This is a genomic window from Neorhizobium sp. BT27B (assembly GCF_050455485.1).
Lineage (GTDB): Bacteria > Pseudomonadota > Alphaproteobacteria > Rhizobiales > Rhizobiaceae > Neorhizobium.
In genome coordinates this window covers 1-54,678 of the sequence record NZ_JBCIYT010000015.1, presented here as the reverse complement: position 1 = coordinate 54,678, position 54,678 = coordinate 1, and the positions used below count along the sequence as shown (strand labels likewise).

Sequence of the window (54,678 nt, the reverse complement as noted above, 5' to 3'; positions counted from 1 at the left end):
TTATCTGTTGCGCCGCGACCAGCTTTTGCGGCGGTCAATTCCAGAAGTGCGACAGGGCGAAGGTTGCGGGCATCGACTCCCACATCGAACTGGCGTGGCAGCGGTTTCAACCGTCCGTGTGAATGACCATGAAGATTGATCGACTTCTTTCCCATCTGGTTCCACGTCCGAAAAGCATAATGACACAGTATCAGATGACGTCCCTCTACAAGCAACTCCGTATAATTATGAACGCTTGACCATTGCCGGGCGCTGGTTGTGCTTGGAGGATCGTTGTTGCCGATAATGAGATGTTTGCGCCCGTTGAGACGGGCAAGCAAGAGGTCGCAATCGCCGGCGCGCGGCGACAGGACATCACCCAGATGCCAGACGTCGTCGTCGCGGCCGACAACGTCATTCCAGTTGGCAATCAGCGCTTCATCATGTTCCTTGATCGATGAGAACGGGCGACGATCGATGCGCAGAACACGGTTGTCCCCGAAATGCGTATCGCTTGTGAAATAGATCATATCTAGAGCCCGGAAATCATCGCATCTCGATCGTGCCGTTTTCCTCGCCGTCCCAGTACTGAACGCGATCGGCTCGCACTTTGATCAAAACCAGCCCTGGTGTTTCGGGGCCATCCGAAAACCAGCGATCGAGCGCTCTCATCCAGTGATGTGCAAATTTGGCTTTGTCGGGGATCAATTCCGCCTGGCCTTCAATGGAAATGAAGATGCCGGGTTTGCCCAAGAGGCCCGGCGGTTCGGCAAACGACAGTGTCACGCCTGGATCGCGGCCGATGTCAGCGACCTTGCGCGTGTCCTCATAGGAGAAAAACCAGCTGTCACCATCATAGTCAACATCACCGTTATTGCTCATCGGCCGGTTGGAGATTTCTCGGGTTAAGCCTTTCGTCGACATCATGCAGAAGTCGATTTTCTTAAGTTTCGCGGCGATTTCATCCATCGTTTTTTTGCTCATGCCGTCCTCGCTTTTTTGGGGGGCGACGGTAATCGCCCCCATTTTCATTGGGGAACTGCCGTGTTCACGAGATTTTCCGCAATATGCCGTCAGCGTTCAGACAGATCTGGCGTCGTCGTCAGGCAACCTGCCGTCCGGTGTCAGCTCATCCACGGTGCGTGGAAGGTCCTTGCTCAATCGCGACAGTATCTCGTCGCGTGACAGACCCGTTTTTGTGGCAAGCTCATCGAGGACATCGGGACCGATTGCCTGTGCGAGCTGATCGGTATTGATGTCCTCGTTGGTGCCGGGCTGGACCCATGATTCCGCTTTTGCCCCTTGCCCGTTCTGCTGGAACGTCTTGAGAAGGTCGCTCAGGCCTCCATTGAGGATGCCGCCGGAGGTCAGCCCGCCGAGCAGGCCGCCCAGGCCGCCGGATCCGCTCGCGCCCGTCAGCTTGCCGAGCAGATCATCCAGGCCGCCACCGCTTTGGCGAGGCGATGGCCCAGATCCCGTTTGCGCGCCGCCGGTCCCCGCTCCTTGCGGCTCGGATTTTTGCAGTCCGCGCAAAAGTTCGGCGATTTTGTCGCGGTTTTGATAGCCCGCGACGGCGAGCACGCCCAACAATGCCTTCAATTGACCACTTACCATGACACTCTCCCTGATGTCGGTGTTTGTGATCATCCAAACGATGGCATCTCACGAACGTTCCGAGAAAATCAGGAACGCGCGCCGGGTGTGGCGTGTTTGTGTGATGAGGCCGTGGTGTGCCAATCGGACATGACGGAGACGGTGAACGCAGCGGTTTTTCCGATTTCTCGCTGCGGGCAACGAAATGCCAGGCGAGCACCTTTACCTACCCGCCGCGGTCTCATCCATAAACAGGCACACCGGAGCACACTGAGTTGCCACCGTTTAATCTGCGCGCGGTGTTCCGTGACCGGTGATGTCGAGAACGCCGCCGTCGAAGCTTAAAAGCTGCCGGCTTGACGATCTCGCCCGCAGCTGCGCGATCGAGGCATACGCGGACGCTCATTCCAACATTGACTGGAAGCGCGCGCCGTCGACTGATGCCAACTTTTTACCTTATGCTTTTGCTTGGTCTAGGCCACGCGCCCATGTGCTGGCGCGTCGGGCGGCGGTGCCAATATTGTCCGCAACGGTCAGACCCGTTTTCGCTTTTCTTGGCTTGAAGTCGTGATCGCCGTCCTCAAGCCAGTTCAATTCGATAGAGCCTGAAAGATCGTAGGACTGAACTTCCTCTTTCGATCCGAACGCGTCGCGCGTGCCTTGGCAGATGAGGGTTGGCGTCCGTAAATCTGTAAGATGAGCGGTCCGCAGTGTTTCCGGCTTGCCGATCGGGTGGAACGGATAGCCGAGGCACACCAGCCCGGCGATCGCGCCCTTGTCCAGCAGATCGTCGGCGATCATGCTGGCCACGCGACCACCGATCGACTTGCCGCCAATCAGCAGGTTTGCTCGGCTGCCAAACTCTTCAACAACTGTCATGAATTCGTCCTGCAGGCGCTCGGCGCGCGGAGGCGGGCTACGCTTGCCGGTGGTGCGGTGCGCGGCCATGTATTCGAATTCGAACCGCACCACCTGAAAGCCGTTCTGCATTAGCGCGGCCGACATGTCCTCCATCCATCGGCTGTCCATGGCACCTCCGGCTCCGTGGGCGAGCAGGATTGTAGCGGCCGCATGCTCTGGACCCGTTACGAGTTTTTTGTGGTTCATCGTCCCTCCCTGTGACCTTCTGTCATCGGCCATCGCGCCACAAGACACACCGCGGTAGCTGATACGAGTTTTCTGGTGCCCGGAGGGGCAAGGCCGCGCCGCCGATACTAAATCGGAACTACCAGGACAACGTAAGCTGAAAAGGCCCGGCTCCCTCCCAAGATGCCGGGCCGACGCTCTGGAAGGCCGAGGCCGCATCAGAACTGGCCGGACGATATTGTTTATATTAGCAGAGTCAATGGATCATTCTACGCAATCGGGTCCGGCATCGTCTGATGCCGGACCCGAATATCTCTTCGAGGGGGATGAAGAGTTTGACCGGAAGCATAAAGGGCGGGGGACGGGGCGCTTCCGGTTACCTATTGAACGCTGAAGCCGGCCGATTGTTCCCATCAATCGCAGTGGTCGCCGAACTAGGCTTTGTCTCGCTGGCGACAGGCCGCATGGCTGCCATGCATGAACACGCATTGCTGATCCCCGGCGGGTTCGGTTACGAAGGATTATCGAGATCGACACTCCTCCTCCCAGTCGGTCCCGGTCGGACGGGCAGCACTCCTCCTCCCAGCTGCACGTCACTTTTCGAAACCCGCCGCACCTCCTCCCGCGGCGGGTTTTCGCGTTTTGCAGCTTTAATGGTCGCGTCATGCCGCACTTAGGGTTCGGAAGCTTGCAAGCCTGCGCTACTTCGCATGCGCCTTCTTTGGTCCGAAAATGCCAAGGGCAAGCACGATCAGAGCGCCCACCGCAATGCCGAGGACCGCTTGCAGGAACGAGGTGGCGATCCAGCCAACCACTGCGGGGATGGCACCGACCGCTTGCTGCACGACTGTCGCGACATGTTCAATGAAATGTTCCGGGCCATGAAGTCCGAACTCGGCCAAGCCGTGAATGATGATGCTACCTCCGACCCAGAGCATCGCGGCCGTACCGATGACGGTGAGTGCCTGCAGCAAAACCGGTGTGCCTTTGACGAGACCACGGCCGAACGATCGTGTCGGACCCGATCCCGTCTCGGCGAGGTGCAGTCCGATATCGTCTGCCTTCACGATCAGAGCCACCACGCCATAAACCACGACCGTGATCAGGATGCCGACTGCGGCAAGGACAGCTGCCTGTGTCACGAGGTTCGAGGCCGATACGCCCGCGAGCGTAAGGGCTATGATTTCGGCCGAAAGGATGACGTCCGTGCGGATTGCGCCGGACACTTTCTGGTCTTCCAGTTGCTTCGGGTCCTTGGCGGTCTCGCCGACGCTGTCGTCGTGGGCCGCATGGGGGCTGATCGCCTCATGAAGCTTTTCGACACCTTCGAAGCACAGATAAGCACCGCCGATCATCAGGAGTGGGGTGATCAGCCAGGGCGCAAAATACCCGAGAAGCAGGCAGATCGGCAGCAGGAAAACCAGCTTGTTCCTGAGTGAGCCGAGCGCGATCCGTCCGATGATGGGCAACTCGCGGCTGGGTGACAGCCCAACGACATAGGTTGGTGTCACGGCGGTGTCGTCGATAACGACGCCGGCGGCCTTAACGCTGGCCTTGGCAGTCTGGGCAGCGACATCGTCCAGTGAAGAAGCAGCCAGTTTAGCAATGGCTGCAACGTCGTCCAAAAGTGCAATCAACCCTGTCGCCACGCGTCATTCCTTATGAAGATTTCCGCATCGTATCTAGTTGGGTAATTGGTTTTTGCTAGGTAGTGAACGGTCGCACCTGTGCGAAATCCGCTGCGCAGCACACTGTTTGCCACGGGGCGATTTGCGTGCGGTGAGATACAATGGTGGCCGCTTTGTGAAGTTGGTCTTCTGCTTTGCGCCGATACTGTTGAAAAAGGCTGGCTCAGCCCGTCCTTTCAACGATTTAAGTCTTCGTTTGTGCTCAGTGCATTCTCAAGGAAGGTAGCCGCACCTTCAAGGGCTTGCATACCCTCCGGCAGAATGGCCGCGAACATATGCCAGACATGGAACATACCGGGCCAGACCTCAAGAGAAACGCGGACCCGGTTTTCGGCGAGATGCGTGGCGAGTCGCATCGCATCACTGAGCATCACTTCGCTTTCACCGATCTGGACCATGATCGGCGGCAGTCCGCGCACGTCCGCAAACACGGGTGACGCATCAGGATTGTTTTTCAGAGCGCCGTTCAGAAAGGCCTTTGCCATCAATTCGAGGCCGGTAAGACTGACCGTCGGATCAATCCCGTCGCGCGTCCTCATCGAAGACCCCGAATGATCGAGATTGGCCCAGGGAGAGATGGCAACGCCCGCAGATGGGAGCGCAAGCCCGGCATTGCGGGCAGCGACCATCACCGACACGACCATCGCGCCACCAGCTGAATCTCCGGAAAATGCGATCGATTTGGGTTCATGCCCATTGTCGAGCAGCCATTTGTATGATGCCAGAGTATCGTCGATGGCGGCTGGGAAGGGATGTTCCGGCGCAAGACGATAATCGGGCATGTAGACCACGGCTTTCAGAAGCTTTGCGTAATGCCCGGCCAGACCATGATAGGCCGAAGGACTTCCAGCGATGTAACCGCCGCCATGGATGTAAAGCAGGGCCCTGCCCTCTTCGGCTTCCTCGGGCGTAACCACTGTGGCTGCGACGCCGCCCATATCGATCTTGCTGATCGACACGCCGTCCGGCGTCGGGTGCTGGGCGAGCACTTCGACATATTTTTCTCTTTCGACAGCCCAGTCCCCAGGCTGCCCCATCAACAGGGGCCCAAAAGACGATGACGCTGCATTCCAGGCGTCGATGCGTTGCTGGACGGCGGGAGTGATTGGCATTGGGGACCTCATTCTGGCTACATTCCTGGCGTCACCTTGACGCGGGATCATAATTCACATTATCTCATTGATTGGGGAATGAATTTCCCGTCTCTGGCGACGGGCTACAGCGGTCATCGGAAGCTTGCGCAAAAATCTGGATGAGATGTTCGCGTTCATCGCCGTTGTCGATGCGGGAAGCTTCAGCGGCGGCGGACAGGCGATCGGCCTGACACGCTCGGCCGTCGGCAAGGCAGTCACGCGGCTGGAAACACGTCTCGGGGTCCGTCTTCTCTATCGAACGACACGCAAGCTGAGTGTCACGGACGATGGCCGTGTGTTTTACGAGCACTGCTCGCGCGTCGTCAGCCTGCTGGAAGAAACAGAAGCCAGCGTCGGGCAAAAAAGCGCCATACCCACGGGCCTGCTACGTCTGACCGTGCCCGAAGGGTTCGGCCGCACGCATGTCCTGCCTTTGCTGCAGCGATACATGCAAGAATGGCTGGATCTGCAGGTCGACGTGAACTTCAGCGATCGGGTTGCCGATATGGTTGAAGACGGTTTTGATCTGGCCGTTCGGATCGGGACCAGCGGAACGGACACGCGGCTGATTTCGCGGGTCGTCGCCGAACACCGTAGCATCATATGTGCCTCACCTGCCTATCTCGACAGGCGCGGCCGGGCAGAAGTTCCTGACGACCTGGCATCGCACGACTGCCTGTCTTTCAAAAGCGGATCACGCAAACAGCCATGGCGGTTGCGGGAGATGGATGGCACCTGGTCCACGGTTGGCGGCCGCGGCCGGCTCCGCCTCGATAGCGGTGAGGCGATCCGCGATGCCGCGATTGCCGGGATGGGGGTGGCCTATCTTCCCAGCTTTCTGGTCAACGATGCCATCGCTGACAGACGGCTTGAACAGGTCCTGACATCGTTCGAAACGCAAACGATCCCGATTATCGTCGTCTATCCAAGCAAGCGTTACCTCTCGGCGAAAGTTCGACGTTTGATCGACCTGATGGTGGAGGAATGGGCTTCTACGCGGATCGCGTTGGGTGCTGTCGAAGATTAGCCGGAGGCTCGTTGCAAAACACGATAACCGCTTCGGGCCGGTTGCAGGCTTCTGGTTTGCACCACAAACGGACGTCACACTCTGGCGTGAAGCCTTGTTCTATCGATTGAACTCCCATGCTCCGCCGACACCGAGCGCGCGTTCGAACGGCTCCTTTCCCGGTCCACTCAGCCAAGATTTCAGCGATTGCTGCTCCGGATTGATCTCACGCAAGGCATCCAGATCGGCATGGCCTGCCAAACGCCCATTGTCAAACAACTGTGTCAGTTTGTTCAGAAACGGATTGGCGGCAAGGACTTCGTCAGAAAAACGTGCATAACTGATCGGCCGGCCGGCGGCCTCCGAAAAAAGAAGCTGCAGGTCGCAGCCCGTCACCACATCGCTTGCGATCTCGAATGTCTGCCCTCCGAACCGCGCAGGGTCCGCAAAGGTCGCCGCAACAATCTTTCCGATATCGTCGGCGGCCAGAACCTGCATGTGTTGATCCGGCTTTACGAAGAAACTGTAGCGGCCTTCATCAAGGCCAAAGCCCGGCATGACCAGAAGCTCCATGAATGTCGCCGGCCGGATGATCGTATGGACAATCGGCAATGTCCGGATATGTCTCTCGATCTCGGCCTTGGTGTCGTAATGGGCGACGCCTGTCGGCTGATCGCCCGCCGCGCTACCCGATGTGTAGACAAGGTGCCTCACCCCTTGCGAGACAGCGATATCGGCGATCGACTTACCGTAGCGCACTTCGTCCTCGTCCGTCACGAAACCGCCCGGTGAACTCGGCTGAACGCTGAAGACGCCATATGCGCCCTTCATTGCAGCACGCATTGCATCGGCATCATCAAACGTTCCTGCAACAAGCTGAATGCCAGCCTCGGAAAGCGCGATCGATTTGGGTGAGGCCGGATCACGAACCATAGCCCGCACTGGCCAGCCCTTCTTCAGAAGTGCCACTGCAACCGATCCGCCTTGTTGGCCTGTTGCACCGAAGACCAGAATTGGCGGCTTGTCATACTGCATTGTGTCACCCTCGTTTCGGACTTGAGTTACCTATATATACCTTTGGGAGGCAGGCAGAAGACGGCACATTTTTTAGCCTCAGGCACAGGGATGATACAATTGGCAAAGCTGGTTCACGGGCGACCCTATGATGAGAAGAACGACAAGCCTTATTTCAGGCCTTGCGCCCCGAACGCGGTTCTTGCACGCCTCGGCGATAAATGGACGATCCTCGTCATGTCGCATCTGGCACTGGCGAACGGGCACCAGATGCGGTTCAGCGAGCTGAAGAACGGCATAGAAGGATTAACACAGCGCATGCTCACGCTGACGCTGCGCAACCTGGAACGCGATGGACTGCTGATCCGCCACTACTTCCCGGAAGTGCCACCCCGCGTCGAGTATCAGTTGACCAAGATGGGATCGAGCATGCTGCCCGCCTTGGAAGGGTTCACGTCCTGGATTAGGGAGAACTGGCCTGAAATAGAGAAATGCAGAACGCAGTATGATTTGAGGTGAGTGGCCGCTGTGGGCCAAAGGCCGTCATGGCGCAGAAACGCCAGATATAGCCATTCAAGCTCTGGCATTCCGTTTTCCCCCCTGTCGGTGTATTCGTCAAGTCAATGCAAAATATGGGCGAAAACGAAAGATGACAGGTGACGATGCCAGTTCTGAGCAAGGAGATGCGCTGGCTCTGGCCGAAAAACTTCGCCAAACGCTGGGGAAATTTGTTCGCGGCATTCGATTGCAAGCAGATACGCCGACGACGTCACAGTCCGAGACGCTCGCCCTTCTGGATCGGAATGGTCCTTTGAGCGTGGCCAAACTGGCAGGCCTGCGCAACGTCAGACACCAGAGCATGCGCCTTGTCGTTGGCCAATTGGAAGCGGATGAGCTGGTCGGCAAAGTTCCAAACCCTGCCGACGGGCGGAGTCAACTCCTGTCCATTACCGCCAAAGGCCGGGAGCAACTATCCCGATCAAGGGAAGTCAGGACGTTGAAGATCGCGTCTCTGATTAAAGAGAGGCTATCCGATCAGGAACGGGAAACACTGCGGGCAGCCATCGCCGTCATAGAGCGGCTTTCCTGATGGCCAAATCATCCCTTCGCCAATGCAGCAAGGACGCTGGATAGGGTATTGAGCCCCCAATGCTCTGCATACTTACCGTCCTCGACCCGTACGATATCGATGACGCTGATGAGGACATCCTTGCCCGTCGCCGGAACTCCCATCAATACACCCGAATGAATGCCGCTGATCGTCTTGCGGGTCGTCACCTTGTTTCCTTCTGCGATCTGATCATGGATGGTCACCTTCATTTCAGACAAGGCGGGACGGAGGATGTTTTGGAAGGTGTTCCACATGCTTTACGGCCCGTTCGGGACTCCGGACGGGGCGGCGTGGTTGACGAAGTCCGGTGCCATCAAAGCGTGGAATTCGTCCTCATTGCCGTTTTGGATGACTTCGATATTGAAGCGGCGGACCACTTCCTTGTTTTCAGCGGACATGATCGACCTCTCGCGTGAAATCCAGATATATACAGGTAAACTGTATATATCCAAGTAGGCCTAGCGCGGCTTTGTTGCAAGTGGCGAAGAGCGTCGTCCGTCTCGGGGTGCTATCTCAAGCAGCAGCTCCGCTTAAGGTCGACTGCCGTCATGTCGCGGAAGCGCCAATACCTGCCTTCACATGGCTGCGCGGATGCCCGGTCATAACCGCCATTGGGATCAGACCTGCGCCCAGCCACCGTCCACGGTCAGTTCAACGCCGGTGATGAACTCCGAATCGTCCGACGCCAGAAACAGAACCGTCTTGGCAATATCGTGGCCGGTCCCCTTGCGGCCGAGCGGTGTGAGGTCAATCGCTTGGCGGTTCATCTCGCGGATCATCTCCTCGCTCAGCCCCGTCTTGCGCATGATATCGGTGTCGATATAGCCCGGAGCCATGGCATTGATCCGGATCCCCTTGGCGCCGTATTCGGCCGTCAGCGAACGCGCCAGCGAGCGCAGGGCGGCTTTGGTGGCGGAATAGACGGACAGACCTGCCGTACCGCGCACACCCTGGATCGACGTATTGAGAATGATGGAACCACCCGAGCCCATCAGGCCGACGAGCTTCTGGATCGTGAAGAACGTGCCTTTGAAATTCGTGTTTGCCGTAAAATCGAAGTCCTCGGCGCTCACGTCCTCAAACAGTCCCGGCCGCGCGCCGCCTGCGTTCGCGAACAGGATATCGAGGCGACCGTATCGGCTTTCGACATGAGCCCGCAGAGCATCGAGATCCTCCAGTTTCGCAATGTCCCCACGAAATCCGTCAGCCCCCGAGCCGATATCTTGGACCGCAGCCTCCAGCGTTGGCTGATCCCGGCCTGTGACGACAACCTGCGCGCCCTCCTGAACGAAGAGCTTTGCGGTTGCCAGGCCCATCCCGGCGCTGCCACCCGTAATGACGGCGATCTTTCCATCCAGCTTATTCATCGACATGGTCCTTCCACTTGAAGCCGCACTGATGCGGCGATGGAAGGGAACCTAGGCAGTGATGAAACGCGATCCCAGACAGGTCGATCGACTAGGATCTATTCCAGGCAGGAATGATGCTAAGGCGAAGCACGCAGGCCAGGTTCTTCGGCGCATATCTCGGCGAGAAAATCGATGACGACCCGAAAACGTTGCGGCATCTTCCGGCCGCTGGCGCATATCACATTGATCGGCGATGGTTCGGCCGCGAACTCTTCGAGGATCGGGACGACGGTGTTGGCTTTCAGATCTGCGGAGAACATCGCAAGCCCTGCATATCCTATGCCAAGACCCATCAGGACCGCTGCGCGCTGATCCTCAATATCGTTCGATCTGATATTGCCTTCTGGCTGCATGAGGATAGGGCCATCGGGGCTGTTGAACCTCCATGGCTGTGTCGCTCCCCGCGTTTGCCCGGCAATGAGATTGTGCGACCGCAGATCGGCTGGAATGCGCGGCGTGCCAAACTTCCGAAGATAAGCGGGAGCCGCGAGGATCCCCATGTGCAGATCGCCGATCTTGCGGGCGATCAGCGTCGAATCCGCCAATGCCCCGACACGCAGGGCAATATCGATCCCGTCGATGATGAGATCGACACGGCGCTCCGCAACTGAAATATCCAGCGTGATGTCCGGGTATTTCTCGAAAAAGGCGGGCAGCCGAGGAATGATGAACATTCGGCCGAAGGCAGGCGGTGTGGCCAGTCGCACCACACCGCTCGGTCTGATGTTCTTCTGGCCGATGCGGATTTCGGCCTCGTCAAGATCGCCAAGGATGCGGATAGCAGTTTCGTAGAGGTCGAGGCCTGCTGCGGTTGGCTGTAAGCCACGCGATGTTCTGCTGAGGAGTTGTGTCCCCAGATGCTGTTCAAGGGCGGCGATCTGCTTGCTGACCGCAGGCTGTCCGATGCCGAGTTCACGGCCGACATGGGTGAAGCTGCCGCGCTCGACAACGCGGATATACACTCTGAGCGATGAGAAGCGGTCCATGAGCTATTCCTGTTTGGGAATAGCGGTGGCATGTCCATCGCCTGACCGCAAGCATTCCGGAGCAATGCTGTGGGGCCGGTCATGGCCGAGTGTTTCGGCAGGATGCCTGGGAGAAACTCCTGACCGTCGCGATGGGCAGTCGTGCGTGGGGGGAGCTGAGGGTGCTCTGGATAGGACGGCAGCTCCGCGGCTTTGCGCCAGATACGGCCCTCTCTCCATTGGGTTCTAACGTTCAGCCGAAGCAACGCGATATGCCATTCCCAGCGATCTCGGAGCCGTCTCTTTGAAGCCGAATTTTTCGTAGAGCTTGTTCGCCGGAACGTCGGCGATCAGGCTGACATACGCCGATGCTGGCAGCTCTCGCGAGACATACGCCATGATTGCCTCCATGATGGTTTTTCCCAGTCCTCGTCCCTGATGGTCGGGATGAACAGCGATGTCGACAACCTGGAAAAAGCAGCCTCCGTCGCCGATCAGCCGTCCCATGCCGATTGCCACGCCTTGATGTGTGACAACGACCGAATAAACCGTCCCCTTCAGTCCTGACTGTGCGGCATCCTGTGAAAATGCACTTAGTCCGGCAACAGACCGAAGATGCAGGTATTCTTCCACTGTCGGCAACCGGGATGTCGTGATGTATTCCAAGTGTTCCATCCTCATCATGCGTTTTCAAATTCAGCGAATGAAGTCGTTAGCCTTTGCCATTCCAAACGAGGCCATTGTCAATGGCCATTCAGGACCGGCAGTAGCTTTGGTTCGACGTCGGCTTTGCGCCGATACCGTTGAAAAAGGCGCGTGCTAATCTTGCTCGGAGGCTTCCGTTGTCGGGGCGTGTCGAGATGTCTTTCCCGTCACGCCGGTTTTGGCATTGGTGGCGGGATCAGCTTTGCGAGTTTCCGGAGGTTTTGGGCTGCTGCTGCGAGGTGGAACTCATCACGCGCTCCGTTCGGCCCTCGTAATCGCAAACGATCCAGTCTGAAGATGCGTTTGAGGTGGGCAAAAAGCATCTCGACCTTTTTCCTCTGATGCCTCGACGTAACATAGGCTTTGGTCTTGGCGATATCACGCGCCATATCGCGAGCGCCTTCATGGATGGAGCGTGGTATCTTGCGCGCCGGAGCGTTCGGGCAGCATCTTGGTTTCAGGGCGCAGGCATCGCAGTCGAGTTTGCTGGCCCGATAGCGTACCATGCCATCTTCATCCACGAGAGGACGCTCATTCTTGTAGGTGATTTGCCGCGAGCGTAACTCCTTGCCGCCAGGGCAGGTATAGAGATCGTGCTTGTGGTCGTAAGTAAAGTCGGCACGCTCGAATGTGCCGTCACGCCGTTCGGATTTGTCGAAGACTGGGATATGCGGCTCTATCCCGCGCTCGTGCACCAGCCAGCCCAGCATCTCTGCCGAACCATAGGCACTGTCGGCGGCCAATCGCTCCGGGTAGAGGCCGAAGCTTTCCTGAGTGCGCTCAATCATGGTGCGTGCCGCGCCGACTTCGGCCTGCCGGATCGCACGGCTCGCCTCGACATCAACGATGACGGCATTATCCAGATCAATCAGATAGTTGGTAGCGTACGCGAAGAAGGCATGGCCTTTCATCGCTCCGGTCCACTGCGCCGCCGGGTCCGATCTCGATACGAACTTCGGCTTTGCTTCGCTGGCCGCACCCCATGCCGCGTCATCGAGCGTGTCGAGATATTCCTGAACCGAGCGACGGGTCTCGGCCATAGCTTCCCAGTCGACAGCCTCTGCCCCCTCTGCCGAGCGTTGCTTGTTGGCATCCGCCTTGATCAGGCTCGCATCGACGGCGAAGCCTTCGCCACCGACGAGTCCCTCTTCGATGCAACGCCTGACCGTCGTCTCGAACAGCTCGCGCAGCAGATCGCTATCACGGAAACGGCCATGTCGGTTCTTTGAGAAAGTCGAATGGTCCGGAACATCGCCTTCAAGGCCAAGCCTGCAAAACCAGCGATAGGCGAGGTTCAGATGAACCTCTTCACATAGCCGACGCTCCGAACGGATGCCGAAGCAATAACCGACGATCAGCATGCGGATCATCAGCTCCGGATCAATCGAGGGCCGCCCGATCTCGCTGTAGAAAGGACGCAAGTGAGACCGAAGGCCAGACAGGTCGACAAAGCGGTCGATAGACCGCAGAAGATGGCTTGCCGGGACATGACGCTCGATGCTGAACCCGTAAAACAGCGCTTCCTGCGCCACCGTCCGCTCGCCCATCATCGGCACATCCTCCTAAATCCCTGGAAGGAGTGAATCAGAACTTCGCACTGACAGCAACGCCCACTTTTTCAACGGTATCCGCCAAAAGCAGCCGTACCGCCTAGCCGGGCGAAAATCGCGTTAATGCCGCCCAGCGCTGTTACTACAGCGCCGACCCCACCGTTGCCTTGGAAACAGCCATTGGCATCGCGCCCGGCCGCGCGTGTTTTGCGCTCGACGCCTCCTGAGTGAACGGCGACGCTTGGATCACTCCTGTCGAGGCCGAGTTCTTCCCAGAGCTTGCGCACTTCAGGGGTGAGAAAGTGCTCTTCGATACCGATCAGCTTCATGGAGATTTCTCCCTGTTCAATCGATCCGGTCACCAGGGGACCGCCTTGCCCATGCGATCGAGATATTCAAGGCCGGGTTTGCTCTGCTTTTCAAGAAGCGTATCGACCACTTGGGGAACCGCTTCCTCGACGGCAAGCGGCGCAGCCGCACCTCCAAGTTCGGTCTTGATCCAGCCCGGCGCGATCAGAACGAGGGCGCGGGCGCCACCGGCGTTCCTCGCGGCATAGCTTCGCATATACTGGTTCAGCGCCGCCTTCGTGCCACGGTAGACTTCGTGGCCACCTTTCTCGTTGTTGGTGACGCTGCCCTGGCCGGAAGACATGATCCCGATAAGGCCGGCAGGCTTTACGACATCCTGAAGGTTTTCGACGGCCCGCATCGGGCTCAAGGCGTTGGTGACCATGACGCGAACGAATTCTTCGGTGGAAACGTCGGCAATTGTTTCGTCCTGATTCCTGTTCGCGGTTCCAGCATTGACGAACAACATGTCGAAGCTGCGGCTGACCAGTCGAGCCCGAAGCGCACCGATCTGCTCGGGTTGCGTTATGTCCACCGTCTCGATCTCGATACGGCCCGCGTATTTTCGGGCGAGATCATGGAGAGCGGACGGCTGGCCACGGTCGCGCACGGTCGCGACGACGATCCAGTTTCGTTTCGCGAATTCAGCGGTGATCGCAAGACCCAGCCCGCGTGATGCGCCTACAAGCAAAAGCGAGGGACGGGAATGGTCGCTGTCAGAAATAGTCATGATGGCATTGCTTCCACTGTTGCATACGTCCCTAATCTAAGGCTCAAGAGAGATTGCGCCAGACGCGCGAAAGGCAAACAAAGTGTGCGTTGAACGCCTTCCCAACAATGACGTCCGCTATATATCCTGCCTATGCAGAGCGTTGATCTGAACCTTTTACTGGCATTGGATGTCCTACTTTCCGAGAGGAGTGTGACAAAAGCGGCGCGCCGTTTGCGGCTGAGCCCATCGGCAATGAGCCGCACGCTCGCCCGATTGCGCAAATCCACGGGTGACCCGTTGTTGGTGCAGGCAGGGAGGACGCTGACGCCTACGCCCTATGCGGAAAGTTTGGTCGAGAGGGTTCACACTCTCGCCCGTGACACGCAAGCCGTGCTCCAGCCGTCGGTGGTGTCTTTGGACCTGAGCACGCTGGACCGAACATTTGTCCTGCGCGCAAGCGAGGGGTTCGTTCAGGCACTTGCCGGGCCACTCGTCATGGCCGCAATCAAGCATGCTCCGAAAGTTCGGTTTCACTTCGTCCCGAAGCCCGACAAGGACGCACAGCCGCTCCGTGATGGCCTGATCGATCTCGAAGTTGGCGTTTTCGGAACGACCGCGCCGGAACTGCGCCAACAGCTTCTATTCAGAGATCGGTTTGTAGGCGTCTGCCGTGCAGACCATCCGCTTTTGAAAGAGGAAGTCACCGCCGAGCGATATGCTGCTTGCCGTCATGTCGTGGTGACGCGGAAAGGCATAACGGCCGGTCCTGTCGATGTTGCTCTCCAACAACGGGGACTTCACAGAGAGGTTACGCTCACCGTTCCGTCCCACCCCGAGGCCGTCTGGATCGCCAGGAACTCCGATCTCGTTGCGCTGGTCCCAAGGACCTGTCTCGGCAACGCGATCATCGGCGACTACACGACTGATCTTGGTGTCACGGCGTTTACGCTCCCGGTCCAGACGGAAGAGATAAGCGTTTGCGCCATCTGGCATCCACGTCTCGAAGTAGACCCCGCTCATCGTTGGTTGCGCGAAACTCTTTCGGCGGTGTGCAGGACGGCATATCCAACAAAACGCGGATCTGACGAAGAGTAATATTTCTATCTGGGCGTGAATACGGCGCCGCCGGATATGGCCTAAATGACTCTAACGATACCGCGCGCGAAGCAGAGACTGCTCGTGCTTGTTCCAATTGGCGCTGGGTTTGCCGGTATTTTGACCATGGCATCACATTCCGTAGAATAATCTTTCGGTTACACTGAAGTCGGATAACGGCCGGAGGTGGTCCTCGAAGCTTCGACACCGTCAGGATAAGGCGCCGAGCTCGGCAGTTGCTTCCTCTGCGCCAATCTCGGCATCACGCCGGAGCTCGAGCCTCGACCGGATCACGCATCTTACCTGCAGTCGTGGCTTTCGGTGCTGGCCCATGACAAGCGGGAGATCTTCCATGCAGCCGGAGGCGGAGTTGAAAGCTGCGGCCTGACGCTGAATTGCGGTCGGCACCACCGGTGGCGGCCGCGTGATCCACAATGCGAGGTTCCCCATCCTGCTGATCCTGGAGACCTTTTGCGATGGCAGCATCCAGCCTTCCCCAGATCGAGGGTTTTGCAGCATCTGGCCTTGGTATAGCGCGGCAATCAGGATGAGACGCGTGCGACAATCTGGATGAGATTCTTAGGTCGCGGTCGGGATCAAGTTATCACGCTGATTGTCGCTGACAAGTTCTTCGTCGTTTTCTGATTGCCGCTCCGCGACAGCTAGCGCTGAGGTTCTGGTTGTCGCGAAGGACGCGGGGCGGCCTCGCTGGCGTTTTTCCTCAAGCGCAGTTCTGCGGCGATAGCTTTCGACGTTCATCTCGAAGATCGTGGCATGGTGTACAAGCCGGTCGACTGCTGCGAGTGTCATGGCGGGATCAGGAAATACCCGGTTCCACTCTCCGAACGGCTGATTGGCGGTGATCAGGATCGACCTGTGCTCGTATCGGGCCGAGATCAGCTCGAAGAGCACACTTGTTTCCGCCTGGTCCTTGGTGACGTAGGCGAGGTCATCGAGGATGAGTAGGTCGTATTTGTTGAGTTTATCGATGGCAGATTCAAGCTGGAGTTCCCTTCGGGCAACCTGAAGCTTCTGCACAAGATCGGTGGTCCGGGTGAACAGGACCCGCCATCCGTTCTCGATCAGCGCAAGACCGATAGCAGCAGCAAGATGGCTCTTTCCTCCGCCGGGCGGACCGAACATGAGGATGTTAGCTCCCTTGGCTAGCCAACTGTCACCGGCGGTAATTGCCATGACCTGCGCCTTCGAGATCATGGGGACAGCGTCAAAGGCGAAGCTGTCCAAGGTCTTTCCGGGCGGCAGGTGCGCTTCGGCGAGATGCCGTTCAATCCTGCGATTGGCACGCTCTGCCAGCTCGTGCTCGGCAATAGCCGACAGGAAGCGAGCTGCTGGCCATCCTTCTCGGTCTGCCTGCTCGGCAAATTGCGGCCACAGCGTTTTGATTGTCGGCAACCGAAGTTCGTTGAGCATGATACCGAGCCGTGCTTCATCGATGACGTGTGCGTTCTTCATGCGGCTTCTCCCGTCCCGATCAGGGCCTCATAACCGTTAAGCGATGCAAGCTGCACATGAACGGTAGGTAGCTTGGCTGGATCCGGGCCGAAGAGCGTTCGCATGGCGACCAGATCCGGTAAATCGCCGGCGTCCAGGGTCCTGGCCAATTCCTCCGCAAGTTCGCGCTCGCAACCGCGGTCATGGGCCAGCGCCAGAAGCTCGACGGTGATCTTGCACGCCTGCTTGTCGGGAAGATGCTCGATGAGAGCTTCGAATGCCTTGCGATATTCCTCGCGCGGGAAGAGCTTGTCGCGATAAACGAGGCCACGGAGCGCCATCGGCTTTTTACGCAGGGAATGGATGACGTGGTGGTAGTTGACGACCTGGTCGTGTCGCCCGTCAGCGTGGCCACGTCCCCGGCGCAACGTCATCAGATGCGTACCGCCAACGAAGACATCCAGCCGATCGTCGAACAGGCGAACTCGTAACCTGTGGCCGATCAGGCGGGATGGCACGGTGTAGAAGACCTTGCGCAAGGTGAAGCCGCCCGTCCGGGACACCGTAACAACAATCTCTTCGAAGTCCGTGGTCCGGCGCTCTGGCAGCGCCTGCAGATGGGATCGCTCTGCATCAATGCGCCTGCCATGGGCAGCGTTGCGACGGCTGACGATCTCGTCGACAAAGGCGCGGTAAGAACTGAGGTCGTCGAATTCCTTGGTCCCCCGCATCAGCAGGGCATCATGAACAGCGTTCTTGAGATGGCCATGCGAGCTTTCGATCGAGCCGTTCTCATGCGCGACGCCTTTGTTGTTACGCGTCGGCGTCATTCGATAATGGGAGCAAAGCTGATCGTATCGGCGGGTGAGATCGACCTTGGCATCGGCGTCAAGGTTGCGGAATGCCGCCGACAGGCTGTCGCTGCGATGATAAAGCGGCGTACCACCCACGGACCACAGCGCATTTTGAAGTCCTTCGGCCAGCGCAACGAAGCTTTCCCCGCCGAGAATGACATGGGCGTGTTCGAAGCCTGACCAGACAAGCCGGAAGTGATAGAACAGGTGATCAAGCGGCTGGCCGGCGATCGTTACACCAAGGCCGCTGGCGTCGGTAAAATCCGAAAGGCCCAGTCGGCCTGGCTCGTGCGTCTGGCGGAAGATGACCTCCTGCGCTTCGCCATTGACAGCACGCCACGAACGGATGCGTCGTTCAAGCGTGCGGCGGATACCTTCAGAGAGTTCTGGATGTCGGCGCAGCATCTCGTTGTAGACAGCGACGGCACGGATGCCGGGGGCGGCCTTCAGCAGCGGGACGACTTCAGTCTCGAATATTGGCTCCAAGGGATCAGGGCGGCGGCGTCCACGCGGCGCTTTGCTCTGAGATGGTAGTTGTACCTCCTTGTCGAGGCGGTACGCAGTGGCTCGGCTGATCGACGCTTTTGCTGCGGCGACCTCGACGGAATGCGTTTGTCGATACTTCATGAAGAGTCTCATCTGATGATCGGTTACATGGCGACCCGGCACAAACTGGTTCTCCAATCCAGAAAACCGCAAATGTACCGAACCGACCGCGATTTTGAGACGCCGAAAATCTGCGCCACGCCGGGGTATGACTACGATCGGGCTAAGCCCTCACTTCGTCACACCCCGGCGCGAGTCTCATCCTGATTGACGCTGAATCTCACCTAGATTGCCGCTATGCACCTTGGTTTCCGGGATGACTTTCGTTCGACTGTGAACGGCTTGGTCTGCTGGCGCGTAGTCTCTCCAGTTTGCGACTCGAATTGCAACGATATCGCATGGGGCATCGTGGACAAGGCCGCCAATATTCGTGGGGGGAGCAGCCGCCGCCAATTGAAGCTTGCAGCAACGACGGTGCAAGTCTGGGGTGGTGTAGGATGCCATTCGCGCCCCCAAGGCAAATGCGGCGTAACGCCATCGCCATTTCCTTGACGTCAGAGTTTCCGGCAACCCATCTGCGGGCTCGATGTGGCATGTCTGACCGGAGACCGGCTTCGCCTCGATCGTCTTCCCGCAACGACAATGTTCAGATTTCTTACCCCGGAAGGCTGCGCCCTCCTCCTCTCCCACTAACAAATCTGCACCTTGCCGCCCTCCATTTTATTGCGGCCTTATAAGGTGCGGGCCGATCGTCACCGGTCTTTGCGACTGCCATCGAGGCCGCGATAGGCGCGGCCCGAAACACAGAAAAGGAATAGGACAATGGCAACCATCGGCACCTTCACCTCCACCGAAAACGGCTTCACCGGCTCCATTCGTACTCTCGCCCTCAACGTCAAGGCGCGCATCGCCCGGGTCGAAAACCCCTCCGATAAAGGCCCGCAGTTCCGCGTCTACGCCGGAAGCGTTGAACTCGGCGCAGCCTGGCAGAAGACCTCTGAGCAGGGCCGCGACTACCTATCGGTCAAGCTCGACGATCCTTCCTTCCCGGCCCCGATCTACGCAACGCTTGCTGAGGTCGAAGGCGAGGATGGCCTTCAGCTTATCTGGTCTCGCTCGAACCGGGACTGATTGACATCACGAGGCTCCGCCACAGGCGGGGCCTTCCCCTCTTCCGAGAGGTCAAAGCCGGACCTGGCGTCGAGCCAGTTTCGGCTTTCGTGGTGCCATACGGTGGGCGGGGAAGTTGCTCATAATGCGGAATGGTACCAAATGAGCAGGACGGCCTCAAGGATGAGCGGTTCCCCCAATTTACTCGACCCGCCCGATGGGCAGCGTCCGCAAATCGGCTCCCCCACTCCCCGGTTCCGCCGGTCGCGGTCGCGATCCCTGACCCCGCCATACCCTTCTTGGAGCCAGTGGTCATCTTTCGCAAACGTCAAGGAGACGAAGATGACCTAATCTCTCGAATTCCTCATCGAAGAACTGCGTGCCGAGCTATACGAGCTTTCAGCATCTATCGACCAGAACGAGCGCCGGGAGATCGCGGCGGAGCTGGAAAGTGCCAAGGCAAAGTTAGCTATCGAGAAGGCAGCGTTCCAACAGTGCTAATTCGCGATAAACCACGTGTTGGTTTGAAGGGGTCGGTTGCTGCCGACAAGCTTTCGTTTGGAAAGGTAAACCCATCCCGCCCCGCGTCGGGCGGCTCACTTCTCTGGAGAGTATCGTGATCGTGCCTACAGCCGCCGGCGAAATTCACTCGGGCTCATTCCCACAATCCTGCGGAAGCTCGCTGCGAAGGATGAGGGCGTCTGATAGCCGACGTAAAGCCCGATTTCGGTCACCGGCAAGTCCCGATCTACGAGCAATTCCTGTGCGCGTGCGATGCGCATCATCGTCAGCATTTCGTGTGGGTTGCGCCCGGTCGCCTTCTTGAATGCCGTGCAGAAATGGAAGCGGCTGAGATGCATGAGGGCAGCGAGCTCATCGAGGCCGATCTCTTCCTCCATTCGGCTGCGCATGTAGGCAATGACGCGCTTGACCTGCCACTCGGCGAGCCCGCCACGCCTTGCCGCAGGATCGTGAAGCGCCGCGAAGCTCGAATGACCGCGCACAAGCTGGGTGCAGAGGAGGTCAAGTCCTTGTTCGACGAACAGGCGCGAACTGGGCCCCGCGGCCATCGCTTCGTTGCTGAGCATCGTGATCAGGTGGACGACCGTCGGGTCTTCGAAGGCTACACGATGCAGCAGGTCGAAGTTGCGGCCATTCGTCAGTTCCTCGACAGTGGAGAGCAGGCGCTCGTGGGTCAGATAGACGTGGCTGACATCCGAGGTGCCTTCAATATCCCAGCGGCCCTCCTGCGCCTTAGGTATGATGACGATCGTGCCCCGACGCGAACGTGCACGAAAGTTGACGCCGGCCGAACCGCGTAAGCTCATGTCGCCGTCGCCTCCGTGATGCGCAACGATCACGTGCGCGGGGAGTGCACCGAGCGTGTTATGGACAGGGCCGTGCTGCCAGCGTCCGGTAATCAAAGTGTCGCCGCGCCGCCCATCGGAAATGGTAACCGATGGCCTGGCGAGGATTCGTGCCATCCCGTCGAGCGCGTACTCGGAATCCTTGATGTGCATTGCTGGCGCTGGTGCCCGTGTCACCCGTGTTCGCCCCCTCACAAGCAGCCCGACCAATCGATATGCAGAATTTTCTAGCACGGAGGCACCGCGACCGCAATTTCGGAACAGTTGCCGCAAGCCGCAGACGGCGGGCCACAGAGGAAGAGGCTATCTCCAACACGTCGGACGTAACGTCGCGCCGACACTCAAAAATCGAAGGAGATCAGACATGACCCATCAAAAAACCATCCTCGTCACCGGTGCCGGTTCGGGCTTTGGAAAGGCGGCCGCCATCGGTATGGCCAAGAACGGCCACCACATCATCGCAACGGCACAGGTGTCGTCGCAGGTCACCCCGCTTCGCGAAGAGGTAAAGGCGCTGGGGCTGTCCGAAAAAATCCGCATCGAACGCCTTGATCTGACCGATCCCTATGACATCAAGCAGGCCCAGGGCTGGGACATCGACATCCTGTGGAATAATGCCGGCATGGGCGAAGCCGGTCCGGTATGGGAAATCCCGCTCGATCTGGTTCGCAAGAACTACGAGATCAACGTCTTTCTGCCACTCCAGCTGACGCAGGGTGTCGTGCAGCGCTGGATCCGTGAAGCCAATGCGGCCGGCAAGAAGGTCGTCTTTACCTCATCCATGGGCGGGCTCTTCACTCCCGCGAACTGGGGAACTTATGTGTCGACCAAGCATGCGCTCGAATCTTTTGCAGAGGCGATGCAGCAGGAGCTGGCAAGCTATGGCGTCAAGGTGCAGACGATCAATCCGGGTGCATACTACACCGGCTATAACGAAACGATGGCAGACAACCCGTTCCGCTGGCTCGACGATGCCAAGAACTTCACCAAACGCGCCGATCTGCGCAAGGGGTTCGACGATTTCTTTGCCACCCCCGAAGGCAAGATGGATCCGACCGAGATGATCGACCGCATGATCGAGGTCGTTCCCGCCGACGAAGGCAAGTTCCGCAATGTCATGCCCAAGGCAATCGAGGACATGCTGAAGCAGCACCAGCTCGACGCCTGGGAGAACCGGATCTGACCCCTTGTAGCACCGGCCGCGGCACCTCGCCGCGGCCAGTTCTTTCCTTTTAGAGGATTTTCAAGATGAGCATTACCCAGACCCAGGCCGATACCGTCATCGCCGCCGCCCGGAAGGTGGCCGAGCAGATAGGGGTGCCTATGAACATTGCCGTCTATGACGACGGGGCTAATCTGAAGGCGTTTTTCCGCATGGATGGAGCCTTCTTAGGCTCAGCCGATATCGCGCTCAACAAGGCGCGCACCGCAGCGCTGTTTGGCTTCAATACCGAGGCGCTCTACGACTTCGTAAAGCCGGGCGGCACGTCGCCAGGCTTCGATCGCACCAACGGCGGGTTGATCGTCTTTCCAGGCGGCGTGCCTGTGAAGGATAGTGGCGGCCGGTTGATCGGCGCTGTCGGCGTGTCGGGCGGCATGGTCGAACAGGATTTCGAAGTGGCGAACGCAGCGGTCGCGGCCCTGATGGCCAAAGCTCGGACAAGCGAAGCCTAAAATCAACCTTGCGACGATTGAAAGCGATAGCTCCTTGTTTGGCCCTGCCCTGTGAACCTTATGGCGTGCTCACAGAGGATTTCGGCATCATGCGTTCGGCTTTGGGCTGAAATCTGAATCATCCACCGAATGCCGGCTTTGAGTATCACGTTCATCAAGCCGAACGACCGACTTTCAGGCGCGAATTTGCGCCTTCTCGTTCGGTCAGCGATTACCGCCGCCATGTTCTGAGGACGAAGGCTTGAACAACTGGCAAAGATGACGCGGTGGAACACCGTTCACCTTTAGTCAAAACCTAAAGTAGTTTGCTTTGGAAGAGCAAAGAGCGCGGCCAATAAGGACGTTACCATCCCGAGAATGAATGCTGCAATTTCGTAAAGCGGCGGCAGGAACAGGCCGTTAAAAATGAACGCAAATGCGCCGCCTGACAGAGATACGAGAAACACATGCTTTGTGCATTGCCTCAATTGTAGAGTTGCGTAGACGACCGCCAGCATGAGAGACGGCACTCCGAAAAAAACCATTGCACACACAGAGACCCAGAGGGTCATCCCTAAATAGGTTGGAAGCCAATAGTACCATTCAAGAGTTCCCATGAACCTTGGCGGGTCGAGGAAAAGTATGATCACACTGATAATTGGCGCAGGAATGATGGGGCATAGTGTGAAGCAAGCAATAACTTTTATCGTCGGGTAATTCATGGAATGTTGACTGCCGAGCCTGTGAGGTGAACCGCACCGGGTTTGCCGGATATCGTTTCGTTGAGTTATGTGGACATGGTTGGTGCGTCCAGCTTAGCGTATACTGGTCCTCGGCTTCTTTGGGTCGAAGGCCGTCATGTCGCAGATGCGCTGATACTGTTGAAAAGGCTGGCTCAGCCCGTTCAAGCAAGTTTTCGGCGAAACTGCAGGAATGAAATTCCTGTATCCTGCTCGACCTCAGATGAAATTGGCTTAACCCGTCGCCGAAAATCCCGCTGTCGCAAATCGATTTCAAAACGCTCCATGTCGGGATGAGGGCGAGGACTTTTTCCACAGTATCGGCCGTCTGCTGCCTTCCGCTTAGAATCCAACAAGAGCAATTTTTAACCACTGTTTTGATTGCTTTCTTTCAGGCAACGCCCTATCAGCGAGTCGATATGGCGAAGTCGTTATCGCGTATCGCAGTACCGGTGACGCCACTTGCGCGCCTGAGCAAAAACTTTTTTAGAACCCTTTGGCCCATCCAGGTTGGTATCGCATGAAAACAGCAAACACGATGTTCATCCTCAGCCTCGCCCTCTCGGTGTATGGCTCTGGCGCACTGGCATATGAAAGCACCGCTCAGGTCATCAAACGTCAGGCGCCCACAGGCATTAGCAATGTGTTCTATGGATGCGTTGAAAAGGCGGAATCAGACAACATCGCTCTCTCTGCATGTCAATCTGCGGAGACAAAACGACAAGACGCGCGATTGAACGCTGCTTATAAATCACTGCTCAGTCAGCAGCGTGGCGCGGCCAAGGACAATCTGATCCGCGCCGAGCGCGCCTGGCTCGATTTCCACAACACCAGCAAAACCGTTGAGTCGTCGCTCTATGGCAGCGAAACGGTGAGTAGTTTTCAAGTCATGCAGAAAGAACTTTTTCGTCTCTGCGAGCGCGCCAATGTTCTGGAAGAATATTTGTCGATCGCAAACGATCAGTAGCAGCAATAGGGCGGCTCGGTCGTAGGCTCCCGCGTTAGCACGCGAAAGCCTATGCCGCCCGCCGTCATTTTCAATAACGAAGACGTCGCCCACCCGGTTGTGACGATCAGGTCAGATGGCGATTGTCCGCGCGTCAAACGACCGCATAGGGCTGAGTAGCGACGAGCTGTGCAATAATCGGTCGGCCTGATGGAGGCGACGCCGTGGGAGGAGTGGCGGATGCTTCGACATGGACACCGCCGTACTGCGTAATCGTTTCCCATGGAACAAGGGAAAATGGTCGGACAGAAGCGACTTCTGCAACCCAAAAACGTTTGGTCGATCCGCGTCAGGCTCGAAATGAGCGGGGCGACCCGAGAGGTGGCGCTGTTAAACCTCGCCATCGACAGCAAGCTCCGTGCTTGCGACCTGGTCAAGCTGAGGGTGGAGGACCTATGGTCGGGTCGTCCGATTCGGGATCGAGCCGCCATCATCCAGAAGAAGACGAGGCGACGCGTGCAGTTTGAGGTGACCGAGCAGACGAAGACTGCGCTCGTGGCATGGCTTCCCTTCGTTCGAAGGGACGGCGGCAGATATCTATTTCCAAGCCGTCGGAAGACGTCACATCATTTGTCCACGAGGCAATACGCTCGGATTGTCCACCGTTGGGTCGCGTGTATCGGACTTGATACTCGCGCCCACGGCACCCACTCCATGGGGCGAACCAAGGCAGCGCAGATTTAAAATAAGACAGGCAACCTCCGGGCCGTCCAGATTCTGCTTGGTCATACGAAGCTGGAAAGCACCGTTCGCTATCTCGGCGTCGAGGTGGATGACGCCCTTAGAATTGCTGAGCAGATCGAGCTGTAGGTTCTTGACCCTCGGCGACAGCGGGTGGTCTCTCTCGCGCCAAATGCGGTCGTTGGCCGCATGCACCTTGATGATGTCTTCGATCCCTGTTGGCTGCTCGGCGCGGTGGGCGGCTTGGCATGCTCTGTCTGGCGTGCAATGGTGGCACGCAAAGCGAGTTCAGACGAAGGATGGGTCTCATGCGCCTCGACAAGCTTTCGCCTAAAGATAAGCCCTACAAAATTGATGGTTTACCTACGCTCTACGGCGGCAAGGGGGCTTGGTTCACAGCGCTACCAATGCCTTTGACTTCAACGTTTCAACACTCGCTTGTCGCTCTACCCCATCCCGGACGTGGCAACGCCGAGTTCGCTGAGCCGGGAGAAGTGCCGGCAATCTTGGAGAACGACGACGGTACGGGTGACGTGCCCAGTTCAAACATGATCGCAGCAGCGCGATGGCTGATCGATAACGACGCAGAAGTGGAACAGGCGATAATCACTACTATTCGATCCTCGCTTGATGAGCTTATCAACATTCAGAAGGGGATTGACGGCGTGACCGACGAGGTCGTTAATGAGACATGGGAAGAAGCACAGTTGCGCCCGAGAGTCCGCCTTCTCCACATCACGCTACCAGACGTGGTAGGAAATCCTCCTTATTTTGGTGTCGAGCTTGCCTGCAATTGGGACGCGGAGAACGGCTATGGTATAATGCTCCACGGCACGGATGTCGTGAAGTGGGGCGCTGGAGACGTGCCAAACCTGCCCTGGATTGCCCTTCGCCATGCCGAAGGGCGGAGTTAGCTTTGAACGTACAGCATGGGGATGCGGACTAAAATTTGGACCACCAGGAGGTAGTCCATGTATTCCCATGCAGACAGAATTCGCGCAGTCGAGCTGTATATTAAGCTCGGCAGGCGGGTTAAGGCGACGATCCGCCAATTAGGTTATCCCATGAAGAATGCGCTGAGGAACTGGTATCGAGAGTACCAGCAGCATCAAGACCTGCGCGTCCGTAGTGCGGCTCGCGCACGGAAGTTTTCTGAGGCGCAGAAGCAGGTAGCGCTTGAGCACTACCGTACTCACGATCGCTGTATCTCTGTGACGATGAGGGCGCTGGGTTATCCAGGTCGCGGGACTTTGACAGCATGGGTTCGAGAGGCGTTTCCACAGACGAGAACTTCGATGGCAGGAAGATCCTGGCGTCGGGCTTATCCTGAAGCGTTGAAGCAGGTCGCTGTCCTAGATCTTTGCAGTGGAGAGGAAAGTGCCCAGCAGGTAGCCGACCGGATAGGCGTATGCCGGCCGACGTTGTACGCTTGGAGGAATGAGTTACTCGGTCATGAGGCTGCCTCATCGATGAAACGCCGCAAAACCTCCGCGCCGGCACCTGAGCGTGAAGAACTCGAGCGACAGCTTGAAGCCCTCCAGCGCGATGTCCGACAATTGCAGCTCGAGCATGATCTGCTGAAGAAGGCCAATGAACTGCTAAAAAAGGCCTGGGCGTCGATCTGCAACTCCTGAGTAATCGAGAGAAGACACAGCTGGTTGACGCCCTCAAAGATACCTATCGATTGCCGGAACTGCTTGTGCAGTTGGGGATTGCGCGAAGTTCGTACTTCTACCACCGCGCCCGAGCAAACCTGGAAGACAAGTATGTCGCCATCCGTCGAGACCTGACGGAAATCTTCGAAAGCAACCATCGCTGCTACGGCTATCGCAGACTGCAGGCGTCTCTGGCCAGGCAGAGTGTGACAATCTCGGAAAAGGTTGTGCAGCGATTGATGAAACAGGAGCGTCTGGTCGCCGCCAGACCACGGCGACGGCGTTTTGGCTCTTACTTGGGAGAAATCAGTCCTGCGCCTGAGAACCTCATCAACCGCGACTTCCATGCCAAAACACCGAACGAGAAGTGGCTCACGGACATTACCGAATTCCAGATCCCAGCCGGCAAAGTGTATCTCTCGCCCATCATAGATTGCTTCGACGGGATGGTGATCAGCTGGTCGATCGGAACGCAACCTGATGCGGGCCTGGTCAACACGATGCTGGACGCCGCCATTGAAACTGTCACCGACGGCGAAGGCGGGACAATTGTCCATTCCGATCGCGGAGCGCATTATCGTTGGCCCGGCTGGCTCTCTCGGATTAACGATGCGAAATTGGTTCGCTCGATGTCCCGCAAGGGCTGTTCCCAAGATAACGCCGCGTGCGAAGGCTTCTTTGGACGGTTGAAAACGGAACTCTTCTATCCACGAGACTGGAAGACCATCACGATCGAGCAATTTGTTCGCGAGGTTGATGGCTACATCCGATGGTACAATGAGAAGCGCATCAAAATATCATTGGGGTCGCTCAGCCCGATCGAGTATCGCAGAAGTCTCGGCCATAACGTCTAAATCAGTCCAAGTTTTTATCCGCATCCCCCGCCGGGTCAGCTCTCAGTGGAAATCAACACGCCGAGCTTGCGAAGAGCGCGCCTTACAGCGGCGGGTGGATTGTGAGGTGTTGGCATTTGTCGCCTTCGCACTACAAATATCGCCGATATGTAGCACGAAGATTACAATTTATCCAGATGACCGGCGCGGGAAGCTCTTATTTTCTTATCGCTTGGATCACGCCTTACAAAAAGCCCTGCCGCCAGGCAGGGCCATGCACGTTGAGAAACGTGGCGGCGCGCAAGTCGCGCCTGTTATTTGTTCAGGGTGTCTTTCAGGGCTTTCGCTGGCTGGAAGGCGAGCTTCCTTGCCGCCGCGACCTTGATCGTGGCGCCGGTGGAAGGGTTGCGGCCGTCACGTTCCGGCGTATCCTTTACCTTGAATTTGCCGAAGCCAGGGATCGAGGTTTCCGCCCCGGACGTCGCGGCATCGGTAATTGCGGCAAAGACGGCTTCGACGATCGTCTTGCCCTGAACCTTGGTCAGCCCGTGCTCGGACGCGATCTTGTCTGCGATTTCATTGGTCGTGGTCATGATTTTTTCCTCGTTGCTGTCCGAACCGTTCCATCGAAACGTGATTCTGTCACGTCGTCACCGCGCTGCTTCGTGGGATCCGGAGGGTTCTCCACACGAAATCGCGTATGCGCAGGCAGTAAATCCCCCTTCCACCTTGCTTGCGCTCCTTCCTGTTTATGCAGGCACTTTGACGCTTGCAGCCGCGATGTCGATCCGGATGAGGTCGTCTTCAGGCCCGGACTGTATGCTTGCATCTGCGGTTTGCGCGCTGGTACGACCCTCACCTGAAATGGAGCAAGGAAAACATGCGCATCAAATCAATCTTGGCTGCTACCACGGCAATCGCCGCTTCCCTTATCGGCAGCGCGACCGCAACTGTGGCTCAGGAACCGACAGCCTGCCAAACCGTGCGGTTTTCTGAAGTCGGCTGGAGCGATATCTCGGCGACGACAGCAACCGCCTCGGTTGTCCTTGAGGCGTTGGGTTACAAGGCGCAAATCAAGCTCTTGTCTGTGCCGGTGACCTACTCGTCGTTGAAGAGCAAGGAAATCGATGTCTTTCTCGGGAACTGGATGCCTACAATGGAAGCGGATATCCGCCCCTATATCGAGGATAAAAGCGTCGAGACGCTCGGCGCCAATCTCGTTGGAGCCAAATACACGCTCGCCACCAACGCAAAAGGCGCCGAGCTCGGCATCAAGGACTTCAAGGACATTGTTACGCACGCCGACGCGCTTGGCGGCAAGATCTATGCGATCGAGCCAGGCAATGACGGCAACCGTCTGATCCTCGGCATGATCAAGAAGAACCATTTCGGGCTCGGGGCACTCGATATCGTCGAGTCTTCGGAGCAGGCCATGCTGGCTCAGGTCATGCGCGCCGACAGGGCGGGTGACGCGATCGTTTTTCTCGGATGGGAACCGCATCCGATGAATGCCGCGTTCAAGCTGACCTATCTGACTGGTGGCGATGATGTCTTTGGTCCCAATTTCGGGGGCGCCGAAGTGCGCACCAATGTACGCGCCGGCTATTTGCAGGAATGCCCGAACGTCGGTGCTTTCCTCAAGAACCTGAAATTTTCCCTGCCGATGGAAAACGAGATCATGGGTAGCATCCTCAATGACGGTGAAGACGCCGAAGACGCAGCCACAACCTGGTTGAAGGCGAACGGCGCAGCGATCGAACCGTGGCTTGCGGGCGTAACCACAGCAGATGGCAAGCCCGGACTTGAAGCCGTCAAGTCTGAACTGGGCCTCTGACCCAGTCGACTGAAGGAAGCAGCATCGCTGGCTTCCTTCAGTCGCTACGTCACAAGAGGCCGGTTGGCTTCGTATGGTCGGCCTGCTGATCTGTGTGAAACCTGTTTTGGCTGACGCAGGGTCTCATGTCTGCGCGACGAAACCAGATGGCGCGGCCGCATCTCAGCGGCGGGTTGCCGGCGGTGAATACGATCTGTTCGTCGGTGCGCATCAGCAAAACTTCATGCGGCTGGATCAGCGGTCGCGCTGCCAGCTGCTTTGACCGCGTTCGCGACGATCCCCGCGACTGAAAACTGCGGCTGACTTGGTCGACCTCGACCGTCGTCATGCCGCAGCGGCGTGAAATGTAATCGGCGGTTTCGGGGTCGTTGATGGCAGAAAACGAGATCCAGCTGGCGCTTTCAAACCATTTGCTCGACGCGTCACGCCCGCCATAGGTTTCCCGCAGCTGGCCAATCGACTGATAAATCACCGTTAGGGTAACGCCATACTTGCGACCGGCGTCCCGTGCCGTCTCCAGAATGCGCATGTAGCCCAGCCGTGCCGCTTCATCGAGTACGAACAGCGCCCTCCCCTTGATCGCGCCGTCCCGGTTGTAAATTGCATTCAAAAACGACCCTATGAGGACGCGCGCGAGCCCCACGTGGGTCTCCAAGGTCTTGAGGTCGATATTGATGAAAACGTCGGTCTCGCCATCCGCCAGTGCATCCGTGGAGAAGCTCGACCCCGACACCAGTGCACCGTAGTTCGTATAGCTCAGCCAGTGCGTCTCCTTGATCGCGCTGGCGTAGACACCGCTGAATGTTTCCGGTGTCATGTTGACGAAGGCGGCGACATTCTCCTTCACGAAGTCGGACGCGGAATTATCGTAGATCTCTTGCAGGCGTGCGCGAAGCTTCGGCTCAGGCTCCGACAGATTGGCGCGGACCTGGCGCAAAGTCTGGTGCTTCGCGTCTGTATGCCCGGAAAGGCAGACGTCGGCGATCATCGCCGTCAGAAGCTGCAAACCAGATGCACGGAAGAAGTCATCGCGGACGCCGGTCGCGCGACCGCTGTCGCTCATGATCCATGACGCCACTGCGGCGATATCCTCTTCCTTTGTGCCGCCATGGCGACCGATCCAGTCGAGCGCATTGAAGCCAGAACCAGCTTTCTTCGGGTCGAGGACAATGACGCGCCGCCCCGCCTTGCGTCGGTGCTCCGTCACCATCGGCGCGACCTCGTTGGACGGATCGAGCACGATGAGCGAGCCGCCCCATTTGAGAGCGGTGGGGACGGTCACAGACGTCGTCTTGAAACCACCCGAACCGGCGAAGACGATCCCGTGCGACGAGCCGAACGAGCCGTCGAAACACAACAGCGGCGCGGAGCCACCCTTGCCCCAGGTTGTCGGCTCACCCGGTCGAAACGCCGTCGCCGCCGGATCGTCCCGGTCGACACGATAACGCTCGCCGATGACGATACCGCCCGTTTCCGCGAAGAGCTTCTCCGCCTCCTGCATCCGCATCCAGTCCGCCTCCCCGTGCAGGGCGCGCTTGCCACGGATGCGACGCGGCTCGCTTCGCGAAAAGGCCGCATTGCCCATCCTGGCGACGCGCAGCGCGAAGAATGTGGTTAGCAGTGCTGCGCCCGCTCCTACGATGGTCGAAGGATCGGCATAGGAGAGCAGCGTCCTTTCCGTGGGGACTTGCTCGGCAAACGCAAACAGGCGTGAGCCCTCCCTGATTGCTGCGACGATGACCACGCCGAAGCCGCCCGCGGCGACGCTCCAACCGGCCGCCTTAACGTTGATTGAGCCCCTGGTTCCGAAGAGAAACAGGAGACCGCAGGCGCCGGCGAGCACATAGGGCAATGCAAGCCCGATCCGCCCGAGCATCAGCCTTGCCTGATCGGTCGTACCGAACGCTGAGAGCCACCGTTCGATGCCGGGCAGGTCCAAGCAAATGGCAGTCATGGCAATGGCCGGAACGCTTGCGACAAATATCTTCCTAGGCGTCATCGGCGAACGCCTTCGCACCGAGTTCACTCAGGCGGCTTCGCTCCGCCTCGTCCGATTTTATCCGCGCGCCGGCATCGATCAGGAGCCCGAGCAGCAGCGCACGCTTCTCGTAGCGGAGGCCAGCCTTGACGATCAGGCCGCCGAGTTCGATTTTCTCCCGCGCGTCTTTCTTGCGGGCTTCGGTCGCAGTCATCTTCTGCATGCGCTCAAGCCTCAGGATATTGGACCGCAGCCTCGCCAGCGCCGTTCGGCGACGTGGTCGCAGGCTTGCGTCCTTGGGCGGGTTTCGTTCCTTCGCGAAAGCGGCCGGCGACCTCCTCGAACGCGGACAAAAGGTCAGCCTCTTCGATCTCGATCTCCCCGAGGCCTGCCCGTATCGCGATCCGACCGATGCGCTCGGCGTCACGTGTTTCCGCCTCCTTCAGCTTCTCCTGCAGGCGAGCAATTTCTTCCCGGATTTTGGCAGTTGGCTTCTTCATGGGCTTGGCTTCCTCGTTGCTGATGGTTCGATGGAGACGAACCGTGCCCCGCATTTTCTACCGCTGGAAAGGTGCAGATTTGCACCTCGCCAAAGCGCCAGCTTTTGGCGAATGATCCCGCCGTTTCGAAGAAGCGGATCAAAGGGCGCAATTATACGTCGCTGGCGCGACGTGCTCGAAAGAGCGGACTGCCAAGGGGTGGTCTGGGCCGCCTCCATCTTCGAACAGATTGGAATCGTTCGCTAAAGGGAACTCTACTTGTGGCCGTCCCGCATTTCTCAGTCAGCATCGTCGCCCGTGGTTCCGGCCGCAGCGCCGTGCTGTCCGCGGCCTACCGGCACTGCGCGAAAATGGATTTCGAGCGGGAAGCGAGGACGATCGACTATCGCGACAAGCAGGGGCTCTTGCATGAGGAGTTCGTCATTCCTGAGGATGCGCCAGGCTGGCTGCGGGCAATGGTGGCCGATCGATCCATCTCAGGTGCGTCCGAGGCTTTCTGGAACAGGGTCGAGGCTTTCGAGAAGCGGTCCGATGCTCAGCTGGCGAAGGACGTCACCATAGCCCTGCCGATCGAGCTGTCAGCCAAACAGAATATCGCGCTGGTCAGGGATTTCGTCGAGCGGCATGTCACGGCCAACGGCATGGTCGCCGACTGGGTCTATCACGATGCGACCGGCAATCCGCATATTCATCTGATGACGACGCTGCGACCGCTGACAGAAGATGGGTTCGGGGCGAAAAAGGTCGCAGTCCCCGGCTCCGATGGAAAGCCGCAGCGCAATGATGCCGGGAAGATCGTCTATGAGCTTTGGGCCGGCGGCGCCGATGGCTTTAACGCCTTTCGCGACGGATGGTTTGCCTGCCAGAACCGGCATCTTGCCCTTGCCGGCCTCGACATCAGGGTCGATGGCCGTTCCTTCGAAAAGCAAGGCATCTCGCTGGAGCCAACCATTCACGTCGGGGTCGGTGCGACGGCGATCGAGCGGAAGGCGGCTGGCGCGGGTGAGGCCGCGCCAGCCGCTTCGGTAAAGCTGGAACGGATCGAGCTTCAGGAAGAGCGCCGCGAGGAAAATGCGCGGAGGATCCATCGCGATCCCAGTCTCGTCCTCGATCTCATCATCCGCGAAAAAAGCGTCTTCGACGAGCGAGACGTCGCCAAGGTTTTGCACCGCTACGTCGATGATCCAGCCCAGTTCCAGGATTTGATGGCGCGGGTTTTGCAGCATCCGGATACGCTGCGGCTGGATAGAGAGCGGATCTCGTTTTCGACGGGTGCACGGTCGCCGGCGAAATACACGACGCACGATCTTATCCGCATCGAAGCGGAGATGGCGAACAGGGCATTGTGGCTCGCGCGGCAGCGCTCTCATCATCTTGCAGCCCAGGTCCTGACCCAGACTTTCGAACGGCATGGCCGTCTTTCGGAGGAGCAGAAATCGGCGGTAGAGCATATCGCTGGCTCAGAGCGAATTGCCGCCGTTGTCGGGCGCGCCGGTGCCGGCAAGACGACAATGATGAAGGCCGCACGCGAAGCCTGGGAGGCGGCCGGATATCGCGTTGTCGGCGCAGCCCTTGCCGGCAAGGCCGCAGAGGGCCTGGAGAAGGAAGCGGGCATTGCATCCCGCACTCTGTCTGCCTGGGAACTGCGCTGGGATCAGGACCGCGACCATCTCGACGGCAAGACCGTCATGGTGCTCGACGAGGCCGGCATGGTCTCCTCACGGCAGATGGCGCACCTCGTCGAGGCGGCCACGATGTCAGGCGCGAAACTCGTTCTCGTCGGCGATCCCGATCAGCTCCAACCGATCGAGGCGGGCGCTGCTTTCCGCGCGATTTCCCAGCGGATCGGATATGCAGAGCTCGAAACGATCTATCGTCAGCGCGAGCAGTGGATGCGTGATGCGTCGCTCGATTTTGCCCGCGGTAACGTGTCGTCTGCGCTCGCCGCTTACGCGGGCCAGCGCATGGTTCGAACGGGCTGGACCAGGGATGAGGCGATCACGACTTTGATTGTCGACTGGGACCGCGAATTCAATCCGGCCAGTTCCTCGTTGATCCTCGCGCACCGCCGCCTCGACGTGCGAATGTTGAACGAAATGGCCCGCGGCAAGCTTGTCGAGCGCGGCCTCATCGATGCCGGACACACCTTCGAGACGGAAGATGGTCACCGACAATTCGCAGCCGGCGACCAGATCGTCTTCCTGAAGAACGAGGGATCGCTCGGCGTCAAGAACGGCATGTTGGCCCGCGTGGTGGAAGCGCAGCCCGGGCGTATTGTTGCCGAGATCGGTGGTGGCGATGATCGTCGTGGGGTCGTGGTCGAACAGCGCTTCTATGCCAATGTCGATCATGGCTATGCCACCACGGTTCACAAGAGCCAGGGCGCCACTGTCGATCGCGTCAAAGTCTTGGCATCGAGCACGCTGGACAGGCACCTTTCCTATGTCGCCATGACCCGCCACCGCGAAACGGCCGAGCTCTATGTCGGCCTGGAAGAGTTCGCCCAGCGGCGCGGTGGGGTGCTCCTCGCGCACGGGGACGCCCCCTACGAGCACAAGCCGGAAAACCGGGCCAGCTACTATGTCACGCTCGGCTTTGCCGATGGACAGGAGCGGACTGTTTGGGGTGTCGATCTTGCCCGCGCGATCAATGAATCGAAAGTCGAGATCGGAGATCGCATTGGTCTCAAGCATCTCGGATCGCAGCGCGTCACGCTGCCTGACGGTACCGAGGCTGATCGCAATTCGTGGAAGGTCGTCCCCGTCGAGGAGCTGGCGATGGCGAGAATGCATGAACGCCTGTCACGCGACGGATCGAAGGAGACCACGCTCGACTACGAGGATGCTTCTTCCTATCGCGCGGCACTTCAGTTTGCGAACGCGCGCGGCCTGCATCTGATGAATGTCGGTCGCACCCTGCTGCGCGATCGCCTGCAGTGGACCATCCGCCAGAAGGGAAAGCTGACCGATCTCATCCCGCGGCTTACCGCCATCGGAACCCGGCTTGGATTGGGTCCTGGCGTCGCCGAGGAACCCCGCGTTCGTAGCGCCTCCGAAACCCGAAATCAGACCAACTCTGTCATCCAGAAGGATAGGAAGCCCATGGTTGCCGGCATCACTACATTTGCGAAATCGATCGAAAAATCTATCGAGGGCAAGGTCTCGACCGATCCCGCCTTGAAGAGCCAATGGCAGGAGGTCTCGGCCCGCTTCCACCTCGTCTATGCCGATCCGCAGGCGGCGTTCAATGCGGTGAATGTCGATGCCATGGTCGGAAGCCCCGAGATCGCGAAAACAGCGATCGCGACGATTTTTAAGCAGCCGGAAAGTTTTGGTTCGTTGAAGGGCAAGACCGGCCTTTTCGCCGGCAAGGCAGAAGTCCAAGCGCGAGAGACCGCGCTCGTAAACGTCCCGGCACTGGCGCGTGATCTGGACGGGTACCTGCGCAAACGGGCTGAAGCCGAGCGTCGCTATGAGTCAGAGGAGCGTGCTGTTCGCTTGAAGGTCTCGATCGATATTCCCGCGCTCTCCGGCGCGGCCAAGCAGACCCTCGAGCGGGTGCGCGATGCCATCGACCGAAATGATCTCCCCTCCGGCTTGGAATACGCCCTCGCCGACAGACAAGTGAAGGCCGAACTGGAAGGATTTGCGAGAGCCGTCTCCGAACGTTTCGGGGAAAGATCCTTCCTGCCGCTCGCGGCAAAAGACGCGGATGGCAAGGTGTTTGAGAAGCTTTCCGGCGGCATGGCGCCGGCTCAGAAGGCCGAGCTGCAATCGTCCTGGAAGCCGATGCGGACTGTTCAGCAACTATCCGCCCATGAGCGGACGGTGACCGCCCTAAAGCAGGCGGAGATCATGCGCCAGACCAAGACCACTGGGCTCTCCGTGAAATGAGTGCCGAGCCATTGAACATGCGTCGTTCCAGACGCGTGGCGGTCATTCTGCTTGGCGCCCTTCTAAGCCTTGCAGCGGTCCTGGTGATGGGCTTTGGTGCTGGCATCAGGGTCAACACCACGCCAAGCGAGCCGCTCGGGCTCTGGCGCATCGTGCCGGTCAATCGCCCCGTCGAGATCAGTGATCTCGTCTTCGTCTGCATGCCAGACACCGTCGAGCGCAGGGAGGGGATATCGCGAGGCTATCTGCGGCGGGGGCTCTGCGCCGGTGGAACTGGACCGCTCATCAAGCACGTTGTTGCTGTCGCCGGGCAGCAGGTCGAAATTGCCAGTAGCGTATCGATTGATGGAGCAGTCCTCGACAATTCCCGACTCGTCGAGCTTGACGGTCGTGACCGGCCGCTACGACCATATTCCGGTGGTACCGTGCCGCTTGGGCAGGTGTTTATCCACTCTCCGTTCCCGGGGTCTTGGGACAGTCGATATTTCGGCCCGGTTCCGGTTTCCGGGATCCTCGGATTGGCGCGCGAGGTCCTGACCTATGCGCCATGATCGGCAACGAGCAGCGCTCATGGTCGCGGGTGCGGTCGCATGCGGCTGGATTGGATGGAGCGGCTATCTGTTGCTCTTGCCGGTCTCTATCGCCTTCCCCTATCTGTGGTCACGGGCGCCGGATCGAACGTCTGCGGCGCTTGTGTCTACGGGATATTTCCTGGCGGCGTCGCGGGGATTGCCGCAAGGCGTTGCGGCCTTCTATCAATCGGACATTTGGCCCGGACTGGTCTTGTGGCTTTTGGCGTCCAGCGGCTTCGTCTTTGTCCATTCCGTGCTCTGGACGAGGCGACGGGGTGTTCGAAGCGTATTGGCCTACCTCATCGCCATGGTCCTCATGGCTCTTCCGCCATTCGGCATTCTTGGCTGGGCCCACCCAATTACGGCGGCGGGTGTCATCTTTGCGGGGTGGGACTGGCTCGGTCTGTTGGCAATGGCAGCCGGCCTATCGATCATGACGACGCGGTACTGGCCGGCTGCTGCCATCACCTTCGCAGGTTGCTGGCTCTGGTCCGCCGCTTTCTGGATGCAGCCGCAGATAGGGCGCGATTGGCAAGGTGTCGACCTCCAACTCGGGAAAAGATTGGGTCGAGACGCGGGCCTTGCCTATCATCGTCAGCTCCGTGCATCGATCGGCCGAAGCAAGGTTCGAGACCGGATCGTCGTCCTTCCGGAAAGCACTCTCGGCTTTTGGACGCCATCTGCCGCAGCCCTTTGGCAGACATATGCGAAAAGCAGCACAATGACCGTTGTCGCAGGTGCTGTTGTCGTCGACGAAACCGGTTACGACAATGTTCTTGTCCAGATTACCGGACAGCGCAGCGATATCGTTTACCGCGAGCGGATCCCGGTGCCAGGTTCGATGTGGCAGCCGTGGCGCCAACTGGCCGGGCAAAGCGGAGGGGCCCGCGCGCACTTTTTCGCTAATCCTGTGGTCTACATTGCCGGGAGAAAGTCCGCGCCGCTGATCTGCTACGAGCAGCTCCTCGTCTGGCCGATCCTGCAATCCATGCTGCATGACCCAGACATGATCGTCGCCGTTGGTAACGGCTGGTGGACGCAAGGCACTTCAATTGTCGAAATCCAGCGCATGAGCATCGAGGCCTGGGCCCGCCTCTTCGACCGACCTTTCGTTATGTCCTTTAATACCTGACGCCGACACTCAAGCGGGAGAGATCAAATGGATGCGGAGCTGATAGAGAAATGCCGCGATCCGGCATTAACGCCGGCTATCGTCGAGCAGTTTGTTGCGGCGGCCGGGTCAGACGACCCTCTAGCCATAACGATCAAGGCAGATGGCCGGCTGGTGCTGATCCCGAAACCTCAATCGACCGAAGGCGCATTGGCAGTGGTCAAGGAGTTTGCGGGGCGCGCGATGGTCAGGGTCGGGCTGACCCAATTTCCCGCCGGCTTAGGCATCCGCGATGTTTCCCATCTGCAAGCAAGTTTATTCGAACCGTGCGAAAACCTACGCACGGGCACCGCCTTGTTCGCGAAAGTCGCGCGCATCGTGACCCAATGGTACGGGCAACCGACCAATCCGGAACTCTTGCCGCAACTGTTTGATGACGCAGTGGTTGCCTGGCGAAACGGCAGTTTCGAGGGAGAAAACATCTTCAAGGCCGATGATCCTGGCGGCCCGACGTTTTTCACCGGGGAGGCGGTTCCTCCCCGGTCTCCTCTCTTCAATGCAAGCGTTCCCGCAAGGCAACCGCTGTCTGACGATGCCGTCCCGGACGTCGGCATGCGTGTCGACCTGTCCCGGATACAGGGAGATCGGCAATAGAGGTGTTGCGGCAATACAGGTGGAGGCAATCAGTCCGAGACGAGGTCCGCACCAAACCATCGGTAGCTGATTTCTTCAAGGGTACCGTCCGCCTTGATGGATCGTAAAGCCGTGTTCAACTCTTCCGCGAGATGCGCACTGTCTTTGCGAACACCAATTCCAACTCCAGGACCAAAGAGCCCGCCGGAAATGCGTGGTCCATAGATCGCGACTGTCGCGTGGTCATCCGTATCGAGGAACGCTTTCCAGACCGAATAATCCGCCAAGCCTGCATCGATGCGGCCCACCGAAAGATCGATGTTGAGATTATCCTGGGTGTCATATGTCCGGACCTCGACGGCATCGCCGAGATATTCCCGAACGAAGGCTTCAGCATTCGTTGACCCCTGGACACCGATGACCTTGCCTTGCAGGTTGTTTTTTAGCGTCTGCAAAAATGCCTTGTCGCTGTCGGACGCAGATGAGAGATCGATCCGTGTGTTTTCGGGAAGTTCAGGCAGCCTGCTGGCCTTCGAGGCCACGAAATAGTTGGATGTCAGCGCATAGGGTTCAGAAAAGGCAATAACCTGCTTGCGCTTGTCGGTGATCGACATGCCGGCCATGATCGCGTCGAATTTTCCGACCGTCAGCGCGGGTATGATGCCGTCCCATGCCTGCGTGACGAAGGTGCAATCGAATTTCGCACGCTTGCAGAGCGCCTTGCCGACATCGATATCAAAGCCGACCGCCTGACCAGAAGCGTCGACCGCATTCCACGGCGGGAAGGCCCCTTCCGTGGCAAATGTCAGCGATTTTTGATCCTGTGCTCGCGCCTGCGCGATAACAATCAGCGAGGCCAGCATGGCGATTGCAGCGATGGTGGTTTTCATGGAATTCCCCTTTTTGTTTTTCATTCAGACATAGAGTTTCGGAACGTGATCCCGCAATCCCGCATACAGCCCAATGAGGTCGGTCCCCCATCGTGCCGCAACTTCGTCCCGTGTGATCATCGCTTCCCCCTGACGCCCAAGCAGAACCACTTCGTCGCCGAAGCGCGCTTCCGGAATGTCGGTGAGATCGATCCGGACATGCTCGAGGTGTGATGGACCGATCAAGTTTGCGCGCCGCCCCCGCACGAGACCGACCATTCCGTTGGGCAGATATCTTGGCAAACCGTCACCCCAACCCATTGCCATGACACCGAGTATCATCCCCGAGCGAAAGCCGGGACCATCGGGCAAGGGACCAAGTGACGCATCGACGCGCTTGACCGAAACGAGCCTCGTTGCGATTGCCTTCAACGCCGGGCTCAATGTGATTGGACGCGCTGGCTTACTGATCTCGGAAATACCCAAAAGCAGCGCGCCGGGATCGACGGCATCGAAATCCATATCCGGATGCTCAAGGACACCTTCCGTGCTCGACATCATCACGAGCGCCGGCCGATGACAGGAGGTCTCGATCGTGCGTAGAGTGTCATGCATTCTTGCGAGTTGTGCCTTGGCCTTGTCGTTCTGCGAACCGGGCAGCTCGCTCATATGCGCGTAAAGCCCCTCAACTTGAACATCGGGATACTCGGCTGCGATCCTTAGAAGCTCAGGCAGCTGAGCCGGCGTGGTGCCGGCTCTAAAGAACCCTAGATCGAGCTTCATGAATAGCCTGGTCGTCGTCAGCACTCGTCGCCACTGCATCAATTCCTCGATGCTCGAAACGCTGATCGTAAGACTGTTTGCCTCTATCAATCTTGCATCCTCGAGACCCGGTCCGGGATACAAGAGAATGGGATTTGAGACGCCACGCTGGCGAATGGCGATCGCATCGGCGATGGATGCAACGGCAAAACCGTCGATATTCTCCTGCGACAGTACCGCGGCGACGACCCCGGCCCCGCAGCCATAGGCATTGCGCTTCAGGCATCCGTAGATCTTGACGTGTTGCGGCAAATGCCGACGAAGCTGACGATAGTTGTGGCGTATGGCGTTGATATCGATCTCAACCCAACAGCCGCGGATCCGAATGTCTGATACGGCGTCGGTTTGGTCGGTAAAGCGGTTCTGATGTTCAAGAAGGTTCATTTGCCACCGTCCTGCACGACAACCTTCATTCCGGTCGGCCCGCGCGCAAATGTGATGCGCGGCGCAGACGTGGGCCGCCTTTCGCTTCTTAACAGTCGTGCTTCGATCAGTCGGAAAAAATGCGTAGTTAGAAGCGTGATCGCGAGATAGATCAGAGCTGCCGAAATGAAGACCTCGTACGGCGAGAAGGTCTGCGCAACGATTTTACGCGCGTTTCCGGTCACCTCCATGATGGTGATGGTGCTGGCCAGCGAGCTGGCTTTCAGCATCATGATAACCTCGTTGGCATAGGCAGGGAGTGCAAGCCGGATACCGGTTGGCAAGACCAGACGCCTCAATCGAAGCGTATAAGACATGCCCAGGGCCTTGCCGGCTTCAATCTCACCTGCAGGTATGGCGCGGATGCCGCCACGCAATATTTCGGCGGTATAGGCGGCATGGTTCAAAGAGAACGCAATGACGGCGCACCAGAGCGGGTCTCTGAGGATTGGCCATAAGAATCCGAACCGGACCCAGCCGATCTGACTGGCGCCGTAATAGATGAGAAACAGCTGAACGAGCAAAGGCGTTCCGCGAAACACAAATGTGTAGATCTGAGCAGGCAAATACACGATAGCGGACGATGATGTCCGCATCAGCGCCATGGGAATGGCCAAGGTGCCGCCAATGACAACAGCGGCCAGCGTCAGGCCTATTGTGAGGACCAGACCATCCATCAACCGCGGGATCACATCGATAATCAAGGAGAGATTCATGGTTGCATCCTCACATCGCAAACCGCACGCCGCGGCTGGCGAGGTGCTCGAGTTGCGCCAAGCCGATGATTGAGGCGGACGTGAAGGCCAGATAGATTGCCGCCGCCGCGCAATAGAATGTCAAAGGGTCATGCGTTGCGCCGGCGGCGATGCCGGTCTTGCGCATCAGGTCTTCCAGTCCGACCACGGAAACGAGCGCCGTGTCCTTGAGCAGAGTGAGCCAGAGGTTTCCAAGGCCCGGCAGGGCGTGCCTCCACATCTGCGGCAGGATGACGAAACGCCAGATCAGGACACTTGGAAGTCCGAGTGCGCGTGCTGCTTCGATCTGACCATGCGGGACTGCCCGGATCGCCGCCCTGAACACTTCGGTCGCATAGGCACCAAACACCAGAGACAGGGCGAATACACCGCTGCTGAATGCATTGATCTCGGCATAACGACCGGCCAATGCGGTCAGCGCGACTGTCCCTCCGAAATAGAGGATGAGAATGATGAGCAGTTCCGGAATGCCGCGTATGACCGTGGTGTAGAGAATGGCTGCCGCCCTTATCATCGCGACATCGCTCTGCTTGGCAATTGCCCCGCAAAGCCCGACGGCGACGCCGAAAACAAGACTCGTTGTGGCGAGCCCCAAGGTGGTGGATGCTCCGGCGACAAGCTGGCCTGCAAAACCTTGCAATTCGATCATCGGTCAGGCTCCTGCAAATGGCTCGAAAGAAACTGCGCCAGTCTCGGGGAAGAAGGCTGCCGGAAGAATTGTTCTGGTCTCCCCTCCTCTTCGATCTGACCCGCATGAAGGAAAACGACGCGGTGATAAACCTGTCGGGCAAAACCGAGTTCGTGGGTCACGATCAGCATCGTACGGCCCTCCTCGGCGAGAGCCCGGATCACTTTCAGAACCTCGCCGACGAGTTCTGGATCAAGCGCGGATGTCGGTTCATCGAACAGCAGGATCTCCGGCTCCATGGCCAGTGTCCGTGCTATCGCGATGCGCTGCTGTTGCCCACCGGAGAGATGGGCGGGGTAAGCCGACCGATGACTGGCCAGGCCGACTTTTTCGAGCAGGCTCAGTGCCCGCTCATTCGCCGCTCGCCTTGAGAGGCCGAGGACGTGGATGGGTGCTTCGACGATGTTCTCGAGCACGGTCTTGGCCGGCCACAAATTGAAATTCTGAAATACCATGCCGAGCGAGGTGCGAAGTGCGTTGATCTGCCGCCGTTTGGCGTTTCCCCGAGCCATCGAGACGTGGTGGTCGCCGACCCAGATTTCACCGCTTGTCGGTTCCTCAAGGAAGTTCAGGCAGCGCAGGAATGTGCTTTTCCCCGAACCGCTGCTGCCGAGGATCGAGATGACTTCGCCGCGTTGTGCCGTTAATGACAAGCCCGTGAGGACCTCGACCGGTCCATACTGCTTCTTTAAGTTGACGACACGCAACGCAGTCGTCCGAAAGTCTTGAGTGCTCTGTAACCTGCCACGTGAGTCAATCGTCATGTGCCCCTCTTTTTTCCAGAGGGTGCATGAAGTGCCATTGCAGTGCTTGCACGCATTTGATGCAGATGCGGTTTTTGATCGCCGAATGCCTCGACCCTGCCAGTGAAACCATCAGGCCGATTGCGTTGAACCGAAAGAATGTTCTCTTCGCCGGACACGATGCGGGAGCGGAGAACTGGGCGGCCGTCGCCTCGCTTATCGAGACTCGCAAGCTCAACGGCATCGATCCGTTCGCCTGTCTAACTGCCGCGCTCACTGCCATCGTCAATGGCCACAAGCAGGAACAGCGGCTGTGGGAACGTCGACACACTTCACCCCCATCGTGATCGAGCGACACCCTGACAGGTCTACACGGCAAGTCGAGCGCATACGAAAACCCGCCTGAAGCCGCATAAGGGGAACAGCATAGCGGTACAGAAGTGGTCTCGAAGACCAATGCTCGAAGCCTCCTCTGCTTATTGGCTGATATCGTCAGCGAGCTTCTTCGCGTCCGAAGCCGAGAAACTCATCGTTTGATCAGGATCGACAGCGTCATATCGGCTATCAGATGCGCGCACGTGCATCTCGTTCATGAACTTCCGCTGCCGTTCATGCTCCTCTCCCCTGGACTTTTCGATCTTTTTGATTTGTCCCTCGAAGTCTGATTTCGGATTGCTATGTGCCCTGTCTTGATGCTCGACATCATAGCTTTGCTTCAGCTCGTCTAGGATGGTGACGGCTGCAAGACCTATCTTAGAGAATCTGTCCTGCAACTCTTCGAAATACTCGTCATAGTCAGGAGGGCAAGACACGTTTTCCGCTATGAACGATGCACTTTCCTCGGCGCTCTTGACCATTCCTGGCAGCAGTAGGCATCTATACATCATTTTCGATGGGATCAGTGTCCAGTCGAGCTGTGAAGGCCATTCAATTTTCGGGTTCGGTGCGGTCGGATGTTGGACCCCATCCGTGTCAGGATATCCATCATCGAACGCAACTGCTGTGCAATCGTCGATTAACTGATCGAGCGTCACCGCCAGCAGCATTGCGTGATACCTGACTTGGCGACGCCGTTTCCACCAATCTGTGAAGATGTCTTTCGCCCCGCCGATTACAATACCAAATCCGGTGATGATTAGGGTGCCTACAGCAGTCAGCAAGACCTTGCCGAAATCAGTCGCCGCAAATTTCGTCAGCCATTCCATCGATCGGTCTCATTTATTGATTTCGAGCAACCTGCCGATGTTTAGGGGGGATATCAATGGCATCGCTCGATCTATCATTCGATCAGAAGGCCTTCAGGCGGCAAGCCGAAACCATGGTGCGGGTCGAGCTTCCAACTGCCACGCGAGCCCATGCTGACCTGCATTTATCTTAACGATGCTCTGCATCCCGGGCCATTGACCAAGACATAAGAACGGTCAGGGGTTGCTAGTAGAGGGTCTCTGCTATCACGTCGTTCAACTCGAAGCGGAAGACGACTGTCTGTTGAAAGCAATTTTGGCCAATAAAAAACCCGCCTGTTGCGCTTCATCGAGAGGCGTGGCGGGTGTGTTGCGCCACATATGCTCTCGATTCAGTCCGTAGTCAAGGTCTGTCACCGCCATAGGTCGCGACGGACCCAAGGCGGCTGAAACCGATATATCTCTTGAAAATGCACGAGGCAAACTGGCTTTGCCGAGGCAAGGATTACATCTGAAGAACAAAGGTCGAGAGACAGTTTTCGCTGCGCCCTAATGATGGGATCACTAAAATCCTTAGGCTATTTCTCCGGCCACGGCAGCATTCGCTCAAAGCGCGTTAGCCTAGCGACCAGCTATGCCGGTAGTTGAGTGGTGTTGTCCCGACAACGCGCTTGAATGCATTGGAGAAATGGCTGGAACTGGAAAAGCCACACGCCAAGGCAATGTCCGTGACCGACAGATTTGTTGCACGAAGCTGGTGCTGTGCCTGTTCCAACCTGCGTTGAACGATGAACGTATGCGGTGGGCAGCCAACCGTCTGGCGGAATGCGCGGCAGAAATGCGGGACGCTGAAGCCGATGTGTTCGGCGAGCTGGACGAGTGACAGTTCTGCTGTCAGATCCTCGTCAATGAGCTCAACCACACGGGTGAGATGGCGGTTGGTAAGGCCGCCTTTGCGTGCAGGCGCGACGAACCTCTGTTTGCGCAACAATTGGGCGAAGATGGTTGCGATGAAGCTTTCGGTCAGCATGGTGCTTACCGGATTGCGATCGTCGATTTCCGAGGCGATGCCGCGTGCAGCATTCATGATGACAGGATCCTCAAAACCAAGGTCGGGCGACAGTGCCGGCGGCTGTCCGCCGGAAAGCTCGGTGCAAAGCTTTTTCACCAGCGCAGGCTCCACGGAAATCGACAGATATGCAGCGTTGGGCGCGCCCTCTTCCCAGCCGTGCCACTCACATCCTGCTGGAATGAACAGGATGGCGCCCGGTTTACGACGCACGAACTCTGCTTTCCTGCCATCAAGAAAATACTGACCTCTCTCTGAGGCGCCTTTCAGGTTCAGTAGAAGAAGATGCCGACTTGAGACGGCGGTAGTTTCCTCTTTTCCCAACCCCGCGCGTTCGACCAGGTCTGCTCGAGAAAAGCGCCAAGATCGTGATCGATGCGAAACCACCTGGCACGCGCCCTGTTTGAAGCGGGGTGGCTGTAGATCTGCGAGCGCGTTCAATGATTGCACTCCTCTTCGCACTGTTGCCGATGCATCGCCGGATCGCATTCCGCAGCGACGGCATCCGAGAGCTCCTCACCAAGGGCCGCCACAAACGACGAGATCCGATGTCGAACTCGAGGAGGTAGCGCCAGCAATCCGTCATTGAGGCGCTGCCCCTCCATGCTGGCGGCAAACGCGATGTGTTCATGGATCGGCGGTTGGGCCTCTGGGGCGGAGGTTCCGTTCCCCGGCAATCCGTCGAACAGGCGGCTGACAGGGGCGCCGAAAGCTTTGGCAATCTCGAACAGCATCGAGGCGCTGATACGATTGCGGGCGCTTTCATATTTCTGGAGCTGCTGAACGCTGATCCCCACGCTTCTGGCGAGTTCGGTCTGCGTCATGCGCGATTGCAGCCGAAGAAGGGCCACCTGACGGCCGACATGGCGATCAGCCGCGTGCGCCGAGGCGCGCGCTGGTGTTTGAGATCGCTGCGAATGAGACTGCTGCTGTGTCTGCTGTCCCTTGCGGTCCTGCATCATGCACTCCCCGTCGAGTGAGTTAGTCGCGGTGCGTCCCCGCGATAGACTCACTAAACCTCCGATTGATCGGGGAGTTCGAAACTGTACGAGACAGCCCTGAGGCCTTTAGTTCCGGGGAACCTGGACATACGCCACAGGCTCCCCGACCCGAAAGGATCAGAGAGTTCGGTGCTGAATCGACCAGCACCAGTCGCTCGTAGGGGTTTCGACGCCCCCGGGCAGTACGTGCTGCCTCACCTGAAATAATAGTCGATGCAGGCGGGTGTCGCTAGTGCTTTGTGACGAAATTGTAAGCTGCTGTCGTGATTTAGGAGCCGCTGTTGGACGAGATGCCTCGCATCACCCGATGATGATCAGGTTGCATCCGGGCTAAGGAGACCGTCGCGCGCCCGCTGCATGCTTCGGTCGCAGACCGATCAGGATGCCAGTGGCGATCAGTGTAACGAGGCCATAGAGCAGAAACATCGTCGACGGTTCGAGGCGGTTTGCTCCGAACGAAACGGCGCTGAACAATATCAGCCCCATGGCGACGCCAGCGCAGTGAAAGATTCCCTTTGCTCTGCCCAAGGCAGAATTCGAAACCGTAGCCTGCAGCATAACCTCGACTGCCACTCGGCCAAGATTATAGAAGGTGCCCACTGCTGCGAATGTCGCGAGGGTCCATAGCAGCGGCGAAAGTTTTAAGCTCGCGAACGAGAGCGCGATCAGCATCAAGGCGCCGATCAACAGAGCGGAGTGTTTTGCATAGCGCGCCAGCGGAATGAGGAGAATGGCGCCGACGATTGATCCTGCCGACCAGGCGCTTTCGAGCTTTCCGAAATCAAGTGCGTTGCCGCCGAACTCGTCGAGGATGAGGCCGGCCCCCAGGATGCTGACAAGTGTGCCCCCTCCATAAAGCAAGGCGTAGACGCAGGCGAGGTAGACGAAACGCGCATCGATTTTCAGTCGCCGACGGTCATTAGTATCGATGGCTCTAGGCCTTGAATGCGTGCCGGAAACAAATGCCATGCTCATGAAAGATATGAAAAACGCCGCCGATATCGTCGCAAACGCCGCGGGCACCGAGATGACATGAAGAAGCATGCCGACCAGTCCTGCGGCGATCAGGCCGCCGACCTGCATGCAAAAGAAGCTGATCGAGTTGGAGGTGTCGGGCTTCAGGTGCGCGCCAACGGATGGGATCATCGCCTGCGATGCGGTGAGCGCGATGCGATCGCAAGCGGCGAACAGACCAGCGGCCGAACATATTACCCAGGGCAGGTCCGTCGACGTAAGCGCTAGTGATGCCAGCATTCGAATGACGTCAGCTGCAATGAATACGGGACGTCGTTTGAAGCGATCGGATATCCATCCGGCAATCGGACTGACCAGCAGCTCCGTCAGGCTGACGACCGCAACAAAAATGGCAACCGCGGCACTTCCGCCGTCCGACGCCACGAGGATCCAGGTGCAGGCAACGGCGTATCCGTTTCGACCCAAAGCGGACGCCAAAGTGCAAACTAGGAACCAGCGGAATGACGGGTAACCCGAGATAGGGACGATAGCAGAGCGCAGTAATCGGATTGGAGCCATGTGCGGCCCTTGAGGCGAAGCGGGTGCCTTGGATTATCAGCACAGCTCCTTCAGGGCTTTCGAATTCGCGCCATGATAGCGAAACTGTGCCAGCAAACATGCCCGCATCAACGTCGCCAGGTGCGTCGGAACTCGAGTGGGCTGGAACCGAAGGCCTTTTTGAAGGTAGCCGTGAAATGGCTGGAACTTCCAAAGCCGCTTTCGAATGCGATGTCCGTCGCCGACAGGGTGCTTGTGCGCAGGAGATCCGCTGCACGGTCCAAACGCTGATCCAGCACATAGGTATGGGGCGTCTTGCCGGTGGATTGTTTGAACGCCCTGAAAAATTGACGCCGGCTCAAACCGACCTCACCGGCGAGTTCTCTGAGGCTCGGTGGGTCTGCAAGCCTCCCATCTATCGTCGCAACCACCCGACGGAGATCGAACCCGGACAGTCCGCCTTTGGTCGTTTCGAAACCGAGCAACTGCAATCGAACCAGATGGATGATCATCTGTATAGCCTGGCTTTCGACCATCATCGTGCTGATGGGGTCTGGATTCGCAAGCTCGTCCGCGACCAGCTTCAGCGACGCCTCGATCATCGGGTCTTTCAGCCCGATGATCGGCTTCAGGTCGGGCAAGTCGTCGATCTCAAAAGACTTCGCTATGAAGGTGCGATGGATGGTGACCAGGAGATAGGAGCCGGTCATGTCTCCTTCGTCCCAGCCACGCCACTCGCTAAGGGCCGGCACAAAAACGATGGAGCCCGGGCGGCGCGGCGTGAATGACACCCTTTGCCCATCGACAAAATCCTCGCCGGTTCTCGCCTCCCCCTTCAAGTTGATCATGACAGCATGATGCATTGGCGCGAGCAGCGTCTCCTGGCGTGCCAGCCCGGTCCTTTTGACAAGGTCGGCTCGCACCGATCCCCAGTCCATATACCTATGAATCAAGCTACGACGATCCGCACGTCGCACCTCGTCTGGTTTGAAATCGCGTGTCTCTGGCAAACTGTGAGCTGCCCCGCAAGATAGTTGGCACTGCAACGATATAAAAGCCCACCGGAAGTTATTGTGCAATGCGATATTAACCGCAGGTGGGGCGAAGATGGCACTTTTGTGACAATGTGGCAGATCTCCGAAAGCGTGATCGTTTGCGTGGACTTAGCTTCTGCGAGCACGCTGGTTGTCGCGAGCCTACGCGGGATGAACGGCGTTGCACCGTGATGTCATTTGAAGAGGTGTGTTGCGATGCAAGATTTCAACGAATTCTTTGATGAATGCGATCAGGGTCCGCGTCTCAATCAGCTGTCGGGCTTTTTCAGCGAAACGGCAGCCGGCAGGAGCGGCATGCCGCTGCGTCGACCTGCGGTCGATATGCGGCTCCTCCCCAACGACGCACTCCTCCTTCAACTGGTGGAGATACATTCCCGTCGGCAAGGATTTTTCGATCAGCACTATCACGCCAGCATTCCTTATCGCCTCGAGGAGGAGTGCCGAATGGCGCATGCCTTGCTGCGCTATGGCCAGACACGTCCGAGCGATCTTCTGGTCTATACCCTTGGGACCGCCGAGGGCACGATGGCGAGAGTGATCTCCGAGATGAGCGGCGGCAAGATCCAATCCCTGGCCTGCAGCCCCAATGAAGAGAATTATAAATGCTTCATGGCATATGGGGACCCGCTCGGCGCGAGTTTTTTCCTCGGGCCGTTCCATCGGCTGACCAAGGAGCACCTGGCCTCGACGGCGAACCTCGCACGCTTCTCGGATGGCTTCGATGTCATCCTGGAAGACACCACATTCCAAATGTATTCGCCCAATCGCGCCGCGCAAGTGGAGTTTATCGCGCAGCATCTCAAGCCTGGCGGCATCCTCCTTTTCCTGGAAAAGTTTCGCGCCTTCGATGCACTCGATTATCAGGCGCGCGAGGAGCAGAAGAATCTCGGTTTCAAAGCGCATTACTTCGGCGCCGACGAGATCGCCCGAAAGACCGCGCTTGTGCTGAACACCATGCACGAAAGCGAAGCCACTTTGCCTGACATGGCGGATGCTATTTACGCGCATTTTTCCCACTGCATCGTGACCTGGAACAGCGGCAATTTCTATGGTCTCGCGGCGAGCAACGACGCTGACAATCTTGGCCGCTACCTGACGTCGATGCTGCAGCCGGCAATACCGGTCGAATACGTCTACGAGCCGAAACCCTATTCCGATCTGGCAGGATGGCTGAACCGACACAACGGCCGATCCTGACCGCCGAGCCAATCATTCGCAGCCGGCTGTTGCGGGTACGTCCGGCTGCCTGAAAATTGATGACAGAGGCCGGCACAAGCTTGGCGAGAAGGATACAGCCTTCTGACCCACCTTGGTGCCACATGATACAGAGGCATTCAGTGGACAAATTGATTGGAAAGCTCCTGGATATCAACGCAGTCGCCCGAAACCAGACGACATTGAAGGCGGCGCTTGCGGCTCTCGCCGATACGTTCGGTTTCAGTGGCTACGGCTATCTCAACCTGCGGCCCGGCGATCTTCATGCCGTCTCCAATCTGAGCGACGCATGGCAAGAGCGATATTTCAAAGACACATTGAGATTGCTGGATCCACGGGTCAGGCGCGCGCAGCGGGAGAAAAGGGCTTTCGTCTGGTCTACGGATGGGCCGACTGGCAAATGGTCAAAGGAGGACAAAAAATTTTATACCCTGGCGGCCGAGTTCGGCATTCGATCCGGTCTTGTCATGCCGGTGCAGGTCTCGAATGGCGCGATTGCCATGCTGAATTTTGCGTCGGCAGAGCCCGTACCAATCAGGGAATGGAAAATCGATGCAGTTGCCGCAGCTTCGGCAGTTGCGCAATTGCATATGCTGATCGGGCACCTCAGAACCAAGCCATCCATTGAAGAGCATATTTACCTCGGCCCAAAGGAAGCGACCTTCGTGCGTTGGCTTGAGCTCGGCAAGACGGTGGAGGACGTCGCCGATCTGGAAGAGGTCAAATACAATACCGTTCGCATCGCGCTGGTTGATGCAAGACGACGCTACGATCTTTGCAACAACACCCAATTGGTGGCGCTCGCAATTCGCCGCGGGCTGATCTGACGTTTTTTTACTGAACCGCCGGCGTGCGCCCGAGGATTTTCAGAAGCGTCGTCAGCGCCGACATCTGTGCATGCATCTCGATCGTCGCATCGAGATAGGCAACGTGGTCTTCGCCGACAGTTTCCCGGCCTGTTCTGATGGCCTCGGGGAGGCCTAGGAACAATTCTTCTGCCTTTGTGACCAGGTGCCGGTGCTTCTTGATCGCCTGGACAGTCAAATGCTCGAGAACGGGGTCAGATACTCCTGACAGCAGACCGACCAATGGTCTAAGATCGAATTCTGGTCGTACAGCGTTTTCGTCGCGGATCATGGCGATACTTTCTTCAACGCGGCGCGATGCGCACATACCGTGGCTCCGCCTATCCATGTTGTAGCGCGCTTGTGACGGGGTTTCCACGCGCAGATTTGCAGTGTTGGTCATTGGATCATGAGGCACATCCACAACCGCTCTCCTCGCAAGGCTTGTGTCCTCCGCAGGGGGATCGCTTGACGCGTACGTCATTTTGACGTACATACTGGCGAGAGATTAAAAACAGGAGGCGACGATGTTTGCTTTCAAAGATGCAACCAGCGAAATCGATGAACCTAATGACGCCCGGATGAATTTTCGGACGAAACCACGGATAAAGGATGCAATACAGCGAGCGGCAGCGCTTTCCGGCATGGACGATTCCGCATTCACCATCAATGCCGCTTACAGGTCCGCACTGGAAACGATCGCTGCCCACGAGGCGACCAGGCTTAAATCGGTCGATCATGCGGCGTTTTTTGATGCGCTCGACAATCCTGCTGCACCCACCGCAAATCTGAAAAATGCCTTTGAGCGTCACCGCAAATCGGTGATCGCGAAGTAATGTCAGATAATGCAGCTGCGACGCTCGTCATTGAGCCGCTTGATCCTGAAAAGCACGATCGGGCGGCTTTTTCTTGCGGTATCGGCCCGGTCGACAATTTCCTGAAGAAGACAGCTAACAAGCTTTCAAAGGCGGACAATCTTCGGGTCTGGGTCATGACCGAGGATGGGAAATCAATCATCGGATTTTACGCGATCAACGCGCATTCGATCGATTTTAGGGAGCTGCCGGAGAAATACGCACGCAATCGCCTAGGCCATGGTTCGATACCGGCAGCATATATTTCGATGATCGGTCGCGACCGACGATACCTCGGAAACGGCTACGGCGGTGTGCTTCTTGCAGATTGTCTGACACGGATCGCGACAGTCGCAGAGCAGATCGGAACGGCCATGGTCGTTCTGGACGTGCTCGATTGTGGAGACGTCGAGCGAACGAAGCGCCGCCAGGAACTCTATGCCGGCTACGGCTTTCAATCGTTTCCGTCTTCGCCAATGCGCATGTTCCTACCCGTTGCCACGATCAAGATGCTTGTAAGTTAAGCCGTGCCACCAGGATAGACTGGGTGCGCGACTACCGTGAGCTCGAGAGCTCTTCTGCAAGCTTACACACCGCATAAGAAATTGTTTGATGCGTACGGAGGAAACTAGGCTCTTCTGAAGAGCCGTTCTGAAGTGAACGGTCATGTCGAAGCCCTTCTCTCGATGGCCGGTTAGGGCCGTCTGACTTCCGCTTCGCGCCATTCGCCGACATGCCCCGATGCTCCAAGAAAAAGACGTTAATCGGCGAATAGCTCAAAACATTTATAGCTTTTACGCGACCCTCGTCAGTGTCGATTTCTCAGCGGCACCACTTCAATTAGGCAACGCTACCTGCCGGCGAGAGCGGCAAGAGCCAATTCTTTGCCGTCAAGTATATGCGGATATCAGTCAGAGAACAGCAGTTGCAGTCTTTAATCCCCAACCAACATGGGTTGCGTCGATTATCACGCAATCGTTGTCATCGAACCGGGCAGTAGGGTAAATTCTGCAATAGACGGTCTGGCATCGATACCCATATCCTTGGCATGTCATACGAAAAAGGACGCTGAAATGACTACGCTTTACGCCTATGAAGTCAGCCCGGTCACCAATCCGGATCGCTTGTACTTTGCAGCCACGCTAGATGAATGCCGGTCGGCTGCATATCAGCAGCGATCCGAGCTCCGCGCCGATCCAGACTACGGTTCTGTCGATCCCATGGCAATCTACAAGGTTGAGATGGAAATCCCCGATCTTCAGACGCTGCTGAATGGTCTGAACAATAGCGACGACCTCACGAACGCTATCATCATTGATCGGAAACTGGTCGAGACGGTTAGCGATTGAGTTTAAGCGGCGCTTTGCTAGACTATCCCCCAAGGACAGGGGGGTGAAATGGCAGAGCTTCACGATAGCTGGCACTTTGATACACGCCCTGCATCTTATCGCCTGTTGGAAGAGCAAGGTAGATTGATGCTCACCACATCGACGTCTTCCAGCGGCTCGCAGTTTAAGCATGACAAAGTCTTCAACACGAATGACGAAGCGACAGCGGCAATTCTCAATCATGCTGGCGACAAGCCGTTTGTGGTGCTGACAGAACATGAGGACGGACGCTACACGTTGGAGCGGTATGCGTAGTTTTTTGGGGGTAGCATGCATAAGAGCAAGCAATTCACTTCGGACGAACTTGGTGTTCTGTCAAAAGCCAGCACCCAGATATGCGAAACGATGCGCATCAATCCGGATAGCGAACCGGCATTAGAGGTCAGGCGGCAGCTATTCCGCGACTGTACGGGGCAGGAACCCGTGGACGCTATTGTCGAGCGGTATCTATCGACACGCGTTAGGACCTAACCGTGCGGCATGTACGTTCCGGTGTGCGTGAAGTTAATCCAGAACCACATGTGTTGTGGAGGTGTTTTGTTGGAACGCTCTCGTGCGACGGCAGTTAAAAACGATCGCCAGTTCGATTCTAGCAGGACGACAATGACGAGTGAGTCAGACGAAATACCGGTAAACCAGCGCTACTTCGATGAGGGCAGGGCAGCAGCAAAGCAAGGGCTATCCTCAAGAGCTAACCCTTACAGGGAGCTTACCGAGTCCGTTCAGTATCGCTCTTGGTTCGCTGGGCATTCTGCTGAGACCGTTCCGCCCTCACAGTCGTGATTGCCGCGTGTGTCATATGTTAGAGATTCCTTGCGCGACTCAAGCTAAAACACCGTAATGGAAAATCTCGTTCGGACGATCTCGCAGCGCCGCTCTTTCGACATTGACGGTGTCCCACTCGTGTCCGACAAAGTGGCATACGATCACGGTCGAGCAGCCGCGATCCAGAGATTGGGTTTGAAAGAAAATCCTTATCTCGAAAGGAAAGAAAGCTCGCAGTTCCATGCATGGCTTAGCGGATATCGATCTTTAGACCTTCCGGAGATTGCGATAAGTGATCATGCTGAAACCGCAACGTCCCGGCGGGATAGCTATGATCGGGGCCGGAGTGCCGCTTTGCGAGGACTATCTCAAGTTTCGAACCCGTATTCAGCCGACACCTGTGGAGCCGAGCATTCAGCTTGGCTCGCTGGCTTTAACTCAACTTTTCGATGGGTCCCTGAATAGGTTTGTTGAGGCTGCGAGGTTGTAGCTTGCTTGAAAAAAAGGGTCCGGTGCCGAAGCGCCAGACCCTATCCACGATGTAATTGGAGAGTGGGACCGGTGCTGACCAAAGTCACCGATCTTGCATCTATATATGTACGCGTCGCTTTCAGTGCTTCAGTAGATTGCGCCATATGTCGTTCGCAGTCCTGCAATAATCGGCTCACCAGAAATTTGCTTTCAGTTCGCTAAACTCAATCCCCCGATCGGGTACTTCTGCATACCACATGCGCGGCTACCGTTGTAAAGGGCGCGTGTTGATTACTACCATTGTCTGCGTTGCGTAGCTTACGGCTCCTGTAAAATGCACAGCATCAATGTTCGCGGTCGAGCGGAACGGTTTTGCCGGGGGCGGTCGGTCCCGCCTTCCGCTGCGCGGCGCTTCGCAAAGGCTCCTGCGGCAGCCCTTTTTCCGGTCAAAACCGTATCGAGAATTCCCGCTTTCCCGGCCGTGGCCGTCGCTATGCTGAAAGCTCCGATATTCTTCATTGCCTGTCCCGGATCTCGGCCTTGACGCCGGCTGATCCGCGGGGCGCATGTGCGCCGTGATGGTTTGGTGACCGGCTCACGATACGGAGAGGTTGGGTCTGCTCAGTAATATTCAGCATGGCGCTACGAGCGTCCGGCATCAAGGATGAGCGGTTCCCCCAATTTTGAACAACGGAGCGTGTCCGTTTGACAAAATCGGCTCCCCCACTCCCCGGCTCTGCCGGTCGCATGCGCGATCCCTGACCCCGGGCGCTCTCCGCGCCCCGGCCTCCCGTCTTTCGAAACTCAAGAAGAACGGGACGATGACGATGTCACTCGAAACACTGATTGAGGAACTGTGTGCCGAACTGATGGCCTGCACTGACTGGGATGAGCGTCTACAGTTCAAAGCCGAGATGAAGCTTGCCGAGCAGAAAACAGCTTTCGACGCGTTCATGAGCTTGGAGCCGCCCGACTGAGGGCGGTTTTCTTGAACCTGCCTTTGCCCGATTCATCTCAAATCGCGAAGACAGTGCGATCGGTCTCGCCGGCACTGCGCCATCAATTACGACTTGGCGTCAATTCCGGCGTATCTCGAGTGATATATTCGCTGGGTGACACTCTCATGAGATGTAACCGTCCGATTGGCACCGCCTGCCGCCTAGCGCCCTGATGGCCTAAGACACGTATTTAACGACGTCGTTAGCGA

The 54,678-nt window shown here is 57.8% G+C and carries 56 protein-coding genes and 3 pseudogenes (1 of these 59 only partly in view); 25 read left to right on the top strand and 34 right to left on the bottom strand.

The window, feature by feature from the left end; translation table 11 throughout:
• The 6 genes from AAIH70_RS27235 to AAIH70_RS27210 form a co-directional block, all read right to left on the bottom strand.
• Nucleotides 1-509: the 5' portion of a metallophosphoesterase family protein gene (locus AAIH70_RS27235; protein ID WP_430036890.1), read on the bottom strand. The gene continues 37 nt to the left of window position 1, outside the view; 509 of the gene's 546 nt are visible here — the first part of the coding sequence; it begins with the start codon at nucleotides 507-509; its stop codon lies off the left edge, out of view.
• Between the two features lie 16 nt (nucleotides 510-525).
• Nucleotides 526-963, bottom strand: coding sequence for a pyridoxamine 5'-phosphate oxidase family protein (locus AAIH70_RS27230; RefSeq protein ID WP_430037128.1), 438 nt, complete (start codon nucleotides 961-963; stop codon nucleotides 526-528).
• 96 nt (nucleotides 964-1,059) lie between these two features.
• Nucleotides 1,060-1,593, bottom strand: a complete 534-nt coding sequence (locus tag AAIH70_RS27225) for a YidB family protein (RefSeq protein WP_132280464.1) — start codon at nucleotides 1,591-1,593, stop codon at nucleotides 1,060-1,062.
• Between the two features lie 435 nt (nucleotides 1,594-2,028).
• A complete protein-coding gene (locus AAIH70_RS27220) occupies nucleotides 2,029-2,679 on the bottom strand; it encodes an alpha/beta family hydrolase (protein WP_430036887.1) in 651 nt (216 codons plus the stop codon).
• A gap of 680 nt (nucleotides 2,680-3,359) precedes the next feature.
• On the bottom strand, nucleotides 3,360-4,307 hold the full coding sequence (locus tag AAIH70_RS27215; RefSeq protein WP_430036884.1) for a DUF808 domain-containing protein: 948 nt from the start codon (nucleotides 4,305-4,307) through the stop codon (nucleotides 3,360-3,362).
• A gap of 215 nt (nucleotides 4,308-4,522) precedes the next feature.
• Nucleotides 4,523-5,509 (bottom strand): alpha/beta hydrolase, encoded by a 987-nt coding sequence (locus tag AAIH70_RS27210; RefSeq protein ID WP_430036881.1) that lies wholly within the window; start codon nucleotides 5,507-5,509, stop codon nucleotides 4,523-4,525.
• Nucleotides 5,510-5,603: 94 nt separating this feature from the next.
• Here AAIH70_RS27210 and AAIH70_RS27205 point away from each other — a divergent pair, with 94 nt between their 5' ends.
• A complete protein-coding gene (locus AAIH70_RS27205) occupies nucleotides 5,604-6,506 on the top strand; it encodes a LysR family transcriptional regulator (protein ID WP_430037125.1) in 903 nt (300 codons plus the stop codon).
• A gap of 99 nt (nucleotides 6,507-6,605) precedes the next feature.
• Here AAIH70_RS27205 and AAIH70_RS27200 read toward each other — a convergent pair whose 3' ends face one another.
• On the bottom strand, nucleotides 6,606-7,520 hold the full coding sequence (locus tag AAIH70_RS27200) for an NmrA/HSCARG family protein (protein WP_430036878.1): 915 nt from the start codon (nucleotides 7,518-7,520) through the stop codon (nucleotides 6,606-6,608).
• A gap of 90 nt (nucleotides 7,521-7,610) precedes the next feature.
• On the opposite strand from AAIH70_RS27200, the gene AAIH70_RS27195 reads away from it, so the two are divergent.
• Together AAIH70_RS27195 and AAIH70_RS27190 are read left to right on the top strand one after the other, a co-directional pair.
• A complete protein-coding gene (locus AAIH70_RS27195) occupies nucleotides 7,611-8,018 on the top strand; it encodes a winged helix-turn-helix transcriptional regulator (RefSeq protein WP_430036875.1) in 408 nt (135 codons plus the stop codon).
• Between the two features lie 130 nt (nucleotides 8,019-8,148).
• Nucleotides 8,149-8,589: a MarR family winged helix-turn-helix transcriptional regulator gene (locus AAIH70_RS27190; RefSeq protein WP_430036872.1), complete on the top strand. Its 441-nt coding sequence runs from the start codon at nucleotides 8,149-8,151 to the stop codon at nucleotides 8,587-8,589.
• An 8-nt stretch (nucleotides 8,590-8,597) separates the two neighbouring features.
• On the opposite strand, the gene AAIH70_RS27185 is transcribed toward AAIH70_RS27190, so the two are convergent.
• From AAIH70_RS27185 to AAIH70_RS27150, 8 genes are all read right to left on the bottom strand, one after another.
• The gene (locus AAIH70_RS27185; RefSeq protein ID WP_430036869.1) at nucleotides 8,598-8,864 is read right to left on the bottom strand and encodes an ester cyclase; all 267 of its coding nucleotides are present in this window, start codon (nucleotides 8,862-8,864) and stop codon (nucleotides 8,598-8,600) included.
• 3 nt (nucleotides 8,865-8,867) lie between these two features.
• The gene (locus AAIH70_RS27180; RefSeq protein ID WP_430036866.1) at nucleotides 8,868-9,008 is read right to left on the bottom strand and encodes a hypothetical protein; all 141 of its coding nucleotides are present in this window, start codon (nucleotides 9,006-9,008) and stop codon (nucleotides 8,868-8,870) included.
• 219 nt (nucleotides 9,009-9,227) lie between these two features.
• Nucleotides 9,228-9,983, bottom strand: a complete 756-nt coding sequence (locus AAIH70_RS27175) for an SDR family NAD(P)-dependent oxidoreductase (RefSeq protein WP_430036863.1) — start codon at nucleotides 9,981-9,983, stop codon at nucleotides 9,228-9,230.
• A 113-nt stretch (nucleotides 9,984-10,096) separates the two neighbouring features.
• Nucleotides 10,097-11,005 (bottom strand): LysR substrate-binding domain-containing protein, encoded by a 909-nt coding sequence (locus AAIH70_RS27170; RefSeq protein ID WP_430036860.1) that lies wholly within the window; start codon nucleotides 11,003-11,005, stop codon nucleotides 10,097-10,099.
• Nucleotides 11,006-11,230: 225 nt separating this feature from the next.
• The gene (locus AAIH70_RS27165) at nucleotides 11,231-11,659 is read right to left on the bottom strand and encodes a GNAT family N-acetyltransferase (protein WP_430037122.1); all 429 of its coding nucleotides are present in this window, start codon (nucleotides 11,657-11,659) and stop codon (nucleotides 11,231-11,233) included.
• Between the two features lie 197 nt (nucleotides 11,660-11,856).
• Entirely contained in the window at nucleotides 11,857-13,239 is a 1,383-nt protein-coding gene (locus tag AAIH70_RS27160; protein WP_430036857.1) for an IS1182 family transposase, read from the bottom strand.
• 68 nt (nucleotides 13,240-13,307) lie between these two features.
• A complete protein-coding gene (locus AAIH70_RS27155; protein ID WP_430036854.1) occupies nucleotides 13,308-13,568 on the bottom strand; it encodes a hypothetical protein in 261 nt (86 codons plus the stop codon).
• Nucleotides 13,569-13,597: 29 nt separating this feature from the next.
• The gene (locus AAIH70_RS27150) at nucleotides 13,598-14,317 is read right to left on the bottom strand and encodes an SDR family oxidoreductase (protein WP_430036851.1); all 720 of its coding nucleotides are present in this window, start codon (nucleotides 14,315-14,317) and stop codon (nucleotides 13,598-13,600) included.
• 132 nt (nucleotides 14,318-14,449) lie between these two features.
• Between AAIH70_RS27150 and AAIH70_RS27145 the strand changes: the two genes are divergently transcribed.
• Together AAIH70_RS27145 and AAIH70_RS27140 are read left to right on the top strand one after the other, a co-directional pair.
• Nucleotides 14,450-15,394, top strand: coding sequence for a LysR family transcriptional regulator (locus tag AAIH70_RS27145; RefSeq protein ID WP_132280330.1), 945 nt, complete (start codon nucleotides 14,450-14,452; stop codon nucleotides 15,392-15,394).
• A 222-nt stretch (nucleotides 15,395-15,616) separates the two neighbouring features.
• A pseudogene (locus tag AAIH70_RS27140) lies at nucleotides 15,617-15,754 on the top strand (zincin-like metallopeptidase domain-containing protein); the annotation flags it as partial.
• A gap of 219 nt (nucleotides 15,755-15,973) precedes the next feature.
• Here AAIH70_RS27140 and istB read toward each other — a convergent pair.
• A complete protein-coding gene (gene istB, locus AAIH70_RS27135) occupies nucleotides 15,974-16,867 on the bottom strand; it encodes an IS21-like element ISRel5 family helper ATPase IstB (protein WP_430036848.1) in 894 nt (297 codons plus the stop codon).
• Complete coding sequence (gene istA, locus AAIH70_RS27130) at nucleotides 16,864-18,369, bottom strand: IS21 family transposase (RefSeq protein WP_430036845.1); 1,506 nt, start codon at nucleotides 18,367-18,369, stop codon at nucleotides 16,864-16,866. Before istA ends, istB begins: the two co-directional genes overlap by 4 nt.
• A 699-nt stretch (nucleotides 18,370-19,068) precedes the next feature.
• Here istA and AAIH70_RS27125 point away from each other — a divergent pair.
• Nucleotides 19,069-19,377: a DUF736 domain-containing protein gene (locus AAIH70_RS27125; RefSeq protein ID WP_113240827.1), complete on the top strand. Its 309-nt coding sequence runs from the start codon at nucleotides 19,069-19,071 to the stop codon at nucleotides 19,375-19,377.
• A gap of 605 nt (nucleotides 19,378-19,982) precedes the next feature.
• On the opposite strand, the gene AAIH70_RS27120 is transcribed toward AAIH70_RS27125, so the two are convergent.
• Complete coding sequence (locus tag AAIH70_RS27120; protein ID WP_430036842.1) at nucleotides 19,983-20,876, bottom strand: helix-turn-helix domain-containing protein; 894 nt, start codon at nucleotides 20,874-20,876, stop codon at nucleotides 19,983-19,985.
• Between the two features lie 211 nt (nucleotides 20,877-21,087).
• Here AAIH70_RS27120 and AAIH70_RS27115 point away from each other — a divergent pair, with 211 nt between their 5' ends.
• The gene (locus tag AAIH70_RS27115) at nucleotides 21,088-21,906 is read left to right on the top strand and encodes an SDR family oxidoreductase (RefSeq protein WP_430036839.1); all 819 of its coding nucleotides are present in this window, start codon (nucleotides 21,088-21,090) and stop codon (nucleotides 21,904-21,906) included.
• A gap of 65 nt (nucleotides 21,907-21,971) precedes the next feature.
• Nucleotides 21,972-22,397: a GlcG/HbpS family heme-binding protein gene (locus AAIH70_RS27110; protein WP_430036835.1), complete on the top strand. Its 426-nt coding sequence runs from the start codon at nucleotides 21,972-21,974 to the stop codon at nucleotides 22,395-22,397.
• A gap of 284 nt (nucleotides 22,398-22,681) precedes the next feature.
• On the opposite strand, the gene AAIH70_RS27105 is transcribed toward AAIH70_RS27110, so the two are convergent.
• Nucleotides 22,682-23,098, bottom strand: coding sequence for a hypothetical protein (locus AAIH70_RS27105; RefSeq protein WP_430036832.1), 417 nt, complete (start codon nucleotides 23,096-23,098; stop codon nucleotides 22,682-22,684).
• Between the two features lie 538 nt (nucleotides 23,099-23,636).
• On the opposite strand from AAIH70_RS27105, the gene AAIH70_RS27100 reads away from it, so the two are divergent.
• The 4 genes and pseudogenes from AAIH70_RS27100 to AAIH70_RS27085 all read left to right on the top strand — a co-directional run bounded on the left by AAIH70_RS27100 (nucleotide 23,637) and on the right by AAIH70_RS27085 (nucleotide 27,312).
• Nucleotides 23,637-24,083, top strand: coding sequence for a lysozyme inhibitor LprI family protein (locus tag AAIH70_RS27100; RefSeq protein ID WP_430036829.1), 447 nt, complete (start codon nucleotides 23,637-23,639; stop codon nucleotides 24,081-24,083).
• Nucleotides 24,084-24,344: 261 nt separating this feature from the next.
• A pseudogene (locus AAIH70_RS27095) lies at nucleotides 24,345-24,932 on the top strand (tyrosine-type recombinase/integrase).
• Nucleotides 24,933-25,111: 179 nt separating this feature from the next.
• Nucleotides 25,112-25,717, top strand: coding sequence for a DUF6985 domain-containing protein (locus tag AAIH70_RS27090; RefSeq protein WP_430036826.1), 606 nt, complete (start codon nucleotides 25,112-25,114; stop codon nucleotides 25,715-25,717).
• Between the two features lie 57 nt (nucleotides 25,718-25,774).
• A protein-coding gene (locus tag AAIH70_RS27085) for an IS3 family transposase (RefSeq protein WP_430036823.1) occupies nucleotides 25,775-27,312 on the top strand; the annotation gives its coding sequence in 2 pieces (ribosomal slippage) (nucleotides 25,775-26,402 and nucleotides 26,402-27,312; 1,539 coding nt in all).
• Nucleotides 27,313-27,605: 293 nt separating this feature from the next.
• Here AAIH70_RS27085 and AAIH70_RS27080 read toward each other — a convergent pair.
• Nucleotides 27,606-27,884: an HU family DNA-binding protein gene (locus AAIH70_RS27080; protein ID WP_430036820.1), complete on the bottom strand. Its 279-nt coding sequence runs from the start codon at nucleotides 27,882-27,884 to the stop codon at nucleotides 27,606-27,608.
• Nucleotides 27,885-28,171: 287 nt separating this feature from the next.
• On the opposite strand from AAIH70_RS27080, the gene AAIH70_RS27075 reads away from it, so the two are divergent.
• A complete protein-coding gene (locus AAIH70_RS27075; RefSeq protein ID WP_430036817.1) occupies nucleotides 28,172-29,125 on the top strand; it encodes a choline ABC transporter substrate-binding protein in 954 nt (317 codons plus the stop codon).
• A gap of 49 nt (nucleotides 29,126-29,174) precedes the next feature.
• On the opposite strand, the gene traG is transcribed toward AAIH70_RS27075, so the two are convergent.
• From traG to traC, 3 genes are read right to left on the bottom strand one after another with little or no spacing between them, the layout of a single operon-like run.
• Entirely contained in the window at nucleotides 29,175-31,124 is a 1,950-nt protein-coding gene (traG, locus tag AAIH70_RS27070; protein WP_430037119.1) for a Ti-type conjugative transfer system protein TraG, read from the bottom strand.
• On the bottom strand, nucleotides 31,114-31,326 hold the full coding sequence (gene traD, locus AAIH70_RS27065) for a type IV conjugative transfer system coupling protein TraD (protein ID WP_132280347.1): 213 nt from the start codon (nucleotides 31,324-31,326) through the stop codon (nucleotides 31,114-31,116). The genes traG and traD overlap by 11 nt, the downstream gene beginning before the upstream one ends.
• Nucleotides 31,327-31,330: 4 nt before the next feature.
• Nucleotides 31,331-31,603: a conjugal transfer protein TraC gene (traC, locus tag AAIH70_RS27060; RefSeq protein WP_430037117.1), complete on the bottom strand. Its 273-nt coding sequence runs from the start codon at nucleotides 31,601-31,603 to the stop codon at nucleotides 31,331-31,333.
• A gap of 260 nt (nucleotides 31,604-31,863) precedes the next feature.
• Between traC and traA the strand changes: the two genes are divergently transcribed.
• From traA to AAIH70_RS27040, 4 genes are read left to right on the top strand one after another with little or no spacing between them, the layout of a single operon-like run.
• Entirely contained in the window at nucleotides 31,864-35,496 is a 3,633-nt protein-coding gene (gene traA / locus AAIH70_RS27055; protein ID WP_430036814.1) for a Ti-type conjugative transfer relaxase TraA, read from the top strand.
• 17 nt (nucleotides 35,497-35,513) lie between these two features.
• Nucleotides 35,514-36,047, top strand: a complete 534-nt coding sequence (gene traF, locus AAIH70_RS27050) for a conjugative transfer signal peptidase TraF (RefSeq protein ID WP_245519384.1) — start codon at nucleotides 35,514-35,516, stop codon at nucleotides 36,045-36,047.
• Nucleotides 36,037-37,200 (top strand): conjugal transfer protein TraB, encoded by a 1,164-nt coding sequence (locus AAIH70_RS27045; protein WP_430036810.1) that lies wholly within the window; start codon nucleotides 36,037-36,039, stop codon nucleotides 37,198-37,200. Before traF ends, AAIH70_RS27045 begins: the two co-directional genes overlap by 11 nt.
• 27 nt (nucleotides 37,201-37,227) lie before the next feature.
• Nucleotides 37,228-37,833 (top strand): TraH family protein, encoded by a 606-nt coding sequence (locus AAIH70_RS27040; RefSeq protein ID WP_430036808.1) that lies wholly within the window; start codon nucleotides 37,228-37,230, stop codon nucleotides 37,831-37,833.
• A 29-nt stretch (nucleotides 37,834-37,862) separates the two neighbouring features.
• Here the strand turns inward: AAIH70_RS27040 and AAIH70_RS27035 are convergent, their stop codons facing one another.
• Genes AAIH70_RS27035 through AAIH70_RS27015 form a run of 5 tightly spaced genes read right to left on the bottom strand, consistent with a single transcriptional unit; the run spans nucleotide 37,863 to nucleotide 42,133 of the window.
• Complete coding sequence (locus AAIH70_RS27035; RefSeq protein WP_430036805.1) at nucleotides 37,863-38,702, bottom strand: lysine/arginine/ornithine ABC transporter substrate-binding protein; 840 nt, start codon at nucleotides 38,700-38,702, stop codon at nucleotides 37,863-37,865.
• 24 nt (nucleotides 38,703-38,726) lie between these two features.
• Entirely contained in the window at nucleotides 38,727-39,887 is a 1,161-nt protein-coding gene (gene alr, locus AAIH70_RS27030) for an alanine racemase (RefSeq protein ID WP_430036802.1), read from the bottom strand.
• Nucleotides 39,884-40,642 (bottom strand): ABC transporter permease, encoded by a 759-nt coding sequence (locus AAIH70_RS27025; RefSeq protein ID WP_430036799.1) that lies wholly within the window; start codon nucleotides 40,640-40,642, stop codon nucleotides 39,884-39,886. Before AAIH70_RS27025 ends, alr begins: the two co-directional genes overlap by 4 nt.
• A gap of 10 nt (nucleotides 40,643-40,652) precedes the next feature.
• Nucleotides 40,653-41,330 carry an ABC transporter permease gene (locus tag AAIH70_RS27020; protein WP_430036796.1) on the bottom strand — a complete coding sequence of 226 codons (678 nt, stop codon included), beginning with the start codon at nucleotides 41,328-41,330 and terminating at the stop codon, nucleotides 40,653-40,655.
• Nucleotides 41,327-42,133 carry an ABC transporter ATP-binding protein gene (locus AAIH70_RS27015; RefSeq protein ID WP_430036793.1) on the bottom strand — a complete coding sequence of 269 codons (807 nt, stop codon included), beginning with the start codon at nucleotides 42,131-42,133 and terminating at the stop codon, nucleotides 41,327-41,329. Before AAIH70_RS27015 ends, AAIH70_RS27020 begins: the two co-directional genes overlap by 4 nt.
• A gap of 107 nt (nucleotides 42,134-42,240) precedes the next feature.
• Here AAIH70_RS27015 and AAIH70_RS27010 point away from each other — a divergent pair.
• A pseudogene (locus tag AAIH70_RS27010) lies at nucleotides 42,241-42,459 on the top strand (transposase domain-containing protein); the annotation flags it as partial.
• A gap of 129 nt (nucleotides 42,460-42,588) precedes the next feature.
• Here AAIH70_RS27010 and AAIH70_RS27005 read toward each other — a convergent pair.
• The 5 genes from AAIH70_RS27005 to AAIH70_RS26985 form a co-directional block, all read right to left on the bottom strand.
• On the bottom strand, nucleotides 42,589-43,317 hold the full coding sequence (locus AAIH70_RS27005) for a hypothetical protein (RefSeq protein WP_430036790.1): 729 nt from the start codon (nucleotides 43,315-43,317) through the stop codon (nucleotides 42,589-42,591).
• A 595-nt stretch (nucleotides 43,318-43,912) separates the two neighbouring features.
• On the bottom strand, nucleotides 43,913-44,806 hold the full coding sequence (locus AAIH70_RS27000; protein ID WP_430036787.1) for a helix-turn-helix domain-containing protein: 894 nt from the start codon (nucleotides 44,804-44,806) through the stop codon (nucleotides 43,913-43,915).
• Entirely contained in the window at nucleotides 44,803-45,327 is a 525-nt protein-coding gene (locus tag AAIH70_RS26995) for a helix-turn-helix domain-containing protein (protein ID WP_430036784.1), read from the bottom strand. Before AAIH70_RS26995 ends, AAIH70_RS27000 begins: the two co-directional genes overlap by 4 nt.
• 369 nt (nucleotides 45,328-45,696) lie before the next feature.
• The gene (locus tag AAIH70_RS26990) at nucleotides 45,697-46,899 is read right to left on the bottom strand and encodes an MFS transporter (RefSeq protein WP_430036781.1); all 1,203 of its coding nucleotides are present in this window, start codon (nucleotides 46,897-46,899) and stop codon (nucleotides 45,697-45,699) included.
• Nucleotides 46,900-47,006: 107 nt separating this feature from the next.
• Complete coding sequence (locus AAIH70_RS26985; protein WP_430036778.1) at nucleotides 47,007-47,741, bottom strand: helix-turn-helix domain-containing protein; 735 nt, start codon at nucleotides 47,739-47,741, stop codon at nucleotides 47,007-47,009.
• 387 nt (nucleotides 47,742-48,128) lie between these two features.
• Between AAIH70_RS26985 and AAIH70_RS26980 the strand changes: the two genes are divergently transcribed.
• Nucleotides 48,129-49,130 carry a class I SAM-dependent methyltransferase gene (locus AAIH70_RS26980; protein WP_132280392.1) on the top strand — a complete coding sequence of 334 codons (1,002 nt, stop codon included), beginning with the start codon at nucleotides 48,129-48,131 and terminating at the stop codon, nucleotides 49,128-49,130.
• A gap of 140 nt (nucleotides 49,131-49,270) precedes the next feature.
• Nucleotides 49,271-49,975 (top strand): autoinducer-binding transcriptional regulator TraR, encoded by a 705-nt coding sequence (gene traR, locus AAIH70_RS26975; RefSeq protein WP_132280395.1) that lies wholly within the window; start codon nucleotides 49,271-49,273, stop codon nucleotides 49,973-49,975.
• 7 nt (nucleotides 49,976-49,982) lie between these two features.
• Here traR and AAIH70_RS26970 read toward each other — a convergent pair whose 3' ends face one another.
• Nucleotides 49,983-50,417, bottom strand: coding sequence for a transcriptional repressor TraM (locus AAIH70_RS26970; RefSeq protein WP_430036774.1), 435 nt, complete (start codon nucleotides 50,415-50,417; stop codon nucleotides 49,983-49,985).
• 103 nt (nucleotides 50,418-50,520) lie between these two features.
• Between AAIH70_RS26970 and AAIH70_RS26965 the strand changes: the two genes are divergently transcribed.
• The 5 genes from AAIH70_RS26965 to AAIH70_RS26945 all read left to right on the top strand — a co-directional run bounded on the left by AAIH70_RS26965 (nucleotide 50,521) and on the right by AAIH70_RS26945 (nucleotide 54,448).
• The gene (locus tag AAIH70_RS26965; RefSeq protein WP_132280398.1) at nucleotides 50,521-50,829 is read left to right on the top strand and encodes a DUF1778 domain-containing protein; all 309 of its coding nucleotides are present in this window, start codon (nucleotides 50,521-50,523) and stop codon (nucleotides 50,827-50,829) included.
• Nucleotides 50,829-51,371 carry a GNAT family N-acetyltransferase gene (locus AAIH70_RS26960; RefSeq protein WP_132280401.1) on the top strand — a complete coding sequence of 181 codons (543 nt, stop codon included), beginning with the start codon at nucleotides 50,829-50,831 and terminating at the stop codon, nucleotides 51,369-51,371. Before AAIH70_RS26965 ends, AAIH70_RS26960 begins: the two co-directional genes overlap by 1 nt.
• A 549-nt stretch (nucleotides 51,372-51,920) precedes the next feature.
• Entirely contained in the window at nucleotides 51,921-52,196 is a 276-nt protein-coding gene (locus AAIH70_RS26955) for a hypothetical protein (protein WP_132280404.1), read from the top strand.
• Between the two features lie 48 nt (nucleotides 52,197-52,244).
• Nucleotides 52,245-52,490: a hypothetical protein gene (locus AAIH70_RS26950; protein ID WP_430036771.1), complete on the top strand. Its 246-nt coding sequence runs from the start codon at nucleotides 52,245-52,247 to the stop codon at nucleotides 52,488-52,490.
• 1,802 nt (nucleotides 52,491-54,292) lie between these two features.
• Nucleotides 54,293-54,448, top strand: a complete 156-nt coding sequence (locus tag AAIH70_RS26945; RefSeq protein WP_165932157.1) for a hypothetical protein — start codon at nucleotides 54,293-54,295, stop codon at nucleotides 54,446-54,448.
• The last annotated feature ends 230 nt before the right edge of the window (nucleotides 54,449-54,678 follow it).

What these genes read in the sequence shown, in the direction of transcription:
- AAIH70_RS27230 (WP_430037128.1), bottom strand. Translation starts at nt 963, where the DNA reads ATGAGCAAAAAAACGATGGATGAAATCGCCGCGAAACTTAAGAAAATC.
- AAIH70_RS27225 (WP_132280464.1), bottom strand. Translation starts at nt 1,593, where the DNA reads ATGGTAAGTGGTCAATTGAAGGCATTGTTGGGCGTGCTCGCCGTCGCG.
- AAIH70_RS27220 (WP_430036887.1), bottom strand. Translation starts at nt 2,679, where the DNA reads ATGAACCACAAAAAACTCGTAACGGGTCCAGAGCATGCGGCCGCTACA.
- AAIH70_RS27210 (WP_430036881.1), bottom strand. Translation starts at nt 5,509, where the DNA reads ATGATCCCGCGTCAAGGTGACGCCAGGAATGTAGCCAGAATGAGGTCC.
- AAIH70_RS27205 (WP_430037125.1), top strand. Translation starts at nt 5,604, where the DNA reads ATGTTCGCGTTCATCGCCGTTGTCGATGCGGGAAGCTTCAGCGGCGGC.
- AAIH70_RS27200 (WP_430036878.1), bottom strand. Translation starts at nt 7,520, where the DNA reads ATGCAGTATGACAAGCCGCCAATTCTGGTCTTCGGTGCAACAGGCCAA.
- AAIH70_RS27195 (WP_430036875.1), top strand. Translation starts at nt 7,611, where the DNA reads ATGATACAATTGGCAAAGCTGGTTCACGGGCGACCCTATGATGAGAAG.
- AAIH70_RS27190 (WP_430036872.1), top strand. Translation starts at nt 8,149, where the DNA reads ATGACAGGTGACGATGCCAGTTCTGAGCAAGGAGATGCGCTGGCTCTG.
- AAIH70_RS27185 (WP_430036869.1), bottom strand. Translation starts at nt 8,864, where the DNA reads ATGTGGAACACCTTCCAAAACATCCTCCGTCCCGCCTTGTCTGAAATG.
- AAIH70_RS27180 (WP_430036866.1), bottom strand. Translation starts at nt 9,008, where the DNA reads ATGTCCGCTGAAAACAAGGAAGTGGTCCGCCGCTTCAATATCGAAGTC.
- AAIH70_RS27175 (WP_430036863.1), bottom strand. Translation starts at nt 9,983, where the DNA reads ATGTCGATGAATAAGCTGGATGGAAAGATCGCCGTCATTACGGGTGGC.
- AAIH70_RS27170 (WP_430036860.1), bottom strand. Translation starts at nt 11,005, where the DNA reads ATGGACCGCTTCTCATCGCTCAGAGTGTATATCCGCGTTGTCGAGCGC.
- AAIH70_RS27165 (WP_430037122.1), bottom strand. Translation starts at nt 11,659, where the DNA reads ATGGAACACTTGGAATACATCACGACATCCCGGTTGCCGACAGTGGAA.
- AAIH70_RS27160 (WP_430036857.1), bottom strand. Translation starts at nt 13,239, where the DNA reads ATGATGGGCGAGCGGACGGTGGCGCAGGAAGCGCTGTTTTACGGGTTC.
- AAIH70_RS27155 (WP_430036854.1), bottom strand. Translation starts at nt 13,568, where the DNA reads ATGAAGCTGATCGGTATCGAAGAGCACTTTCTCACCCCTGAAGTGCGC.
- AAIH70_RS27150 (WP_430036851.1), bottom strand. Translation starts at nt 14,317, where the DNA reads ATGACTATTTCTGACAGCGACCATTCCCGTCCCTCGCTTTTGCTTGTA.
- AAIH70_RS27145 (WP_132280330.1), top strand. Translation starts at nt 14,450, where the DNA reads ATGCAGAGCGTTGATCTGAACCTTTTACTGGCATTGGATGTCCTACTT.
- istB (WP_430036848.1), bottom strand. Translation starts at nt 16,867, where the DNA reads ATGAAGAACGCACACGTCATCGATGAAGCACGGCTCGGTATCATGCTC.
- AAIH70_RS27125 (WP_113240827.1), top strand. Translation starts at nt 19,069, where the DNA reads ATGGCAACCATCGGCACCTTCACCTCCACCGAAAACGGCTTCACCGGC.
- AAIH70_RS27120 (WP_430036842.1), bottom strand. Translation starts at nt 20,876, where the DNA reads ATGCACATCAAGGATTCCGAGTACGCGCTCGACGGGATGGCACGAATC.
- AAIH70_RS27115 (WP_430036839.1), top strand. Translation starts at nt 21,088, where the DNA reads ATGACCCATCAAAAAACCATCCTCGTCACCGGTGCCGGTTCGGGCTTT.
- AAIH70_RS27110 (WP_430036835.1), top strand. Translation starts at nt 21,972, where the DNA reads ATGAGCATTACCCAGACCCAGGCCGATACCGTCATCGCCGCCGCCCGG.
- AAIH70_RS27105 (WP_430036832.1), bottom strand. Translation starts at nt 23,098, where the DNA reads ATGAATTACCCGACGATAAAAGTTATTGCTTGCTTCACACTATGCCCC.
- AAIH70_RS27100 (WP_430036829.1), top strand. Translation starts at nt 23,637, where the DNA reads ATGAAAACAGCAAACACGATGTTCATCCTCAGCCTCGCCCTCTCGGTG.
- AAIH70_RS27090 (WP_430036826.1), top strand. Translation starts at nt 25,112, where the DNA reads ATGCGCCTCGACAAGCTTTCGCCTAAAGATAAGCCCTACAAAATTGAT.
- AAIH70_RS27080 (WP_430036820.1), bottom strand. Translation starts at nt 27,884, where the DNA reads ATGACCACGACCAATGAAATCGCAGACAAGATCGCGTCCGAGCACGGG.
- AAIH70_RS27075 (WP_430036817.1), top strand. Translation starts at nt 28,172, where the DNA reads ATGCGCATCAAATCAATCTTGGCTGCTACCACGGCAATCGCCGCTTCC.
- traG (WP_430037119.1), bottom strand. Translation starts at nt 31,124, where the DNA reads ATGACGCCTAGGAAGATATTTGTCGCAAGCGTTCCGGCCATTGCCATG.
- traD (WP_132280347.1), bottom strand. Translation starts at nt 31,326, where the DNA reads ATGCAGAAGATGACTGCGACCGAAGCCCGCAAGAAAGACGCGCGGGAG.
- traC (WP_430037117.1), bottom strand. Translation starts at nt 31,603, where the DNA reads ATGAAGAAGCCAACTGCCAAAATCCGGGAAGAAATTGCTCGCCTGCAG.
- traF (WP_245519384.1), top strand. Translation starts at nt 35,514, where the DNA reads ATGCGTCGTTCCAGACGCGTGGCGGTCATTCTGCTTGGCGCCCTTCTA.
- AAIH70_RS27045 (WP_430036810.1), top strand. Translation starts at nt 36,037, where the DNA reads ATGCGCCATGATCGGCAACGAGCAGCGCTCATGGTCGCGGGTGCGGTC.
- AAIH70_RS27040 (WP_430036808.1), top strand. Translation starts at nt 37,228, where the DNA reads ATGGATGCGGAGCTGATAGAGAAATGCCGCGATCCGGCATTAACGCCG.
- AAIH70_RS27035 (WP_430036805.1), bottom strand. Translation starts at nt 38,702, where the DNA reads ATGAAAACCACCATCGCTGCAATCGCCATGCTGGCCTCGCTGATTGTT.
- alr (WP_430036802.1), bottom strand. Translation starts at nt 39,887, where the DNA reads ATGAACCTTCTTGAACATCAGAACCGCTTTACCGACCAAACCGACGCC.
- AAIH70_RS27025 (WP_430036799.1), bottom strand. Translation starts at nt 40,642, where the DNA reads ATGAATCTCTCCTTGATTATCGATGTGATCCCGCGGTTGATGGATGGT.
- AAIH70_RS27020 (WP_430036796.1), bottom strand. Translation starts at nt 41,330, where the DNA reads ATGATCGAATTGCAAGGTTTTGCAGGCCAGCTTGTCGCCGGAGCATCC.
- AAIH70_RS27015 (WP_430036793.1), bottom strand. Translation starts at nt 42,133, where the DNA reads ATGACGATTGACTCACGTGGCAGGTTACAGAGCACTCAAGACTTTCGG.
- AAIH70_RS27005 (WP_430036790.1), bottom strand. Translation starts at nt 43,317, where the DNA reads ATGGAATGGCTGACGAAATTTGCGGCGACTGATTTCGGCAAGGTCTTG.
- AAIH70_RS26995 (WP_430036784.1), bottom strand. Translation starts at nt 45,327, where the DNA reads ATGATGCAGGACCGCAAGGGACAGCAGACACAGCAGCAGTCTCATTCG.
- AAIH70_RS26990 (WP_430036781.1), bottom strand. Translation starts at nt 46,899, where the DNA reads ATGGCTCCAATCCGATTACTGCGCTCTGCTATCGTCCCTATCTCGGGT.
- AAIH70_RS26985 (WP_430036778.1), bottom strand. Translation starts at nt 47,741, where the DNA reads ATGCATCATGCTGTCATGATCAACTTGAAGGGGGAGGCGAGAACCGGC.
- AAIH70_RS26980 (WP_132280392.1), top strand. Translation starts at nt 48,129, where the DNA reads ATGCAAGATTTCAACGAATTCTTTGATGAATGCGATCAGGGTCCGCGT.
- AAIH70_RS26965 (WP_132280398.1), top strand. Translation starts at nt 50,521, where the DNA reads ATGTTTGCTTTCAAAGATGCAACCAGCGAAATCGATGAACCTAATGAC.
- AAIH70_RS26960 (WP_132280401.1), top strand. Translation starts at nt 50,829, where the DNA reads ATGTCAGATAATGCAGCTGCGACGCTCGTCATTGAGCCGCTTGATCCT.
- AAIH70_RS26955 (WP_132280404.1), top strand. Translation starts at nt 51,921, where the DNA reads ATGACTACGCTTTACGCCTATGAAGTCAGCCCGGTCACCAATCCGGAT.
- AAIH70_RS26950 (WP_430036771.1), top strand. Translation starts at nt 52,245, where the DNA reads ATGGCAGAGCTTCACGATAGCTGGCACTTTGATACACGCCCTGCATCT.
- AAIH70_RS26945 (WP_165932157.1), top strand. Translation starts at nt 54,293, where the DNA reads ATGACGATGTCACTCGAAACACTGATTGAGGAACTGTGTGCCGAACTG.